The 57,671-nt window shown below is 32.4% G+C and carries 60 protein-coding genes (1 of these 60 running past the window's edge); 51 read left to right on the plus strand and 9 right to left on the minus strand.

Going from position 1 to position 57,671, the window contains the following annotated elements; translation table 11 throughout:
- Positions 1–21: 21 nt before the first annotated feature.
- Positions 22–198: a TetR-like C-terminal domain-containing protein gene (locus FD36_RS06655; protein WP_153198633.1), complete on the plus strand. Its 177-nt coding sequence runs from the start codon at positions 22–24 to the stop codon at positions 196–198.
- A 185-nt stretch (positions 199–383) separates the two neighbouring features.
- Positions 384–2,207, plus strand: coding sequence for a translation elongation factor 4 (gene lepA / locus FD36_RS02120; RefSeq protein ID WP_420896813.1), 1,824 nt, complete (start codon positions 384–386; stop codon positions 2,205–2,207).
- Between the two features lie 95 nt (positions 2,208–2,302).
- Here lepA and FD36_RS06980 read toward each other — a convergent pair whose 3' ends face one another.
- From FD36_RS06980 to FD36_RS02140, 5 genes are all read right to left on the minus strand, one after another.
- Positions 2,303–2,431: a hypothetical protein gene (locus FD36_RS06980; RefSeq protein ID WP_263850788.1), complete on the minus strand. Its 129-nt coding sequence runs from the start codon at positions 2,429–2,431 to the stop codon at positions 2,303–2,305.
- A gap of 75 nt (positions 2,432–2,506) precedes the next feature.
- Positions 2,507–3,040: a hypothetical protein gene (locus FD36_RS02125; RefSeq protein WP_041817801.1), complete on the minus strand. Its 534-nt coding sequence runs from the start codon at positions 3,038–3,040 to the stop codon at positions 2,507–2,509.
- Between the two features lie 61 nt (positions 3,041–3,101).
- The gene (locus FD36_RS02130) at positions 3,102–3,584 is read right to left on the minus strand and encodes a hypothetical protein (protein WP_056957755.1); all 483 of its coding nucleotides are present in this window, start codon (positions 3,582–3,584) and stop codon (positions 3,102–3,104) included.
- Positions 3,585–3,598: 14 nt separating this feature from the next.
- The gene (locus FD36_RS06880) at positions 3,599–4,135 is read right to left on the minus strand and encodes a hypothetical protein (protein ID WP_014082071.1); all 537 of its coding nucleotides are present in this window, start codon (positions 4,133–4,135) and stop codon (positions 3,599–3,601) included.
- A gap of 93 nt (positions 4,136–4,228) precedes the next feature.
- Positions 4,229–5,479 (minus strand): hypothetical protein, encoded by a 1,251-nt coding sequence (locus tag FD36_RS02140; protein ID WP_056957756.1) that lies wholly within the window; start codon positions 5,477–5,479, stop codon positions 4,229–4,231.
- 126 nt (positions 5,480–5,605) lie between these two features.
- Between FD36_RS02140 and FD36_RS02145 the strand changes: the two genes are divergently transcribed.
- Positions 5,606–6,220: a TetR/AcrR family transcriptional regulator gene (locus FD36_RS02145; RefSeq protein ID WP_056957757.1), complete on the plus strand. Its 615-nt coding sequence runs from the start codon at positions 5,606–5,608 to the stop codon at positions 6,218–6,220.
- A 78-nt stretch (positions 6,221–6,298) separates the two neighbouring features.
- On the plus strand, positions 6,299–7,528 hold the full coding sequence (locus tag FD36_RS02150; RefSeq protein ID WP_056957758.1) for a D-alanyl-D-alanine carboxypeptidase family protein: 1,230 nt from the start codon (positions 6,299–6,301) through the stop codon (positions 7,526–7,528).
- 15 nt (positions 7,529–7,543) lie between these two features.
- On the opposite strand, the gene FD36_RS02155 is transcribed toward FD36_RS02150, so the two are convergent.
- A complete protein-coding gene (locus tag FD36_RS02155; protein ID WP_056957759.1) occupies positions 7,544–7,813 on the minus strand; it encodes a hypothetical protein in 270 nt (89 codons plus the stop codon).
- Positions 7,814–7,991: 178 nt separating this feature from the next.
- Here FD36_RS02155 and FD36_RS02160 point away from each other — a divergent pair, with 178 nt between their 5' ends.
- The 7 genes from FD36_RS02160 (at position 7,992) to FD36_RS02190 (ending at position 13,899) form a co-directional block, all read left to right on the plus strand.
- Positions 7,992–8,381: a VOC family protein gene (locus FD36_RS02160; protein ID WP_014082066.1), complete on the plus strand. Its 390-nt coding sequence runs from the start codon at positions 7,992–7,994 to the stop codon at positions 8,379–8,381.
- Between the two features lie 134 nt (positions 8,382–8,515).
- Positions 8,516–8,824, plus strand: a complete 309-nt coding sequence (locus FD36_RS02165) for a hypothetical protein (RefSeq protein WP_056957760.1) — start codon at positions 8,516–8,518, stop codon at positions 8,822–8,824.
- Between the two features lie 70 nt (positions 8,825–8,894).
- Positions 8,895–9,773, plus strand: coding sequence for a 50S ribosomal protein L11 methyltransferase (gene prmA / locus FD36_RS02170; RefSeq protein WP_041817795.1), 879 nt, complete (start codon positions 8,895–8,897; stop codon positions 9,771–9,773).
- Between the two features lie 2 nt (positions 9,774–9,775).
- Entirely contained in the window at positions 9,776–10,510 is a 735-nt protein-coding gene (locus tag FD36_RS02175; RefSeq protein WP_056957761.1) for a 16S rRNA (uracil(1498)-N(3))-methyltransferase, read from the plus strand.
- A 74-nt stretch (positions 10,511–10,584) separates the two neighbouring features.
- A complete protein-coding gene (locus tag FD36_RS02180; RefSeq protein WP_056957762.1) occupies positions 10,585–12,810 on the plus strand; it encodes a RelA/SpoT family protein in 2,226 nt (741 codons plus the stop codon).
- A 13-nt stretch (positions 12,811–12,823) separates the two neighbouring features.
- A complete protein-coding gene (gene dtd / locus FD36_RS02185; RefSeq protein WP_056957763.1) occupies positions 12,824–13,270 on the plus strand; it encodes a D-aminoacyl-tRNA deacylase in 447 nt (148 codons plus the stop codon).
- Positions 13,270–13,899, plus strand: a complete 630-nt coding sequence (locus FD36_RS02190) for an HAD-IA family hydrolase (RefSeq protein ID WP_056957764.1) — start codon at positions 13,270–13,272, stop codon at positions 13,897–13,899. Before dtd ends, FD36_RS02190 begins: the two co-directional genes overlap by 1 nt.
- Positions 13,900–13,948: 49 nt before the next feature.
- Here FD36_RS02190 and FD36_RS02195 read toward each other — a convergent pair whose 3' ends face one another.
- Positions 13,949–14,794 (minus strand): N-acetylmuramoyl-L-alanine amidase family protein, encoded by an 846-nt coding sequence (locus FD36_RS02195; protein ID WP_041817793.1) that lies wholly within the window; start codon positions 14,792–14,794, stop codon positions 13,949–13,951.
- 329 nt (positions 14,795–15,123) lie between these two features.
- On the opposite strand from FD36_RS02195, the gene aspS reads away from it, so the two are divergent.
- The 4 genes from aspS to FD36_RS02215 all read left to right on the plus strand — a co-directional run bounded on the left by aspS (position 15,124) and on the right by FD36_RS02215 (position 19,985).
- Positions 15,124–16,908: an aspartate--tRNA ligase gene (gene aspS / locus FD36_RS02200; RefSeq protein ID WP_056957765.1), complete on the plus strand. Its 1,785-nt coding sequence runs from the start codon at positions 15,124–15,126 to the stop codon at positions 16,906–16,908.
- 105 nt (positions 16,909–17,013) lie between these two features.
- Complete coding sequence (locus FD36_RS02205; protein WP_056957766.1) at positions 17,014–17,892, plus strand: YitT family protein; 879 nt, start codon at positions 17,014–17,016, stop codon at positions 17,890–17,892.
- A 22-nt stretch (positions 17,893–17,914) separates the two neighbouring features.
- Positions 17,915–19,072, plus strand: coding sequence for a CDP-glycerol glycerophosphotransferase family protein (locus tag FD36_RS02210; protein ID WP_056957767.1), 1,158 nt, complete (start codon positions 17,915–17,917; stop codon positions 19,070–19,072).
- Position 19,073: 1 nt separating this feature from the next.
- Positions 19,074–19,985 (plus strand): deoxyribonuclease IV, encoded by a 912-nt coding sequence (locus tag FD36_RS02215; RefSeq protein WP_041817789.1) that lies wholly within the window; start codon positions 19,074–19,076, stop codon positions 19,983–19,985.
- On the opposite strand, the gene FD36_RS02220 is transcribed toward FD36_RS02215, so the two are convergent.
- On the minus strand, positions 19,975–20,790 hold the full coding sequence (locus FD36_RS02220; RefSeq protein ID WP_056957768.1) for a pyruvate, water dikinase regulatory protein: 816 nt from the start codon (positions 20,788–20,790) through the stop codon (positions 19,975–19,977). The genes FD36_RS02215 and FD36_RS02220 overlap by 11 nt on opposite strands.
- A gap of 162 nt (positions 20,791–20,952) precedes the next feature.
- On the opposite strand from FD36_RS02220, the gene rpsU reads away from it, so the two are divergent.
- The 13 genes from rpsU (at position 20,953) to FD36_RS02285 (ending at position 33,281) form a co-directional block, all read left to right on the plus strand.
- Positions 20,953–21,153 (plus strand): 30S ribosomal protein S21, encoded by a 201-nt coding sequence (rpsU, locus tag FD36_RS02225; RefSeq protein WP_014082053.1) that lies wholly within the window; start codon positions 20,953–20,955, stop codon positions 21,151–21,153.
- 66 nt (positions 21,154–21,219) lie between these two features.
- On the plus strand, positions 21,220–21,663 hold the full coding sequence (locus tag FD36_RS02230) for a GatB/YqeY domain-containing protein (protein ID WP_014082052.1): 444 nt from the start codon (positions 21,220–21,222) through the stop codon (positions 21,661–21,663).
- A 78-nt stretch (positions 21,664–21,741) separates the two neighbouring features.
- Positions 21,742–22,710: a PhoH family protein gene (locus FD36_RS02235; RefSeq protein WP_056957769.1), complete on the plus strand. Its 969-nt coding sequence runs from the start codon at positions 21,742–21,744 to the stop codon at positions 22,708–22,710.
- A 14-nt stretch (positions 22,711–22,724) separates the two neighbouring features.
- A complete protein-coding gene (gene ybeY, locus FD36_RS02240; RefSeq protein ID WP_056957770.1) occupies positions 22,725–23,207 on the plus strand; it encodes an rRNA maturation RNase YbeY in 483 nt (160 codons plus the stop codon).
- Entirely contained in the window at positions 23,185–23,583 is a 399-nt protein-coding gene (locus FD36_RS02245) for a diacylglycerol kinase family protein (protein WP_014082049.1), read from the plus strand. Before ybeY ends, FD36_RS02245 begins: the two co-directional genes overlap by 23 nt.
- A 15-nt stretch (positions 23,584–23,598) precedes the next feature.
- Positions 23,599–24,510, plus strand: coding sequence for a GTPase Era (gene era, locus FD36_RS02250; RefSeq protein ID WP_014082048.1), 912 nt, complete (start codon positions 23,599–23,601; stop codon positions 24,508–24,510).
- A 16-nt stretch (positions 24,511–24,526) separates the two neighbouring features.
- Entirely contained in the window at positions 24,527–25,297 is a 771-nt protein-coding gene (recO, locus tag FD36_RS02255) for a DNA repair protein RecO (protein ID WP_103423552.1), read from the plus strand.
- A 282-nt stretch (positions 25,298–25,579) separates the two neighbouring features.
- Positions 25,580–26,548, plus strand: a complete 969-nt coding sequence (gene glyQ / locus FD36_RS02260; RefSeq protein WP_056957772.1) for a glycine--tRNA ligase subunit alpha — start codon at positions 25,580–25,582, stop codon at positions 26,546–26,548.
- Positions 26,548–28,626 carry a glycine--tRNA ligase subunit beta gene (gene glyS / locus FD36_RS02265; RefSeq protein ID WP_056957773.1) on the plus strand — a complete coding sequence of 693 codons (2,079 nt, stop codon included), beginning with the start codon at positions 26,548–26,550 and terminating at the stop codon, positions 28,624–28,626. The genes glyQ and glyS overlap by 1 nt, the downstream gene beginning before the upstream one ends.
- A gap of 31 nt (positions 28,627–28,657) precedes the next feature.
- On the plus strand, positions 28,658–30,493 hold the full coding sequence (dnaG, locus tag FD36_RS02270) for a DNA primase (RefSeq protein WP_056957774.1): 1,836 nt from the start codon (positions 28,658–28,660) through the stop codon (positions 30,491–30,493).
- A 15-nt stretch (positions 30,494–30,508) separates the two neighbouring features.
- On the plus strand, positions 30,509–31,714 hold the full coding sequence (rpoD, locus tag FD36_RS02275; protein WP_082610578.1) for an RNA polymerase sigma factor RpoD: 1,206 nt from the start codon (positions 30,509–30,511) through the stop codon (positions 31,712–31,714).
- A gap of 63 nt (positions 31,715–31,777) precedes the next feature.
- The gene (locus FD36_RS02280) at positions 31,778–32,482 is read left to right on the plus strand and encodes a tRNA (adenine(22)-N(1))-methyltransferase (RefSeq protein ID WP_056957775.1); all 705 of its coding nucleotides are present in this window, start codon (positions 31,778–31,780) and stop codon (positions 32,480–32,482) included.
- Positions 32,469–33,281, plus strand: a complete 813-nt coding sequence (locus tag FD36_RS02285) for a Nif3-like dinuclear metal center hexameric protein (RefSeq protein ID WP_056957776.1) — start codon at positions 32,469–32,471, stop codon at positions 33,279–33,281. The genes FD36_RS02280 and FD36_RS02285 overlap by 14 nt, the downstream gene beginning before the upstream one ends.
- Before the next feature lie 66 nt (positions 33,282–33,347).
- On the opposite strand, the gene FD36_RS02290 is transcribed toward FD36_RS02285, so the two are convergent.
- Positions 33,348–33,536: a DUF2929 family protein gene (locus FD36_RS02290; RefSeq protein WP_014082040.1), complete on the minus strand. Its 189-nt coding sequence runs from the start codon at positions 33,534–33,536 to the stop codon at positions 33,348–33,350.
- Positions 33,537–33,663: 127 nt separating this feature from the next.
- Between FD36_RS02290 and dnaE the strand changes: the two genes are divergently transcribed.
- The 23 genes from dnaE to FD36_RS02405 all read left to right on the plus strand — a co-directional run.
- Positions 33,664–36,990: a DNA polymerase III subunit alpha gene (dnaE, locus tag FD36_RS02295; protein ID WP_056957777.1), complete on the plus strand. Its 3,327-nt coding sequence runs from the start codon at positions 33,664–33,666 to the stop codon at positions 36,988–36,990.
- Between the two features lie 119 nt (positions 36,991–37,109).
- The gene (gene pyk, locus FD36_RS02300; RefSeq protein WP_056957778.1) at positions 37,110–38,870 is read left to right on the plus strand and encodes a pyruvate kinase; all 1,761 of its coding nucleotides are present in this window, start codon (positions 37,110–37,112) and stop codon (positions 38,868–38,870) included.
- Positions 38,871–38,975: 105 nt separating this feature from the next.
- Positions 38,976–39,839 carry a CvfB family protein gene (locus FD36_RS02305; RefSeq protein WP_056957779.1) on the plus strand — a complete coding sequence of 288 codons (864 nt, stop codon included), beginning with the start codon at positions 38,976–38,978 and terminating at the stop codon, positions 39,837–39,839.
- A gap of 10 nt (positions 39,840–39,849) precedes the next feature.
- A complete protein-coding gene (gene xerD / locus FD36_RS02310; RefSeq protein WP_014082036.1) occupies positions 39,850–40,737 on the plus strand; it encodes a site-specific tyrosine recombinase XerD in 888 nt (295 codons plus the stop codon).
- A gap of 10 nt (positions 40,738–40,747) precedes the next feature.
- Entirely contained in the window at positions 40,748–41,110 is a 363-nt protein-coding gene (locus tag FD36_RS02315; RefSeq protein WP_056957780.1) for a hypothetical protein, read from the plus strand.
- Positions 41,097–41,816, plus strand: coding sequence for a segregation and condensation protein A (locus FD36_RS02320; RefSeq protein ID WP_156843282.1), 720 nt, complete (start codon positions 41,097–41,099; stop codon positions 41,814–41,816). Before FD36_RS02315 ends, FD36_RS02320 begins: the two co-directional genes overlap by 14 nt.
- 3 nt (positions 41,817–41,819) lie before the next feature.
- A complete protein-coding gene (scpB, locus tag FD36_RS02325; RefSeq protein ID WP_056957782.1) occupies positions 41,820–42,395 on the plus strand; it encodes an SMC-Scp complex subunit ScpB in 576 nt (191 codons plus the stop codon).
- Positions 42,388–43,119 carry a pseudouridine synthase gene (locus tag FD36_RS02330; protein WP_056957783.1) on the plus strand — a complete coding sequence of 244 codons (732 nt, stop codon included), beginning with the start codon at positions 42,388–42,390 and terminating at the stop codon, positions 43,117–43,119. The genes scpB and FD36_RS02330 overlap by 8 nt, the downstream gene beginning before the upstream one ends.
- Positions 43,120–43,139: 20 nt before the next feature.
- Entirely contained in the window at positions 43,140–44,183 is a 1,044-nt protein-coding gene (locus FD36_RS02335; protein ID WP_056957784.1) for a helix-turn-helix domain-containing protein, read from the plus strand.
- Positions 44,173–45,591 (plus strand): RecQ family ATP-dependent DNA helicase, encoded by a 1,419-nt coding sequence (locus FD36_RS02340; protein WP_225362002.1) that lies wholly within the window; start codon positions 44,173–44,175, stop codon positions 45,589–45,591. Before FD36_RS02335 ends, FD36_RS02340 begins: the two co-directional genes overlap by 11 nt.
- Positions 45,592–45,643: 52 nt before the next feature.
- Complete coding sequence (locus FD36_RS02345; protein WP_056957786.1) at positions 45,644–46,216, plus strand: LysM peptidoglycan-binding domain-containing protein; 573 nt, start codon at positions 45,644–45,646, stop codon at positions 46,214–46,216.
- A gap of 20 nt (positions 46,217–46,236) precedes the next feature.
- Positions 46,237–46,917, plus strand: a complete 681-nt coding sequence (cmk, locus tag FD36_RS02350; RefSeq protein WP_056957787.1) for a (d)CMP kinase — start codon at positions 46,237–46,239, stop codon at positions 46,915–46,917.
- A 90-nt stretch (positions 46,918–47,007) separates the two neighbouring features.
- Positions 47,008–48,222 carry a 30S ribosomal protein S1 gene (rpsA, locus tag FD36_RS02355; protein WP_056957788.1) on the plus strand — a complete coding sequence of 405 codons (1,215 nt, stop codon included), beginning with the start codon at positions 47,008–47,010 and terminating at the stop codon, positions 48,220–48,222.
- 65 nt (positions 48,223–48,287) lie between these two features.
- A complete protein-coding gene (gene der, locus FD36_RS02360; RefSeq protein ID WP_056957789.1) occupies positions 48,288–49,595 on the plus strand; it encodes a ribosome biogenesis GTPase Der in 1,308 nt (435 codons plus the stop codon).
- Positions 49,596–49,781: 186 nt separating this feature from the next.
- A complete protein-coding gene (locus tag FD36_RS02365; protein WP_056957790.1) occupies positions 49,782–50,057 on the plus strand; it encodes an HU family DNA-binding protein in 276 nt (91 codons plus the stop codon).
- Positions 50,058–50,121: 64 nt separating this feature from the next.
- Entirely contained in the window at positions 50,122–51,384 is a 1,263-nt protein-coding gene (locus FD36_RS02370; RefSeq protein WP_056957791.1) for a tetratricopeptide repeat protein, read from the plus strand.
- Positions 51,385–51,468: 84 nt separating this feature from the next.
- Complete coding sequence (locus FD36_RS02375; RefSeq protein ID WP_056957792.1) at positions 51,469–52,680, plus strand: CCA tRNA nucleotidyltransferase; 1,212 nt, start codon at positions 51,469–51,471, stop codon at positions 52,678–52,680.
- 7 nt (positions 52,681–52,687) lie between these two features.
- The gene (locus tag FD36_RS02380; protein WP_056957793.1) at positions 52,688–54,583 is read left to right on the plus strand and encodes an ABC-F family ATP-binding cassette domain-containing protein; all 1,896 of its coding nucleotides are present in this window, start codon (positions 52,688–52,690) and stop codon (positions 54,581–54,583) included.
- A gap of 19 nt (positions 54,584–54,602) precedes the next feature.
- Positions 54,603–55,553, plus strand: a complete 951-nt coding sequence (locus FD36_RS02385; RefSeq protein WP_056957794.1) for a thymidylate synthase — start codon at positions 54,603–54,605, stop codon at positions 55,551–55,553.
- Positions 55,554–55,565: 12 nt separating this feature from the next.
- Positions 55,566–56,057: a dihydrofolate reductase gene (locus tag FD36_RS02390; protein WP_056957795.1), complete on the plus strand. Its 492-nt coding sequence runs from the start codon at positions 55,566–55,568 to the stop codon at positions 56,055–56,057.
- A gap of 12 nt (positions 56,058–56,069) precedes the next feature.
- On the plus strand, positions 56,070–56,291 hold the full coding sequence (locus FD36_RS02395; protein ID WP_014082019.1) for a YozE family protein: 222 nt from the start codon (positions 56,070–56,072) through the stop codon (positions 56,289–56,291).
- A gap of 10 nt (positions 56,292–56,301) precedes the next feature.
- Entirely contained in the window at positions 56,302–57,165 is an 864-nt protein-coding gene (gene ylqF, locus FD36_RS02400; protein ID WP_014082018.1) for a ribosome biogenesis GTPase YlqF, read from the plus strand.
- Positions 57,166–57,167: 2 nt separating this feature from the next.
- Positions 57,168–57,671, plus strand: the 5' portion of a protein-coding gene (locus FD36_RS02405; protein ID WP_082610580.1) for a ribonuclease HII. Its footprint extends 261 nt past the window's final position; only the first 504 of its 765 coding nucleotides appear in the window; it begins with the start codon at positions 57,168–57,170; its stop codon lies beyond the right edge, outside the window.

Raw genomic sequence — 57,671 nt, forward strand, 5'->3', positions numbered from 1 at the left:
ATTTATTGACATAGGAGCAATATGAAATTTAATGTTTCTTGGCACAACAATGTAACGGAAAAAGAAGCTCAATATATCATAGATTTTTTCATAGGTGGATATTGGAATATAATTTCAATATGGCTAAATAAAGATGAACCAGAGAAGCCGGAATATATTTCAAATTTATTAATTAACGCTATTAAGATTATAAATTAAAAAATGTAGACAGTATTGCTTAGATTTGAAGTTTGAATCTTATAAATTACTTATTGCTCCTTTCTAAAAATATATTAGCTATCAAGCCGCTTCCTTATTTGTTTAATCACAAATCCATTGGTATAATTTAGATGGGTGAGAATGAACGAATTTAGAAAGTAGGAAAAAACGTGGATTATCAAAAAATGGAAGAGAAACAAAAGAGAATTAGAAACTTTGCAATTGTTGCTCATATTGATCATGGTAAATCTACTTTAGCTGATCGAATTCTAGAAATGACAGATACGGTTTCTAAACGAGAAATGAAAGCTCAATTGTTAGATAACATGGATTTGGAACGTGAACGTGGAATTACGATTAAATTAAATGCGGTTGAATTAACTTACCATGCAAAAGATGGAATCGATTATGTTTTTCATTTAATTGATACTCCGGGACACGTTGATTTTTCTTATGAAGTATCACGTAGTTTAGCAGCTTGTGAAGGGGCTTTGTTAGTGGTTGATGCTACTCAAGGTGTTCAAGCGCAAACATTAGCTAACGTCTATTTAGCACTGGAAAACGACTTGGAAATTTTACCAGTAATTAATAAAGTTGACTTGCCATCAGCTGAACCAGAACGAGTTAAACAAGAAATCGAAGATGTGATTGGAATTGATACGAGTAATGCCGTTGAAGTAAGTGCTAAAAGTGGCTTAAACGTTGATAAATTACTTGAAAAAATTGTAAAATTCATTCCCGCTCCTCAAGGTGATATTGAAAGACCACTAAAAGCCATGATTTTTGATTCAATTTATGATGATTATCGCGGAGTAGTTTTAAGTGTGCGACTTTATGATGGAGTTGTTAAAGCGGGAGATAGAATTCGCTTAATGAATAGTGGTAGTGAATACGAAGTTACCGAAGTTGGTGTGAACTCGCCTCATCCAATTCCTCGTGACTATTTAATGGCTGGAGATGTTGGTTATATTACCGCTAGTATCAAAGACATTAATGAAACTCGAGTTGGTGATACGGTTACCAAGGCGAATAATCCGACTGCAGAAGCACTACCAGGTTATCGCGAAATGATGCCAATGGTTTACGCGGGACTTTATCCAACCGATAACGCTAAATTTGAAGATTTACGAGAAGCCTTAGAAAAATTGAAGTTAAATGATGCTGCTTTGGAATTTGAACCTGAAGTATCACAAGCTTTAGGCTTTGGTTTTCGTTGTGGATTTTTAGGTTTATTGCATATGGATGTTGTGCAAGAACGATTAGAACGAGAATTCAATTTAGATTTAATCACGACAGCTCCATCAGTTACTTATCAAGTCGATATGAGTGACGGAAGTGTTGTTGAAGTGGAAAACCCTTCAGAAATGCCAGATGCATCTGCAATTAAAGACATTAAAGAACCGTATGTTAAAGCTTCATTGATGGTTCCAAACGATTACGTTGGAGCTGTCATGAAACTTTGTCAATCACGGAGAGGTGATTTTGTCACAATGGAGTACCTGGATGATACACGGGTAAATGTAATCTATGAAATGCCATTATCAGAAATTATCTTTAACTTCTTTGATCGTTTGAAATCAAGTACTCACGGATATGCATCGCTTGATTATGATGTGGATGGTTATCGTCAAAGTGATTTAGTTAAAGTTGATATTTTATTGAACGGTGACAAAGTGGATGCTTTGAGTTTTATTGCTCATAAACAATTCGCCGATGAACGTAGTCGTGATATTGTAGGCAAGTTAAAGGGAATTATCCCACGACAAAACTTTGAAATTCCAATTCAAGCTGCCATTGGAGCTAAAATTATTGCCAGAACTAACATTAAAGCTTATCGAAAAGATGTTACTTCTAAGATTCATACCGGTGATCCTGATCGTCGTGCTAAGCTTTTAGATAAGCAAAAACGAGGTAAAAAGCGGATGAAATCAGTTGGGAAAGTTGAAGTACCGCAGGCTGCGTTCATGGCAGTTTTACAAAATGACGAGGAACAAAAGCCTGGTAAATAGATAGTTACGATTAGTTTAAAAAACAAAAAAATTACATATCAACTCGATTTACTTTGGGGATAAATTCAAAGATATCGGTGGTATGTAATTTTTATTTATTTCTTATCAAATTTAGGATTTCCATAAGTATAAGACCAAATTGAAATTTCTGTAATTGAAATAGTTCCTAAAATAAGTGAACCTACAAGTAGTGGGGTATTTCCGTAGTATTTTTTATTTTTCATGATGAATTCTCCATTGATTTTCAAATTAAAAAAGACTGAATTTTAAGTTCAGTCTTTTTCTATACTTAATATACCTTAAAATCCGCGGGTTGAATACGTTTGTGGATTTTCATAAATGTTATAAGGGTCATTATCAGTATTCTGATTTTGATTATTTTGAGATGTTGTATTTGCAGGTTGTTGGGATTGGTTAGTAGGCGTTGAAGTTGTTGTTGATTGTTCGGTAACTTTCAATGATTGATTAGTAAATTTAATTTTTTGTTTACCGTATTTAAATTCAATTATGCCATTGTTTATGTTTGTTAAAGATAGTTTAGATGTTTTGGCAATTCTTTTGCCTTGTGCTTTTAATTTATAGCCATTTTTATTTTGTTTTGTAACTTTAAATTTGTAAACACCTTTGTGTTTACCATTTGTAACTTTTAACTTAGCGTTTGAATTTTTTATGGTAAATTCATCACCATTTTGATTTGTCCATTTTCCTTGTACATTTTTAGAAAATGTTTTTTTACTTTGTGCGTAGGTTGTTGGTTGAATAATATTAAATGTTGCCACTCCAGATACGGAAATAATACTAATTGCAGCAATTTTTAAAAACGTCTTTTTCATAATAATCTACTTTTATACAGAGCTAAATTTACATTAAACTAAAATCAAGCTATAAAGCACATTAAAATCCACGGTTTGAATAGATTTCAGGGTGTTTATAAATATTTAAAGCATCAATGTTTGAATTATTATCCGGATCATTATTACTAGTTGTACCAGATTGATTAGTGTTGTTTTGCGTTTCTTTTACTGGAGCAGGAGCAGGTTGATCTTTGTATTTACTTGGATTGTTAAGAATTTGTTGTGTTTGTTTTTCTTGAGGTGTTTTGTCCTTATTAGGTAAAACTTGTAATGATTTCTTCACACTTAAATTTTCGTTTTCATGAAGGTAGGCAGCCGGAGTTTTACCTTCTTTGGCTGCAAAATCATTTACATCTTTATGTTTGGGGAGTTTTTTTGGATTAGGTGTATGTTCCTTTGATATTTTCTCAACTTTTTCTGTTTTGGGTTTGGTATCTTTGTGACTAGTTTCTTTTTTTGAACCACAAGCAGCTAAGCTTAAACTGATTAATACGGTTGAAAATAGAATTGCTGATTTTTTCATAATTGCTCCTTCGTTTAGTTATTAGTAGGGTTAGATTGATTGTTATCATTTTTAGATGAATTATTGTTAGCATTACTAGTCGTCGTTGAAGGATTAGAATTACTATCTTGCTTAGATTTATTATCCGTCTTATCAGTAACTGAATTAACTTGATTTTTAACCTTATTGTCTTCGTTATCCAAAGAACTATTTGAATCATCGGACTGGTTATCAGTTGATGTTGAGGTTGACTGATAATTATCATCATTTGATGATTGAGTTTGTGCTGGGTTATTATTTGAATAAGCATCCGCCGCAACCCAGCCTTTATTTAATAAGCCATTAATGTACAACTTATTGTAAATAAAGGCAAATACAATCCCCACAATTAGTGAGCCAAACGCATAGGTACGATAACCCAACATCGTCTCAGTAACGAACATAATGATAAACCAAAGCCAATCACCACGATATAATGCTGGCCAAAATCCAAAGAAAAAGGTGGTCCAAGAGAAACCGATTTTTGCTCGCTTGATTTGATTAGTTACTGGATTTACTAAACTAATTTTCATAGATTGTTTCTCCTGCTCTTCGATTACCTTAATTATAATACATTCAGCCATAATAAAAACACATTGGGGGCATTCCAATGTGTTTTGCACCAATTATTTTTGGAGATTATCACTATCGGCATTTGTTTTAATTCCATTAACAATTAATTCGATTAAGCCAAGGGCAAGTCCAATTGGTGGATAAATGTAGATGCCAATTAAAGTGACAATCACAGATAAAATAAACCAGTAACTTCTGATAAAACGATAAATAAACATTCCGGTTATTTTTTGATATGCTTTGAGATCACCATCTTGTTTTAATTGGTTTGCAATTGCATAACTTAAGTAGAAGTAAGCTAAGCTCCAAGCAATAAAAACTAAAAGATAAAAAATTTCTGGTCCGGGATAGGTAATGTAGCGACCAACCCAAGCAGCTGCCACAGGAATTAACGACATGGTGAAAATCCACAAGTTATTGGCCCAATAAATTTTCTTAGTAATTCGTTTTGCTAAAAAGAACATGATAAAGGCGAAGGTCGCAATTGCTAAGAAAAGCGAGATGAGGGGACTATCAGGGAAATGATAACCTAAGAATTGGCTAACGTAGAAAGTTGTTACAAATCCAACGATTAGAGATAGCAGTGCAACAATTCCGACCACGGTTCCTTTAAAAGCTAAGACATCTTTTTTATGTTTTGGTTGAAAGGCACGACTGGCAAAGTAAAGCAGCATAGTGGGTACTAAACTCGTGATCCAGATTGGTTGAAAGAAAACTGAGCTAGCGGCTTCTAAGTTTTTAGTGGAATGCACGATTGAAGTTTTGACGTTAATCGGGTTCGCAATTGCTTCGGCTTTGCTGGCTGGTACTGAAAGATTAAGGGCTGCCATTTTAGCTAAAACACCAGTTCCAATCGAAGTTCCTACCTTATTAAGTAGACTAGTTAAAACTGAGCTAACGTTAGTGGCTAAAGTATGATTTCGTCCTTGATTAATGACAATTTTAACGGTGGACTTTTGTCCAGTTTGACCAACCGTTTGTACTGATTGGGACAAATCTTTGGGAATAATAACGGTGGCATAGTTACCATTAAAGCTAAGGGCATGATTAGCTGCTTTAATCGTTTTGTATTCATACCATTTGAGCATGGGATGATCTGCATGATCTGCTTTAGTTTTATTATGCATAGCTTTGTTAGTTAGGCTTTTTCCAATTGGACCTTGATCTTGATTCACAATGCCAACGGGTACATTTTGGATTGTGGATTTAGCCGTTGGCAATTGGGCTAAAGTCATAATTAAAGTGACTAAAAGGGTGGCTAAAACTGCAAATGCGAAAAACTTATTTTTTAAAATTCGTTTCATGAGACTTCCTCCTTTGAATAAAAGAAACAGTTAGTTGCTTTTTACTTAGTTAAGCATATACTGCTTGGTAAAGGGAAGTAAGCATTAAAATGCACGAAACTGTTGCATTTTAATTGGGGGATTAAGATGCCGAAGTATCAACATAAGTTTAATCAAACAGATCAAAAAATTAGCAATGCCTTATTGTCATTAATTACAGCAAAACCATTTGCTGAAGTCTCTACTGACCAAATTTGTAAAACGGCTGATATCAATCGTTCAACTTTTTATCGTCATTTTGCTGATAAGTATTTAGTCTTAGAAAAAATTGAAGCTGACTTACTCAGTAAATTTTTTTCCATTTCAAATAAGCGGATCGAAAAAAGTTTCTCGATTGATGAACTAACTGAAAATTTGGAAAATTATATTGATGGTTTACTAGATATAATATTAGAAAATCGTTCTAAATTAGCTATTATTTTGAGTAAAAATGGTGATCCTAGTTTTCATAATCAGTTAGCAGAAATGTTATCAACAAAAATTAAAAATACATGGAAGAAAATTAGTCGAAATGGGAGTGAAAATTTTAATAATCTAAATACCGATCTGGCAATTGATTTCATTGTGGCATCCGATATGGCAATTATCATTTATGCAGTCGAGCATCCAGCGATTCCTCATCAAATGATTAAGAATACTTTTTCGCAACTCTTAATTGATGGACCGATGAATACAGTTTATAAGTCACTGATGAAAAAGTAGGCAGGAGTGGTACAAATTGAGCATTAAAAAGCCTATGATATAAGTAAACATAGTTTAATATAGGAGAATTACATAGTTATGAAATTTAATACGAAAAAGATAAAGTTGATTTTAGCAGTACTTGGAGCTTTTTTTGTTTTGAATACTGGCATATCTGTTAAAGCAGCGATTTTTACGCCTAATGTTCAATCAAAAGCGGCAATTTTGGTAAATAAAAATACTGGACAAGTAATTGCCAGCAAAAATGATCAAAAACGTTATCCAATTGCTTCAATTAGTAAGCTATTAGTTATTTACATGGTTGAGCAACAGATTCACCAAGGAAAATTAAAGCGAACAGATGTTGTTAAAATTCCTGATAATATTTTAAAATTTAGTCAAGATTCAGGAGTCGCAAACGTCGCCATGAATAAGCAAAATAAATATACGGTTGATGATTTAGAAAAAGCAGCATTGTTGCCTTCATCTAATTCAGCAGCAATGGCTTTAGCAGAAAAAGTAAGTGGTTCTCAAGCTAATTACTATAAGGATGCCGAAAAATTATTAAATTCTTGGGGAATCAAAAACGTTAAAATTTATTCTGCTAGTGGATTATGTAATGGAGATATGGGGCAATTAAAAGATAAGTCTGTTAGTAAAAGTGCCGAAAATAAACTTTCAGCTCGTGAAGTAGCAATTGTAGCTTCAAAACTTTTAGCAAAATATCCTAATGTTTTAAACACAACTCAGTTGACCCAAACAAGTTTTCCTAGTATTAATGGGGGAAAACAACAAATTAATACAACCGTTGGACTGCTTGGACACTCTAACTACGGATTCAAGGGTTTAAAAACTGGAACTTATCTTAAAGGATATAATTTTGTGGGTTTTGCGACTTTAAAAAATCAACCAGTGATTACGGTTATCTTTAATAGTCGTCACGCTTCACCATTTTTAAGTACTGAGAGTATGATGAATCAAGCAAATGCAAGTACTGAAACAATTAACAATTCAATTAAGAAAACTAAAATTGATAATGCTGATACAAAGTCTGGAGAAATTGCAATTAAGCAAAAAATTCCAACCTTAATATTTGCACCTAATAATTTTAAGCAAAAAGATCTTAGAATAAACTTTAAACAAACGGATGATTTAAGTGCTCCTTTAAAGAAAAATGATCTTGTTGGAACGCAAACTTTTAAGTTTAAAGAAAAAACTTATAATGATTTCATCGGAAAACAATCCAACATTAAGTATGTTTCAAAAAATAATGTTGATAAAACTTGGATGATTGTAAGCTGGTATCGTAAATTAGTTAATTTATTTTAAATTAATAGACTATTTTTATCTTGGAATAGCCATGAATACTAAGTCTTGGTTTTTGGGGAAAGAGTTTTTTTCGCCAAATTCATCAGATGAAATACTATCACCGATATTACCAATTTCATGTTTTGGATCTTTTTTAAGAATTAAAAGATATTCATGATCACGATTAATATCATCAAGAGTAACTGCATCCAATTCAGCTACTTCACCAGAAGGTAATTCAACTTGAATGGCTTTTAAATCATGAATACCGTCGGCTTTAATTTCAAACGGAACATTTACTAACATTATAAAATTCTCCTTACATATAATATTTCAATTATAACGGTATAATGAGCAAAAAGTAAGGTTTTAGCTTTTTAAATGCAATGAATGAAAATGCTTTATTAATTCTAAAAAGTGTTTTATAATAAGAGTGTTAAAATATTCACATATGAATGATAATAATTACTGAGGAGATACGATTATGGCTTTAGATAACTACTTTACTGGAATTCAACACGTTGGTTTTCCTGCAGGAAATTTAGATGAAACAAAGGCTTTTTATGAAAAATTAGGTTTCGAATTAGCTGGTGAATTTATGTACAATGATGCTCGTTGTGCATTCATGAAATATGGAAACCTTATAATTGAAACCTGGGAAGGCGATAAGATTGCTGATGTTGATGGTGCTATTAACCATATCTCATTAAATACTACTGATGCTGATGCTGCATTAAAAGAAGCAAAAGCTATGGGATTAAATCTTATTGATACTGAAATTCAAACACGTCCATTCTGGGAAAAAGGAATTCGTTTCTTTAATATTTATGGACCTAACCACGAAAAAATTGAATTTTGTGAAATTGTTAAATAAATTAATTTCTAAGCAGGCGTGGATACACACGCCTGCTTTTTTTATGCCAAGACTTGCCATTTTTACAGCTCTCCAGTAGTATTTAATATAGAAAAGAAATTGGCTACGAAATTATAAAAGAATGGAGGGATAACATGTTAGCAATTACTAAGCAATTTTTACGTGATAACGGTTGTCATTATAAAAAAGGGTACATTAGACCACTTATGACTCCAGATAATGTTTACATTTTTCGATTTGGAAAAGATGAATTAAATAATCGAATTATTATTCGCTACGGACACGGATGGACGGGAAGACAAAAAATTAAAGAAATTGATTTACGTCTCCATAAACAAAAACATCCACGAATTTTTAAAACTGAACTTAGTTTAATGAAGTATCTTAAATCTCATTTAGAGTATCATGAAGAAAAAGTCGAGCGATTAGGTTTAGATAAGTAGAGAATGCATCCTGAAATATGGGTGCATTTTTTGTAATTATTGATTTTTTAGATTAGGAATGGAAAAATTTATGAATTTAATTGAAATTAAAGTTAAAACAACTCAAGAAGCAGTTCCTGCAGTTTCAAATATCCTAATGGAACAAAATGCACAAGGCATTCAAATTGACGATGCTAAAAATGATGGCAACGCAACCGTGATTACCTATTTTCCTGATGATGTTGATATTAAAAAAATAAAAAAAGATGTTGAAACTCAAACTAAAAAATTAATTGATTTTGGTTTGAATCCTGGAAATGTAGAAGTAGTAATTAGTGATATTGAAGAAAAAAGCTGGGCACATAATTGGGAAGATTATTATCATGCTGAACGAATCACACGTTATTTAACGATTGTTCCAGCTTGGGAAGATTATCAAAGCAAAGAATCTGATCAGTTAATCATTAAACTAGATCCTGGAATGGCATTTGGAACTGGAACTCATCCAACCACCAAAATGGCAATGCAAGCCTTAGAAATGACTTTGCGTGGGGGAGAAAAACTATTTGATGTTGGAACTGGTTCAGGTGTTTTAAGTATTGCAGCCCGTAAATTAGGTGCTAATCAAATTGAAGCTTGGGATAATGATCCGATTGCAGTTGAAGCAACGAAGAAAAATTTTGCTTTAAATCCAGGGATGAATAATATCAAAGTGAGTGTTAACAGTTTGTTGGACGGAATTAATGGAAAAGCGGATGTAATTGTCGCAAATATGTTAGCAGACGTGCTTTTACCATTGATTCCTCAAGCAGTTGAACATTTAGATAAGGGCGGAAAATTTATTACTGCGGGAATTTATGCTGATAAATTGGAAATAATGCTTAAAAATTTAAAAGAAAATGGATTTAAAATTAATCAAGTAACAGAAGTTGATAATTGGCGGTCAATTATTGCTACAAAAGGGGAATAATCATGCAACATTATTTTTTAAATCAATCATTAGAAGTTGGTGATCAATTAGAATTACCAACTGAAATCAAGAAACATTGGTTACGCGTAATGAGGGCTGAAAAAGGAAGCAAGGCTGAGTTTGTAGCAAATAACCAGCTCATCTATATTGGTGAATTGATTGATGAGCAAAATGGAAAAATTGAACTTATCAAAAAAATTGAGCATAATGTGGAATTACCTTTTGCAGTGACAATTGCTTGTGGACTACCCAAAAACGGTAAGGCAGAATTGATTGTGCAAAAGGCCACTGAAATGGGCGTTAACACAATCATTTTTCTACCTACTGATTGGTCGGTTGCTAAATGGAATCAAAAAGCAGTGAAAAAAGTAGATCGTCTTCAAAAAATTGCAAAAAGTGCTGCCGAACAATCGCATCGTAATTTGATTCCAAAAGTTATGTATTTGGATGGATTAAATAAATTATGTGAAATTCCAGCAAACCAAAAAGTAGTCGCTTACGAAGAGTCAGCTAAACACGGAGAAAGTAGTAATTTAGTTAAAGTGGTTAATTCTTTGGATAAAGGAGAAAAATTGTTAGCTTTCTTTGGACCAGAAGGTGGGATTTCGCCCGATGAAATTTCAAAATTGAAAGATATGAATTTTACCTTAGTTGGATTAGGACCAAGAATTTTACGAACCGAATCAGCACCACTCTATTTTTTGAGTGCTGTGTCTGCACTTTCCGAATTAAAATGATATAATCGTTGTTAAAATAGTTTTATTTACGAACTAAAATATTTTAAAAAGAAAAAAGTGAGGAGATGTAATGAATGGCAAGCTTAAAAACGTGGACGCCCGATGAAATTTTTGCAAAGGTTTCAGAAAGTATGAATGATGAACAAGTTAACACAATCAAACATGCATATGAATTTGCAAAAAAGGCTCATGGAGATAAACGTCGTTCATCTGGTGGCACTTATCTCTCACATGTAACACAAGTAGCGGGAATTTTAGCTGGACTAAATATGGATTATGAAACAATTACAGCTGGATTTTTAAATGATGTAGTTGAAGATAGTAACGTTCAACTTTCTGATGTAGAGAATGAATTTGGCAGTAACGTTTCTTTAATTGTAGATGGTGTCACAAAGATTAGTAAAATTAAATATAAATCTAACAAAGAACAGCTGGCAGAAAATTATCGAAAATTACTTTTGGTAATGTGTAAAGATATCAGAGTCATGATTGTTAAATTGGCTGATCAAATGCATAATATGGATACTTTAGAATCACTTGGAAACGAAGCACAACAAAGAAAGTTCTCGGAAGAAACGATTGATGTTTATGCACCTATTGCTGATCGACTCGGGATGGGGACAATCAAGTGGGAACTCCAAGATATGTCATTACGTTATTTAAAGCCTAGTGAATATTATGAAATTGCTCATTCTATGAAATCAAAAAGAAATGAACGAGAAGCATATGTTGCTAATGCAATCGAAGAAGTAAAAAAAGCCATTGCAAATTTTAATATTGATGCTGATATTTATGGACGGCCAAAACATATTTACTCAATTTATAAAAAAATGGTTGATAAGCATAAAAAGTTTGAAGATATCTATGATCTTTCGGCAATTCGTGTTTTAGTTGATTCAATTAAAGATTGTTATACAGTTTTGGGAGCAATCCACGCAAAATGGCGTCCAATTCCGGGAAGATTTAAAGACTACATTGCAATGCCCAAACCAAATATGTATCAATCTTTGCATACTACAGTCATTGGCCCTGAAGGTAAACCACTTGAGGTTCAAATTCGAACTCACAAGATGCATCAAATTGCTGAATATGGGGTTGCAGCTCATTGGGCTTATAAACAAGGTGTGACTGAAGAAATAAAAAGTGATAAAGATGGAGTTCAGCTAAATTTGTTTAAACGAATTATTGAAATTCAAGAAGAAACTGATAATGCATCTGATTTTATGGACAGTGTAAAAGGTGATTTATTTACTGATAATGTTTATGCATTTACTCCAGCAGGAGATGTTTTAGAGTTACCTAAAGGCTCTGGGCCACTTGATATGGCTTATGTAATTCATACGCAAGTAGGAAATAAAACAACTGGGGCACGAGTAAATGGAAAAATGGTTTCATTAGATTATCAAATTAAAAATGGTGATATTGTTGAAATTATTACATCATCTAACTCAACTGGTCCAGGAAAGAATTGGCTTGATTTAGTTCATACTAATAGTGCTAAACATAAAATCAATCAGTTTTTCAAAAAGCAAGGTCGTGATGATGATATTAAATCCGGCCTTGAAGTATTGAATACTCATTTAGAAGAAAATGGTTACGTTCCTGGTGATTTATTGACTTCTGAAAACTGGAAAAGAGTTTTAGATGAACTACATTTTCGTACTAAAGAAGACTTACTAGCCGCACTTGGTTTTGGTGATATTCATGTTCAAGGGGTTGCAAATCGTTTTACTAGCGATATTAGAAGTGAACAAGAAAAAATCAAGCAACAAGAGGCAGAAAAGGCTTTACTAGAACAAGCAAATCAAACGGTTTCAACCAAAGAATCTACTTTTAAACAAGTTAGTAATCCGGCTGATAATGTAGTGATTGAAGGAATTGACAATGTTTTAGTTAGAATGAGCCATTGTTGCTTACCACTTCCTGGTGATCGAATTGAAGGTTACATTACAAAGGGACGCGGAATTACGATTCATCGAATCGGATGTCCAAACGTTAATTCTGAAGAAAAAAGCAGAATGATTGATGCGCATTGGGCTAATTCGGATAATAATTTGGTTAATTATCCTTCAAAAATTAAAATTGATTCTTATAATCGAAATGGAATTTTAAATGATGTCGTTAAAAAGTTAAATAATAGTCCAGCTTTAGTAACTTCAATTAGTGGTAAAGTTCATGATGATACTGCTTTAACAATTGTTGTAATTATTAATATCAAAAATCTTAAACAATTACATGAGGTAATTGATACAATGAAAATGGTATCTGGGGTGAAACAAGTTCATCGGGTACTTGGATAAAGGATGAAATAAAGTGAAATTAGTTATTCAAAGAGTTAATCATGCAAGTGTTAAAATTGACGGTCAGGTTAATGGTGAAATTGAAAACGGATTTATGATTTTAGTTGGGTCAGAAAAAAATGATAATCAAGCTACTGTTGATTATTTGGCTAATAAGATTGCTAAATTGCGGGTTTTTGAGGATGAAAATGGCAAAATGAATTTAAATATTCATCAAGTTGAAGGTGAAATTTTGTCTGTTTCCCAATTTACACTTTTAGCAGAGCTTGAACATGGAAATCGACCTTCATTTAAAGCAGCAGGTGATCCATCTGAAGCAAAAAAAATGTATGAGGCATTTAATTTAGCTCTTGAAAATGAAAACCTGAAAGTTGAAACTGGTGTTTTTGGAGCAGATATGCAAGTTGATTTAGAAAATGATGGGCCAGCAACTTTTGAATTGAATTATCAGGTGAAATAATGCTTAAAAATTTAATTTGGGATTTTGATGGAACTCTGTTTGATACCTATCCATTCATGGTTACGGCTTTTGGAAAAGCCCTCCAAGCACAAAAAATTAGTGAGTTTGAAATTGATCCTGATGCTATTTACGAACAAATGCGTGTTCATTCAGTTGGTTCGGCAATTACAAAATACAGTGCTAGATTTGGAATTGATAAGGATAAGTTATTAAGTGATTATAAATCATTTGAGCAAGACGAAGTGGAATTGGCTAAGCCCTTTGTTGGTGTCAAAAGTAATTTACAAAAAATCATTGATAATGGCGGGCAAAATGCTTTGCTTATGCATCGAAACCAACAGGCATTATCATTACTAAAAAAATATGATTTAAAGCGTTTTTTCACGGGATTTGTGACTAGCGATAATCAGTTAAAAAGAAAGCCAGACCCTGAGTCATTAAACTATTTAATTCATAAATTAGATTTAAATAGATCAAAAACGGCAATGATTGGTGATCGAGAATTAGATATGACTGCTGGTAATAATGCCTTAGTTAAGACAATCTTGTTTGATCCTGATTATTTAATTGAAACAAATAATGCTGATTTTGTAATTCACGATTATCAAAAATTAATGACAGATATTTAATAAAAAAACAGATTATTATCTCTTTTGTGAGATTATAATCTGGTTTTTATTAATAGGTTGAATTTATATAATTATTAACTCCATTTTCGACATCTTGCGCTACTGTTTCTTGGTACTGTTGATTTTCAATGTGTTTAAAGTCATCATCGTCATTGATGTATCCCATTTCTAAAAGAATTGAAGGGACTTTGACATCTCTAATAACTAAGAAATTTCCAAATTCAATACCACGATTATCAATAGGAATGTTTTCCATTTGACGATTAATGTCCGTGGCTAATTTTAAGGATAATCCCTTGTGGTAGTAATAACTGGTAAATCCAGATGCAGTATTATTTTCTGGAGATGAGTCAAAATGAAAACTAATAAATAAGTTGGCATTATTATCTGTCGAAAAGCTGGGACGGCTAAATAAACTAACTGTTTTGTCGCTGTCCCTTGTCATAATAACATTTGCTCCTTTTTCCTGAAGCTGTTTAGCAGCCTTTTTTGCTACCTGTAATGTGTATGTTTTTTCCATATTATTTCCGGTAGAAAGGGCACCGGAATCGCTTCCTCCATGACCTGGATCAAGAACAACAGTTGTTTCAGATAGGTTGGTAGCCTCTTTTAAGGTTTTATTATTAACTAACCAGTCAGGAATCCAACCAATTTTACTATGATCATAAACTACTCGGTCCCAATTATCTTGACGATTTAAGATTTGAACTCTTGTACCAGCGTTAATTTTACCGGTTGTTTGATAAGAAATATTTGGACCACTTTTAACTTGTAAATTATTACAATGAATCATAACGTTATTTCTCAATAATAAAATAATCAAAATTAATAAAGTTATGCTAGTAACAATTAAGGTAAAAGTAAATCCACGCTTATTTTTAATATTTATTTTCATAATTAATCCTTTTAAAAACGTGATTAAACATATAATAATATATTTAATTAAAAGTTACTAATTAAATATATTATTTTGTCAGTATCTTGACTTTTTTAGAAAAAGTTATTATTCTTAAAGAGAATATTCCACTGATTATGATGATTAGTAGATAGATAATTCAATTATCAGAGAGCGCTGTTAGATGGGAATGCGTAATTGAAACTATTGAAGACACACCTAGGTGTAGATTAAATAATAAAAAGAAATAAAAAAGGTGGTACCGTGCTAATTGCGCCCTTGTTGCAATTTAGTACGGTCTTTTTTTATTAAAAAGGGGAAATTTAGTTATGAGAAGAACTGCATACGCTGGTCAAATTAATGAAAAATTTTTAGACCAAGAAGTTACGCTCGATGGCTGGGTAGCTAAAAAAAGAAACCTCGGAAGTTTAATCTTTATTGATTTACGTGACCGAGAAGGAATCGTTCAACTAGTATTTAATGCTAGCGATAGTAAAAAGGCATTCGAAGTTGCAGAAGCAATGAAGAATGAATATGTAATTGAAATTAAAGGTAAAGTTGTAGCGCGTTCAGAAAAGGAAATTAATCCTGACTTATTTACTGGAAAAGTCGAAGTTCATGTAAATGATGCCAAAATTTTAAGCAAATCAAAACCAGTTCCATTTGATATCAAAGATGATACCAATGCTTCAGATGACCTTCGTTTGAAGTACCGTTATTTAGATTTACGTCGTCCTTATATGCAAAAGGGGCTAATGATACGTAATCGAATTTCTCAAGCTACTCACAGTTATTTGGACGAACATGGTTTCATAGATATTGAAACTCCTGATTTGACAGTATCTACCCCTGAAGGTGCACGTGATTATTTAGTTCCTTCTCGTGTTTATCCCGGCTCATTTTATGCTCTTCCACAATCACCTCAACAATTTAAACAAATGTTAATGGGAGCAGGATTTGATCGTTATTATCAAATTGCTCGTTGTTTCCGTGATGAAGATTTGCGTGGGGATCGTCAGCCTGAATTTACCCAAATCGACCTTGAAACCTCCTTCATGAGTGCCGAAGAAATTCAAGATATTACAGAAGGGTTAATTAAGAGAGTAATGAAAGAAACTCTTGATTATGATGTTAAACTCCCATTTGAAAGAATCAGTTGGCAAGAATCGATGGATCGTTTTGGTACTGACCAACCTGATACACGTTTTGGAATGGAATTGAAAGATTTATCTGATATCGTTAAAGGTTCAGATTTTAAAGTATTTAGTTCAGCTGTAGCTGATGGCGGTCAAGTAAAAGCGATTGCCGTTCCTGGTGGGGCTAGTGAATATTCACGAAAAGAAATTGATAAATATACTGACTATGTAAAACGCTTTGGTGCTAAAGGATTAGCTTGGATGAAAGTTACAGAAGATGGATTTTCTGGTCCAGTTGCTAAATTCTTTAAGGATCCTGAAAAGATTAAAGCAATTGAAGAACGTACAGGTGCAAAAGCAGGTGATTTAATTCTCTTTGCTGCTGATCGTGCTAAAGTAGTTGCCGATACATTAGGTTATTTACGGGTTGCTATTGCTGAAGAACAAAACATGATTCCTAAAGATAAATTTAATTTTCTTTGGGTTGTTGATTGGCCATTATTTGAATATGACGAAGGTGATCAACGTTGGACAGCAGCACATCATCCATTTACCATGCCAAATGAAGGTGATGAACATTACCTTAATGACGGAGAAGACCCACATAAGGCACATGCCCAAAGTTACGATATTATTTTAAATGGTCTTGAATTGGGTGGTGGATCAATTCGTATCCATACCCGTGAACTTCAAGAAAAAATGTTTAAAGCATTAGGATTTACTAAAGAAAGTGCAGAAGCACAATTTGGTTACTTCTTAAGAGCTTTAGACTATGGTTTTCCACCACATGGTGGACTTGCAATTGGACTTGATCGTTTTGCTCGTTTGTTAGCTGAACGAGGTAATATTCGTGATGTGATTGCATTCCCTAAAAACTCTAAGGCAGTTGAGCCATTGACAGGTGCTCCAGCAGCTGTTGCTCCAAAACAATTGGAAGATTTAGGTATTTCAATTAATAAGCCAGATAAAGAAAAATAATTAATGATAGAAAGTTGCTAATTTTTAGTGACTTTCTATTTTTTTAAAATCGAGAATGTTATACTATGGAATGATAATAATCAAATAGATTTAGAAGGTATTTATATGGGCGACGTACACAAAGTAATCAGAAGACATCAAATTCTGACGAAAATTTCAACAGCATTTATCTATGCAGTATTGGTATCAATTGCAATGAACTTTTTTTGGACTCCTGGACATATTTATTCATCTGGAGTAACTGGATTTGCTCAATTGCTTACGACCCTTACTCATAGATATACATCTTTTACGCTGTCGACTGCTGCCGGATTGTTCGTCCTTAATATTCCACTGCTATTCTTGGCTTGGAAATCAATTGGACATCAATTTGCAATCTTTACTTTCTTATCAGTATTTCTTGCTAGTACAATGATTAAAGTTTTGCATCCAATGACTTTAACTACTGACCCCCTAATCTGTGCACTTTTTGGGGGTGCTGTTAATGGATTTGGTACAGGTTTGGCTTTGAAAAACCAAATTTCTACTGGTGGATTAGATATTTTAGGGATTGTGATTCAGCGAAAAACTGGTAAATCAATTGGAACAATTAATATTGCTTTTAATGCATTTATTATTTTATCAGCAGGATTTATGTATGGCTGGCCTTATGCTTTTTACTCAGCAATTGGCTTATTGGTTAACGCAAAAGTAATGGATATGACTTATACACGGCAGCAACGAATGGAAGTCATGATTATTACTAGTATGCCAAAAACTGTTATTGATAGTGTGCAAAATCATATGAGACGGGGAATTACAATTGTTCATCATGCTGAAGGAGCATACAATCATCAGCCCAAAACGGTGCTCTTTACAGTCATTTCTCGGTATGAAAAAAACGAATTAGACGAAGCTTTAAAGGAATCTGATCCTAATGCGTTTGCAGTGGCAGTTGATGTTGATGCAGTCTTTGGACATTTCTATGAAAATAAACCTAAATAATTAATTAGATGGCGGCTTAAAAATGAAATTTATATATGTTATTTTTGTTAAGTTAATTTCAAGTTTGTTTTACTTTAAAAATAAGAAAAACGTTTGTTATATCATGAGCTATAATAATAATTTGCACATGATTAAACAAACCGCAGCTATTTTACCACCTGATCAAAAATTGATTGTATTTTACAATCCAAGGGTAATGGTTGCAGCTTATGATTTACAGGCTTTTGGAATTAAAGCAATTCCGATGAAGAGTAGTTTCTCCTTTGCATTGCGGATGATTCCACAAATTATGTCAGCTCGGGTCGTATTTGTTGATAATTATTATGCCTTTATTGCGGGATTAGTTCATCCTAAAAAAAAGATGAAAATTATTCAGTTGTGGCATGCTGATGGTTCAATTAAATGTTTTGGAATTGATACACCCAAATTTGAAAGCTATTCATGGATTAAAAAAATGCGTCATCGGAAAGTTTATAACAGTTTTGATGATTTTGTGGTTGCTTCTCCCGCAATGGCTGAAGTCTTTGAGAATAGTTTTAAACAACCTTATAAAAAGATGAAATTTTTAGGGACACCTCGATCAGATCGATTATTTAGTGATAAATGGATTAGCGTTATTCGTAAACGGGTTTATACTGCAGCACCAGAGTTGAAGGATAAACGGGTTATTTTATACTTACCTACTTATCGTTCTGATAGTAAGATTAATCCTCCCGAAGGAACTATTCAGGCATTAGCATCTGATCCTAATGCTGTTGTAGCAGTTAAACTATATCAAGATGTCAATCGAGCTAAATTAAAATTAGAACAATTCAATTTAAAAAACGTTAAAATTTATGATGAATTTACAGCTACAGATTTAATGACTGTTGCAGATACTTTTGTGACTGATTATTCTTCGTATTCTTTTGATTACAGTTTGATGCCTCAAGCTCGGTCAATGATTTTTTACATGTATGATTACCAGGAATATTCAAAAAATCCTGGAATTCAAGTCGGTTATGAAAATTGGTTACCTAGTAAACCAATTCATACAGTTGACCAATTAAGAAAAGCAGTTTTAGCAAATGAAAAATTAGATTTTTCTGATTTCAATGCAATGTGGAATACCTATAATGATGGAAAATCTTATAATCGTGTCTTAAATAAATATGTTTTGCAAAAATCGGAGGATGAATAAGATGATTAAAGAATTTTTAATCGGTTCACATGTTGCCATGAAAGCACCAAAAATGTTTTTAGGTTCAGCAGAAGAGGCTAAAAACGATGAAGAAACGGTTTTTATGGTTTATACAGGGGCACCACAAAATTCTCGAAGAAAACCACTTGATGAACTAAAAATTCCAGAAGGTAAACAATATATGGAAGAAAATGGCTTATTAGAGGTAGTTGTTCATGCACCATACATTATTAATCTTGCCAATACAAAAAAGCCAGAAAGTTTCGAATTTGCTGTCCAATTTTTACAAAAAGAAATTGAACGTGCAGGTGCAATGGGGGCAACTCAAATTGTTCTTCATCCCGGGGCTCACGTTGGAGCTGGAGTAAAAGCTGGAATTCAGCAGCTGATTAAGGGCTTAAATTTAGTAATTAAGCCTGAACAGACTGTTCAAATTGCAATTGAAACTATGGCAGGTAAAGGAACTGAAATTGGAACAACCTTTGAACAAATTGCAGAAATTATTGAAGGAGTTAAATTAAAAGATAAAGTTTCAGTATGTTTCGACACCTGTCACACTTACGACGCTGGGTATGATGTTAAGAATGATTTTGATGGTGTTATGCAAGAATTTGATAATGTAATTGGCTTAGACCGTTTGAAAGTAATTCATTTAAATGATGACAAAAATCCAATGGGAAGTCATAAAGACCGGCATGCCAACATTGGCTTTGGAACCATTGGTTTTGAAGCTCTAGATAAAATTGCTCATTACGAAAAATTGCAAGACGTTCCCAAAATAATGGAAACTCCTGCAATTAAAATAGATGATAAAGTTAAAATTGACCCACATAAGTATGAAGTTGAAATGTTTCGTGAACAGAAATTTAATCCCGACTTAATTAAAGATATTGAAAATGGAATTATAAAATAGTTCTTTTGGGTAAACTTTCAGTAATGATGGTGGCTGTTTCTTCAATTGATTTATTTACGACATTAATTGAGAGACAGCCGATTTTATGATAAAGGTTCTTGGCATAGTCAAGTTCCTTTTTTATATTGTCTGAGTTTGAATATGGAGTATCTCCGTCTAGTCCATATTCTTTCATTCTTTGAGAGCGAATCTGTTTCAACTTGGTTACTGAATTAGTTAACCCAAAAATTTTTTTAGGATCAACTTCCCAAATTTCTTTTGGTAATTGAAGATCTGGGCCAATTGGAAGGTTAGCAACTTTATAGCTTTCGTTAGCAAGATAAAGTGATAAGGGTGTTTTAGAAGTTCTAGAAACACCTAAAATAACGATATCTGCTTTGGTTAAGCCACTAGGGTTACGTCCATCGTCGTTTGCAACTGTAAATTCAATTGAAGCAATTCTTTTGAAGTATTCAGCGTTTAAATTATGAACTAACCCAGGTACTTCTGCAGATGATTCATTTAAGTGGTGTGAAATAATGTTGATTGGTTTTTGAATACAATCGAAACTATATAATTTATTTTGACGAGAAAAAAGTCCTACCATATCACTTAATTCTGGATTAACCAAAGTATGAAAAATGATGGCATTATTTTCTTTAGCTAGTTTTAAAATTCCACTTAGAATTGATTTAGTTCTTATGAAAGGATATTGACTGATATTAGCTCTAGCTTCAGGGAATTGGGCAGCTGCAGTTTTGGCAATTGCAGTCCCTGTTTGACCACTAGAATCTGAAATTACAAAAACATTATAAATTGTTTTCATGAATAGCTCCTTGTGCTTTATTTTTATTCTTATTATACTCTGTTTAAAATTTTTGAAGATTCTTTTAATCTTCCGTTGACGTAAATTTTATCATGGGATATAATTATATTCGTTGGGTGGAAACATTCAGCACACTAAAACTTGGAGGGGAGGGATTTTTAAATGTCAAAAACAGTTGTTCGCAAGAACGAATCTCTTGATGATGCTCTTCGTCGTTTTAAACGTACAGTTTCTAAGAGCGGTACTCTCCAGGAATTTCGTAAACGTGAATTTTACGAAAAACCTAGTGTTAAACGTAAATTAAAATCAGAAGCAGCAAGAAAACGTAACAATAAAAAGAAAAAGAGCCGTAGCAAGTTCTAATTAAAAGAGCAATCACTTTTGATTGCTTTTTTTTTTGAATTTTAAATAGAAATAAGGAGAAGACAAATGTCATTAAACGAAACGTTAACAAATGATTTAAAAACAGCTATGAAGGCTGGAAAGAAAGATGAACTTACAATTATCAGAATGCTTAAAACGAATTTAATGAACGAAAAAATTAAATTTGGACATGATTTAAATGATGATGAAGCTGCAGCAGTAGTAAATCGTGAAATTAAGCAACATTTAGATTCAATTGAACAATTTAAAGCGGGAGCCCGTGAAGATCTTGTTGAACAACAAGAAAAAGAAATGAAAATTCTTAAAAAATATGCTCCAAAGCAAATGGAGCCTGAAGAAGTTGCTAAAATAGTTAAAGAGACAGTGAAGCAATTAGGTGCTACTGGAAAAAGTGATTTTGGTAAAGTTATGGGTGCTGTGATGGGTAAAATTAAAGGTAAAGCAGACGGTAATGTTGTCAAAAAAGCTGTTAATGATGAACTAAAATAAACGTGGGTATGATTGCTGTTTTAAACCTTAAAATTATGCTAGACTTTAGTAAAATTAGGATTAAGGAGATTATTTTTATTGATTGAAAATTTTGAATATCAAAAACAAATCGTTTTAAAAAATCCAAATGATCAAAGTAAATTATTTGGAACACAAGATGCATTTATTAAGATTTTAGAAGAAGAATTTCAAGTTTGGATTCGTTATTCAGCAGGAGTTATAAAGATAGATGGACATGATGAAAGTGATGTTCAACTTACTAATGATATTTTGTTTAACATGTTGAAATTAATTCATGCTGGAATTGAAGTTAATGCTAGTGATTTTGTTTCTGCAATTGGAATGGCTCGTAATGGAAAAATTACAGCTTTGCCTGATTTATATAATCAAGTTTTAATCAAAGATCGTAAAGGTAATCCTGTTCGGGTTAAGAATTTTGGTCAACGTGAATATATTCAAGCTATTTATAATCATGATATTACCTTTGGTATTGGTCCTGCAGGTACAGGTAAAACGTATTTAGCAGTTGTAATGGCGGTTGCCGCGTTAAAAAAAGGTAAAGTTGATAAAATTGTTTTGACTAGACCAGCTGTTGAAGCTGGCGAAAGTTTAGGATTCTTGCCTGGTGATTTAAAAGAAAAGGTTGATCCATATCTTCGCCCACTTTATGATTCTTTATATGCTATTTTAGGGATGGAACATACCGAACGTTTAATTGAGCGAGGGGTTATTGAGATTGCACCACTAGCGTATATGCGTGGACGAACTCTCGATAATGCTTTTGTAATTTTAGATGAAGCTCAAAATACGACTAACCAGCAAATGAAAATGTTTTTAACTAGGTTAGGTTTCAATTCTAAAATGGTGGTTAATGGTGATATTCAACAAATTGACTTAAAAGGTCATGTGGCCAGCGGTTTAGTAACCGCACCTAATATTTTGAAAAACATTAACAATATTGAAGTTATTAGATTGACTGCTGAAGATGTAGTGAGAAACCCAGTTGTTGCTAAAATTATTACTGCTTACGAAAATGAAGATAAATAAAGGATTGTAAATTCATGGACTTAGAAATTTATGATGAAACTAATGGTCAAGTATCTGAAGACCAAAAGAAACTAATAAAAAATGTTTTAGATTTTGCTGCAAAAAAGATTGGATTAAAAGCTAATACAGAAATGTCAGTTACCATGGTTAAAAATGATAGAATTCAAGAAATCAATCGCGATTATCGAAAAGTTGATCGAGCAACTGATGTAATTAGTTTTGCAATTGAAGATGAAAATGATGATGAATTTCCAGTAATGATGAGTGATGAAATGAAAGCTGAAATTCCCGAAAATATTGGTGATATTTTTGTCAGTATTGATAAAGTTAATGAACAAGCAGATTTTTTGGGTCATTCAGTTGATCGTGAACTAGGTTTCTTAATTGTTCATGGATTTTTACATCTCAATGGTTATGACCACATGAAACCCGAAGATGAAAAAGTTATGTTTGACCTACAGAGAAAGATTTTAAATGAATATGGACTTAAAAAATAAGCGGCAAACTAGTAAAAACAAGAATTTTGGTCAAGCGTTTGGCCATGCATGGGATGGTCTAACTACTCTTTGTTGCAATGAAAGAAATTTTCGCTTTCATTTAGTAACAACAGCTGTTGTTTTAACAGCTGGTTTAACTATGAGAGTTGGTTATTTTAAATTTCTTTGGTTAGTTTTGGCTTGCTATTTGGTATTACAAGCCGAAGTAATCAATACCTTAGCTGAGTACTTAGTTGATTTAACAATTGGAAGCCAGTATAACGACTTAGCTAAAAAAATTAAAGATATTGCTGCTGGTTGGGTATTGTTTTCAACGATGCTTGCCATCGTGATTGGCTTGATTGTTTTTGGAACGACCATCATTAAATTAATATAAGAAAAAGGAAATTAAATGGAAAAAGCAGAAAATTTTAAATCAGGATTTGTGGCCATTGTTGGTCGACCTAACGTTGGGAAATCAACTTTTTTAAATAGAGTGGTTGGTCAAAAAATTGCCATTATGAGTGATAAGGCACAGACTACGCGTAATAAAATTCAAGGTGTCTATACTACTAAAGATGCTCAAATTGTCTTTTTAGATACTCCTGGAATTCACAAACCCGAAAACAAACTAGATGAATACATGGATGCTTCGGCATTGTCTTCATTACGTGAAGTTGAGGCCGTTTTATTTATGGTTAGTGCAACTGAGACAAGAGGTGCTGGAGATAACTATATTATTGATCAACTAAAAAAAGTTGATGTACCGGTTTATCTAATCATTAATAAAATTGATGAAATAAATCCTGATAAACTATTGGTAATCATGGATACTTATCGTAAGGCTTATGATTGGGCAGAAGTATTTCCAATTTCTGCTTTAAGGGGGAATAATGTTGATGAATTAATTGGTAATTTGATTGATCATTTACCAGAAGGTCCACAATATTATCCTGATGATCAAGTTACTGATCATCCCGAACGATTTATTGTACAAGAAATTGTACGAGAAAAAATATTGGAAAACACACGTCAAGAGATCCCTCATTCTGTAGCCGTTTACGTTGAAAGTATGAAAACCAATGAAAATGGTAAAGTTCAAATTGAGGCTTCAATTATCGTTGATCGTGAAGGTCAAAAACGGATTATCATTGGTAAAGGTGGAGCATTACTTAAATATATTAGTATTGGTGCTCGTCGAGAAATTGAAAAATTATTGGGCAGCAAAGTTAACTTAAAACTTTGGATTAGAGTTCAATCTGGTTGGCGTGATAAGGATACAGCACTTAATAACTTGGGTTATAGTGAGAAAAATGATTATTAATTAGCAGGTGATATTTGTGGTAAATACAAAGAGTAAACCATTTCATGGAATATTAATTTATCGCAAAAATTATCGAGAGAACGATATGTTAGTTAAGTTTTTTACTGCTGAAGCTGGTAAAAAAATGTTTTTTGTTCGTGGAGCAAATCGTCCTAAGTTTAAGATGATTAGTGACATTTTACCCTTTAGTTATGGAACCTATGAAGGTGAATTGCGTGGCAATGGATTGTCATACATCGATAGCGGTGGGAGTGTTAAACATTTTGACCAGATTAGTGAAGACATATATCTAAACGGATATGCGACATATTTAATGGGTCTGATAGATGCTGCTCTACCAGATAATGTTCCTAATAAAATTTGGTTTGATAAACTTTTTTATGCTCTTAATTTAATTAATAATGGGTTTGATGCAGAAATTATTACTAATATCTTTGAAATTCAATTATTACCTCTATTTGGAGTTGCTCCTGATTTTAAAAATTGTGCAGTCTGTCATGAAGAACATCAAATCTATGACTATTCTGAAAAGTTTGGTGGATTAATTGGGGAACAAGAATTTGCACACGATAGTCATCGAATGCATTTAGATCAAAGAACCATTTATTACTTACGTTTATTTTCAGCAGTCGATATTACTAAAATTAATAATATTAAAGTTAATCGAGTTACAAAGCAAAAATTACGACAAGTAATTGATAAAATATATGATAATTCAGTTGGATTAAATCTAAAAAGTAAAAAATTCTTGGATCAAATGAATTCTTGGAAAATCAAACTTAACTAATTAATAATAATTGACTGAATCATGTTATCAAATTATAATATAGTTAATTAAATATGTGACACAGATAAAAGAAGGTTGTTAATTTTAACAATTCAGCGACATCATGTTAGTGAGAGATGATGATTGTTTTTAACAATTGGCGCTTTTTGAGTCAATCCGTTTCGAGATGCTGATTTTTTATAATCAGAAGTAGGGTGGAACCGCGACTAAATCGTCCCTATGCAAAAGTAAGTCTACTTTTGCATAGGCTTTTTTATTTGTTTGGCAAAAGGGGGAGTCAAAATGACAAAAAAAATGTCAGTACAAGATATAGCTACTACATTAAAATTATATTGGAGTAAACAGGGATGCATGATCATGGATGCCTACGATACAGAAAAAGGTGCAGGTACCATGAGTCCCTTTACGTTTTTACGTGCTATTGGACCTGAACCTTGGAATGTAGCTTACGTTGAGCCATCAAGAAGACCTGCAGATGGACGTTATGGTGAGAATCCAAATCGTTTATACCAACATCATCAATTCCAAGTATTGATGAAACCTTCTCCAGATAATATCCAAGAATTGTATATTAGTTCCTTAAAAGAACTCGGAATTAATCCACTTGAACATGATATTCGATTTGTGGAAGACAACTGGGAAAATCCTTCCATGGGATGTGCCGGTGTTGGTTGGGAAGTTTGGCTTGATGGAATGGAAGTAACGCAATTTACTTATTTCCAAGTAGTTGGTGGACTTCAAATGGATCCAGTTGCTGTAGAAATCACCTATGGATTAGAACGTTTATCATCATACATCCAAAACGTTAATAATGTATTTGATCTTGAATGGTCAAATGGCGTTAAATATGGTGATATTTTCAAAGAACCAGAATATGAACATTCAAAATACAGTTTTGAATTAAGTGATCAAGAGATGCTTCATAAGATGTTTGATGCTTATGAGAAAGAAGCCAAACGATTAATTAAAGAGGGCTTGGTTCATCCAGCTTATGATTATGTTTTAAAATGTAGTCATACATTTAATTTGCTTGATGCTCGTGGAGCAGTTTCCGTTACTGAACGTGCTGGGTATCTTGCACGAATTCGAAAAATGGCACATGGAATTGCCCAAGCTTTTGTTCAAGAACGGCGCAAGCTTGGATTCCCGTTAATTAAAGATGAAAATCAACGTGAAACAGTTTTAGCTGAATTTGCTAAACGTGAAGAAAAGAAAAATAAACAAAAAAAGAACAAGGGGGATAAAAAATAATGACACATACATTCCTATTAGAAATTGGGTTGGAAGAAATGCCAGCTCATGTTGTTACCCCAAGTATTAATGAATTAGCTGAAAAAACAGAGAAATACCTAAAAGAAAATCGGATTTCCTTTGACAAGGTTCAAAAATTTTCAACACCAAGAAGACTTGCTTTAGAAATATCTGGTCTGGCCGATAAGCAACCAGATATTGACGAAGAAGTTAAAGGTCCTGCTGAAAAAATTGCCAAGGATGCGGAAGGAAATTGGAGTAAGGCCGCCATTGGATTTACTCGTGGACAAGGATTAACTCCTGACGACATTACCTTTAAAGATATTAAGGGAACAAACTATGTATTTGTTAATAAACACGTAACTGGAAAACCAGTTACTGATGTTTTGTCAAGCTTAATTGATGTAGTTGCTGACATGAATTTTCCAACTATGATGAAATGGGGAACTAATAAATTCCAATTTATCCGTCCAATTAAATGGATTGTTGCGTTGTTAGACACTGAAGTTGTTCCAATGGAATTAGTTGGGGTTAAATCAGGACGTAAGTCACTTGGACATCGTTTCTTAGGTAATGAAGTTAGCATTGCTAACGCTGCAGACTATGAAACTGATCTTAACAAGGAATTTGTAATTGTGGATGCTGATAAGCGAAAAGCTAAGATTAAATCTCAAATCGAAGCGATTGCCAATGAAAATAATTGGAAAGTTAAGATTGATGATGACTTACTTGAAGAAGTTAATAACTTGGTTGAATACCCAACTAGTTTTTATGGTACATTTGACAAACGTTTCTTAGACATTCCACGTGAAGTATTGATAACTTCAATGAGAAATCATCAACGTTTCTTCTACGTAGAAAATCAAGATGGCAAACTACTACCATTCTTTATTTCAGTTCGAAACGGAAATTCTGATTTTATTGAAAATGTGATTAAAGGAAATGAAAAAGTCCTTGCTGCTCGTTTATACGATGCTGAATTCTTCTATCAAGAAGATCAAAACCATGATATTGATTACTTTGTTAACAAATTGAAGAACGTTACTTTCCATGACAAGATTTCAACTGTTTACGAAAAAATGCAACGAGTTCAAGTGATTTCCCGATTAATTGGTAAAAAAGTTGGACTTAATGATAGTCAATTAGCAGACTTACAAAGGGCTGCTGAAATTTACAAGTTTGATTTAGTAACTGGAATGGTCGGTGAATTTTCTGAATTACAAGGTGTTATGGGAGAAAAATATGCCTTATTATTTGGTGAAAAACCAGAAGTTGCTGTTGCAATCAGAGAACACTATATGCCAATTTCTGCTAATGGTGAACTTCCTCAATCAAAAATTGGTGCAGTTTTAGCCGTTGCAGATAAATTAGACACAATGATGACATTTTTTGCTGCTGGAATGATTCCTAGTGGATCAAACGATCCATACGCATTAAGACGACAAGCTGCAGGAATTGTAAATATTGTTGATAATCAGAAATGGAGATTACCATTGGATAGTCTAATGGAAAAAATCATAACTGATGAAAATACAGCTCAAGTTGCCCCTAAAGTTGATCAAAAACCAATTATTAAAGATGTAATTTTATTTATAAAAGAACGAATTAAACGTGTTTTAAGAGCAGCAAAAATTAAATTTGATCTTGTAGATGCTGCTGTTAACGCTACTAACACGGATATTCTTTATAACATTAATAGTGCAAAAGTTCTTAATAATCATAAAGAAGATGCTGATTTTAAAGCCGTTATTGAAGCATTAACTCGGGTTGAAAGAATTTCAAATAAATCTGACTTTAAAGCAACAGATTTGTTTGTTGATCCAGCATTGTTTGAAAATGAATCAGAATTAAAGATGAATGCTGAAGTTGATCGTCTTTCTACTGATTTTGAAAAATTAACTGCTGCAGATGATTTTTCAAAACTTGCCAGTTTAGAACCTGTAATCAAAGAATACTTTGATAAGACAATGGTAATGGCAAAAGATGAAACTGTTAAAGAAAATCGATTAAAAGAACTTACTAAGTTAGCACGCATGATTAATTATTTTGCAGAAGTAGATAAGATTATCGTTAAATAAAAAGATAATTATCTGAAAGGTTCGGTGAGTTGTGGCTAAAATACCAGAGGAGTTTGTGGAAAAAGTACGAAATAATACTAATATCCGCGATGTTGTTGGACAATACGTGCAACTAAAGCAGGCTGGTAAAAACTTATTTGGCTTGTGCCCCTTCCACGAAGAAAGAACCCCATCTTTTTCAGTTAATGAAGAAAAACAAATCTTTCATTGTTTTAGTTGTGGTCGAGGTGGTAACGTTTTTAGTTTTTTGATGGACTTAAAAGGCGTTAGTTTCCCTGAAGCTGTCGAAATGGTGGCTAAAGATGATGGAATTGAAATTCCAAATAATGCAAATTGGAATCAAACTTCTCCTAAGCAACAAAAACTTAAACCATTAATTGATATCAATGAGTCAGCAGCAAAATTATATCATCACGTTCTAGTTAACACTGAGCTAGGTGAAGAGGCATTAAATTATTTAAAAAAACGTAAAATTTCTGATGAAATGATTGAGACTTTTAATTTAGGTTATGCTCCTAATGAAAGAATTCTGAAAAAATATTTCGAAGAAAAAAAAGTTAATTATCAAGAATTAAGAAAAACAGGCTTATTTACTGAGACAAATGACGGTAGTCTAAAAGATCGTTTTGCTGGAAGATTGATGGTTCCAATTCGGAATGAAAGTGGTAAAACGGTTGGATTTTCTGGTCGTTTATTGCATAAAGATGATGATATGCCTAAATATCTGAATACACCTGAAACGGAGCTGTTTAATAAACGTAAAATTATTTATAATTTTGACTTAGCTAAGCCAGAAATTAGACAAAAGCACGATGTAATTCTTTTTGAAGGATTTATGGATGTGATTTCAGCTTACCAAGCTGGTGTTAAAAACGGTGTTGCTTCCATGGGAACAAGTTTAACAGAAGAACAAATTTATGATTTGAAACGGGTTACAAAACAAATTTATGTTTGTTATGATGGTGATACACCAGGACAAAAAGCGACCAATCGAGCTGTTGATTTATTGCAAAAAGATAGTAATTTAAAAATTGGAATTATTCAAATGCCTGATGGTATAGATCCCGATGAATATCGTCGTAATAATGGAGAAACTAGTTTCCAACAGGTTGTTGAAAATGGTCGAGAGTCAATTGTCAAATTTAAAATTAATTATTTACGTTCTCAATTCAATTTGACTAATGAAGAAGATAAATTGGATTATATCGATAAGGTTTTACACATTATTGCAACTGTTGATAATCCTGTTGAACGTGACGTTTATCTTACTGAGCTAGCAGATAATTTAGATGTTAGTTTAGGTAGTTTGGAAACCCAGACAGAAAAATATGTTAATGTTACTCGCAAAAGAAGTCAAAGTAATCGAAATCGTGAAAGATTTATTCAAACGCCCAATGTGCTTAACCAAGAAACAAAACACTATTCACGAATTGAAAATGCAGAACGTCATTTATTAAATATGATGTTGCATAATTCAGAAGTTTGGAAAAAGATTCGTCGTAATCATAATTTTTCATTTGTCCATGATTTATACCAACAAATTTTTATTTTCGCACAGGAATATTTTAGATATCATGCAGAGTATAATGTTTCAGAATTTAGTGATTTTGTCGGAGAAACTGAAATCCAATCGACCTTAGCTGAATTAGAAATGAATAGTGATGATACTGAGTATAACGATGAAGAAATTTCAGATTGTGTTAAAATAATAATGCAAGATGCACCAATTATAGAAGAATTGAAAAAGAAAAAAATTGATTTTAACAATGCAAAACAACTTGGCGATGAAATATTACAGTTGAAATTAGCAACTGAACTAATTGATTTGCAAAAGAAATTGCAAAGCTTGAAATCAAATGAAGATTAATGGGAGGTCATTAGAATGGCAGAAAAAGAAGCAAAGAAGAAAAATGAAATAAAAAAATCAACTCCCGAAGCAAAAAGTAAAACTGCTGCAAAACGTGCAAGAACTACTAAAGAACTAAAAAAAGAATTTGATGGTAAAGGATTCAAAAAAGTTTATAAAGAAGTCGTTAAAAAGACCAAAAAAATCGGTCATATTACTTACGAATTACTTGAGCAAGAACTTCAAGTCCCATTTGATTTGGATAAAAAACAAATGGGAAAAGTCCTTGAACAAATTGAAGATGATGGGATTAGCATCGTTGACGAAAATGGTGAGCCAGATCCTCGGGCATTAAAGGCTGCTAAAAAAGTTACGCAAAAAGAATTAAAAAATGCTTCAAGTTCAAAAGGGGTTAAAATTAATGATCCCGTTAGAATGTATTTGAAAGAAATTGGACTTGTTCCTTTACTTACAGCTGATCAAGAAGTTCAATTGGCTTTAAGAATTGAAGAAGGCGACGAATCTGCTAAACAAGAATTAGCAGAAGCAAATTTACGTTTAGTGGTTTCAATTGCTAAGCGGTATGTTGGTCGTGGAATGCAATTTCTTGATTTAATTCAAGAAGGTAATATGGGACTTATGAAAGCCGTTGAAAAATTTGATTACCGCAAAGGATTCAAGTTTTCAACTTACGCAACATGGTGGATTAGACAAGCAATTACCCGTGCAATTGCTGACCAAGCTAGAACGATTCGGATTCCTGTTCATATGGTTGAGACCATTAACAAATTAATCCGTGTGCAACGACAACTACTTCAAGATTTGGGACGTGACCCACTTCCATCAGAAATTGGTGCTGAAATGGACATGCCTACTTCTAAAGTTAGAAATATTTTAAAGATTTCTCAAGAACCAGTTTCATTGGAAACACCAATTGGTGAAGAAGATGATTCACATTTAGGTGATTTCATTGAAGATAAAGATGCTACAAGTCCTGAAGAACACGCTTCATATGAATTGCTTAAAGAGCAATTAGAAGGTGTCTTAGATACTCTAACTGATCGTGAAGAAAATGTATTGAGATTGCGTTTTGGACTTGATGATGGTCGTACCAGAACTCTTGAAGAAGTTGGAAGAGTATTTGGAGTTACTCGTGAACGAATCAGACAAATTGAAGCAAAGGCTTTAAGAAAACTTCGTCATCCATCAAGAAGTAAACAATTAAAAGATTTCTTAGATTAAGCAAAATAAAAAACAGGGACTCTTGTCTCTGCTTTTTTATTGAGAAAATATAGAGGAGATAATATGGACGCAAAGCATCTTTCAAAACGAATGCAAGCGGTTGCTGATTTAGTTCCAAAATCTGATACAGTAGCTGATATAGGATCAGACCATGCTTATTTGCCAGCTTATTTGTTGGAACAAGGGATTGTAAAACGAGCAATTGCTGGCGAAGTAGTAAAAGGACCATTTGAAAATGCACAATCAGAAATTATTAATCAAAATTTATCTGATCAAATGGAAGCCCGCATGGGTGATGGTTTAGATGTAATAGAATCAGATGATCTAGTTAATACGATTACGATTGCCGGAATGGGTGGGGAATTAATTACCGATATTTTGGAACGTGGAAAAGCAAAATTAACAATGCATCCTGTTTTAGTTTTACAAGCAAATGTTGATGAAAATACGGTTAGAAAATGGCTGGCTAATCATCAATATGAAATTACGGGAGAAAACATTGTTTACGATGCTGGTCATTATTATGAAATGTTTCGTGCAGAATATGTTGAACATAAAATTTCCTATTCTCATGAAGAACTTGATTTTGGACCATTTTTATTAAAAGAAAAATCAGATGTTTTTAAAGCTAAATGGAATGATAAATTAGATAAGAACCAGTTTATCTTAGATAAATTACTTATTTCTAAATCTCATCCAATTGAAAAGATTAAAAAAATCAAAACAACAATCACTGAAATTGAAGGTGTTTTAAATGACCACAGTTAGAGAATTTATTAAACGTTTTGAACAATTTGCACCAATTGAGCTTCGTGAAAACGGAGATCCAACGGGATTTCAAATTGGAAACAAAGATGCGGAAATAAAAGCAATGATGACAACTCTAGATGTTCGCCCTGAAACAGTCCAAGAAGCAATTGACAATCATGTTAACTTTATTTTTGCTCATCATCCAGTTATGTTTCGTCCAGCAAAAAATCTTGATTTGAGTAATCCGCAAAATGAAATGTATGCTGAAATTTTGAAACATGATATTACTGTTTACGCTGCGCATACTAATTTAGATAATGCAAATGGTGGGATGAATGACTGGTTGGCTTCTGCTATTGGTTTAAAAAACATTTCTGGTATGATTTTGCATGATACAAATATTAATAATGAACCTCATTATTTAGGGAGAGTTGGAGATTTACCACGTGCAATTACATTTAAAGAACTAGCTGAACAATGTAAAACCATTTTCAATTTACAAGAATTGAGAATGGTAACCAACAATCCTGACAAATTAGTTAAGCGAGTTGCAATTCTTGGAGGTAGCGGAGGTAAATTTTATTCAGCAGCAATCGCCAAAAATGCAGATGTTTATTTTACTGGTGATTTATATTATCACACTTCGCAAGATATGTTAGCTGAGGGATTAATGGCAATTGATCCTGGTCATCATGTTGAAAGCATTTGTAAATTGAAATTAAAAGAATTATTTGAAAAATGGAAATGCGAGAATAACTGGCAATTTAAAATTATTGCATCTAAGCTTTCAACAGATCCTTTTAGTTTTTTTAATTAAATAATAAAAACTACAATCTAATTTTAGGATTGTAGTTTTTATTATTTAAAATTCAATTTTCAAACTTTAAGGTTTCATTACTAATTTAAATAGGTTAATTCCTATTAAAGCAATTATGGCACCAACTATAGCTGTTTGAATAGCAATTGTTTTAGTGAAATTGGCTTGTACTAATGCTGAACCAATATAACCAATTACTTCTCCGTAAACGATACCCCAAAAAAGTGTTGTTAAGTTTGCTGCGACAGTTTTCATTATATGCACACTCCCTTACTAAGATAGTATTTTATCACTATCAAAGATAATTGCAATTATGAGTTCTTAATTATTTAAATAAAGGGTTCTTTGCTATAATTAAGAAAAAACGAAAGGTAGTGGGAAAATGACATATGTACCATTGCAGAACATTAGCTCGTATAGTTTGTTGCAAAGTCCCAATACGCTACCAAAATTAATAGATGTAGCTAAAAAACGTGGCTATAAGTCATTAGCATTAACGGATATCAATGTGATGTATGGGGCTGTTGCTTTTTTCAAAGAAGCCACGAAGGCAAACATTAAGCCAATCATTGGTTTAACTTTAAAAATTAAAGGCTCGGTTTTAACAGAACACGATTTTAAAATTGTTTTATTAGCTAAAAATAATCATGGGTATCAAAATTTAATGAAAATATCGACCAAAGTAATGACAATCGAAGATTATCAAACCTTTGATGAATTTAAAAATGAATTAAATGACTTATTTGTATTGCTTCCAACTAATAGTGAGGTGCAAAGCCTTGTTAGTTATGGAAAATTAGATCAAGCCAAACAAGCTTTACAACAAATTAGGTGTTTGGTAGATGAAGATTCATTACGTTTAGGAATTAGTACTAATCCAGAAAAACTTGATGAATTGAAAATGTTATCTAATGAAACAAATACAAAAATGATTGCATTAAATGAAGTTGATTATTTAAAAGCAAATGACTTGTTTGATACTCAAGTTTTAAAATCAATTGATAACGGAAATATTTTAGAAGATCCTGAATCACAAAAGAATGGATTGGGCTCTAATTGGCTTGAAAACCGAATTGAAATAGAACGAAAGTACGAAAAGATGGGTTTGTCACCAATCTTACTTGAAAACCAATTTGTTATGCAAAATTGTAATGTACAAATTAAAAAAGAAATGCCAAGCCTTCCAAAATTTAAAACCCCAAATCAGCAAACCTCAAAAGAATATTTGGCAAATTTATGTTTGAAGGGATTAAAGTCGCGTTTAAAAAACAATTCTAAGGATTATCAAATTTATTTAACGCGTCTAAAATACGAATTAGATGTTATTAATCGAATGGGATTTGATGATTATTTTTTAATTGTGTGGGATGTAATTAATTTTGCACATCAACACAACATTTTGACGGGCCCAGGTCGTGGGTCCGCAGCTGGATCAATTGTTGCGTATACTTTGTATATCACAGATGTTGATCCAATTAAGTATGACTTATTGTTTGAGCGTTTTTTAAATGAAGAACGTGCACAAATGCCTGATATTGATGTTGATATTCCTGATGATAAGCGTAGTCAAATTTTAAATTATGTTCACGATAAGTATGGGAATGAAAGGGTAGCACAAATCATTACGTTTGGAACTTTAGGTGCAAAACAGTCAATTCGAGATGTTGGTCGAGTTTTCGGAATGACGCCATTAGAAATGAATAGTTGGAGTAAGGCAATTCCAGCTCATTTACATGAAACTTTAAAAAGAGCGGTAAATGAATCTCAAAGCTTAAAAAATATTATTTCAGACCAACCAATTAATAAGTTATTATTTGAGACGGCAACTGACTTAGAGGGACTACCACGCCATTATTCAACTCATGCTGCGGGTTTGATTTTGAGTGATCAACCAATTGTTGAAAAATCACCATTACAAACTGGAAATGAAGGTTTATTGATGACCCAATATTCAAAGTATTATGTTGAAGATGTGGGATTATTAAAAATTGATTTTTTAGGTTTGCGAAATTTATCCATTATGGCTAATATCTTAAAAATGGTTCACAACCAAATTAATCCTAATTTTGAAATTACAAAAATTGATTTAAATGATCCGCAAACCCTTAAGTTATTTCAGGATGGTAAGACTAATGGAGTTTTCCAGTTTGAATCAACTGGAATTAAAAATGTTTTACGTAAAATGCATCCAACTAATTTTGACTTGATTGCTGCCGTTAATGCCTTGTATCGTCCTGGTCCAATGGAAAATATTGATCTGTTTATTAAAAGGAAAAATAATCCTGATAAAGTTCATTATCCAAACCAAGCGATTGAGAAAATTCTAAAGCCCACTTTTGGGATTATTGTCTACCAAGAACAAGTTATGCAATTGGCTTCTACTATGGCTGGTTTTAGCTTATCTCAAGCGGATGTTTTACGTCGAGCAATGAGTAAAAAGCATAAAAGTGAAATGGAAGCCATGAAGGATGGTTTCTTAGCCGGTTCAATTAAAAATGGTTATACAAAAGAGACTGCAGAAACTACATTTGATTATATTGAAAGATTCGCGGGTTATGGTTTTAATAAATCTCATGCTTTTGCTTATAGTAAGATGGCGTTTGAATTAGCTTTTTTAAAAGCACACTATCCAGGTCCTTTCTATACGGCTCTATTCAATTCTGTTTTAGGAAATAAAGTAAAAATCAAGGCATACGTTCAAGAAGCCAGAGATGCAAATATTAAAGTTGTTGCACCTAGTATTAACGACAGTAAAGCAGATTTTGTTTATGATAATAACCAAATCAGATTTGGTTTTAATGTGATTAAGGGGGTTCGATCTGACTTTATTAAGACAATTCTGGCTGAACGTCAAGAAAATGGATTATATCAAAGCCTGAATGATTTTATTAATCGAATGCCTGAAAAATACCGAAAAGAAGACCAACTTAGTGCTTTAGTGTATGCTGGATGCTTTGATGGATTTGGATATAATCGACGTGAAATGATTGAAGCCCTTTCAAAACTGATCAGCTCTTCAGACATTCCGAATAGTTTATTTTCCGATGTTCCTGGAATGGAAGTTAAAATAAAAAAGAAAGATGATTTTCCAGATTGGCAAAAAATTAATTTTGAAAATGAATATCTAGGGACTTTTTTATCAGGTCATCCAGTGGAAAGATATCGAGAGCTCCATCAGCAAACTCATTCACTTAATACTTCTGAATTAATTGATGGACAAAAAAACATTAATTCAATTTTATTGGTTAACCATGTTAAATTAATCAGAACTAAAAAAGGTCAACCAATGGTCTTTATAACAGCTAATGATCAATTTGGAAGCGTTGATATTACAATTTTTCCAACGGTTTACAATCAGATTAAAGGTTGGATAAAACCCAATCTAGTTATTATGATTAAAGGAAATGTTCAAAATCGAAGAGGGTTACAAATTGTAGCCGATAAAATTGAGATTGCTGCAAATGTTGTTTATAAGGCTAAAAAAAGAAAATTATATATCCGAATTGATGTTGAACATGATTCAGAAAAAATAGCTTATCAGTTAAAAGATATTTTATTAAAATATCATGGCAAAAGTAATGTGATTTTGTATCGAGTTAAGTCTAAACAAGAAAATGCATTACCAGCACAATATAACGCAGAAATTAATTCAAATTTAATCGAACAGCTTAAATTACTATTAGGAAATTCTAACATCGTCGTTCGTTAATTTTTCGAGATTAGATACAGACAACATTTTATAAAAGTGTTATAATTACCTTGAAATCTAATTAATTAGGCAAGTTAAATCATTGCTTAATTTTACACAAAAAGGAGAGGTTTTAACTTATGAAGAGAACAAAAATCGTAAGTACACTTGGACCCGCTGCTAATGATGTTGATACTATTTCAGCATTATTAAACTCAGGTGCCAATGTTTTTCGTTTCAACTTTTCACATGGAGATCATGAAGAACATTTGTCACGTATGAATATGGTAAAGGAAGCTGAAAAGAAAACTGGTAAGCTCGCTGGTATTTTACTTGATACTAAAGGTGCTGAAATCAGAACTACTAAAGAAGTAGATGGTGAAATCCAATTCAAGATTGGTGATAAGTTCAGAATTTCTATGGACGACACACTTGAAGGTACTAAGGAAAAAATTGCCGTTACTTACCCAGGCTTATACGATGATGTTAAAGTTGGCGGACACGTATTATTCGATGATGGTTTAGTTGATGCTAAGGTTATCGATAAGGACGCTAAGAACCGCGAATTAGTTTGTGAAATTATGAATGATGGTGTACTTGGTTCACGTAAAGGTGTTAACGCACCTGGTGTATCAATTAACTTACCAGGAATCACTGAAAAAGATTCAGATGATATTCGTTTTGGTTGTGAACATGGAATTAGCTTTATTTCTGCTTCATTTGTTCGTAAACCTCAAGATATTTTAGATATTCGTGCCTTATTAGAAGAAAAGAACATGACTGATGTTCAAGTATTTCCTAAGATTGAATCACAAGAAGGTATTGATAACTTTGCTGAAATCTTAAAAGTTTCAGATGGTTTAATGGTTGCTCGTGGTGACATGGGTGTTGAAATTCCACCAGAAAATGTTCCAACTGTTCAAAAACGTCTTATCAAGATGTGCAATGAAGTTGGTAAACCAGTTATTACTGCTACTCAAATGTTAGATTCAATGCAAGAAGAACCTCGTCCAACTCGTGCCGAAGTATCTGATGTTGCTAATGCTGTTTATGATGGTACTGATGCAACTATGCTTTCTGGTGAAAGTGCCCACGGTGACTATCCAGTTGAATCAGTTGCTATGATGGCTCGTATTGATAAAGTTGCTGATGATCATTTCCAAGAATTTGGTACTCCACGTCCTGTATTTAATGACAGTGATGTTACTGAAGCTCTTGGCGAATCAGTTGCACGTATTGCTAAAGACATGGATATTCACACTATTGTTTGTGCTACTGGATCAGGTTATACTGCACGTATGATTTCGAAATATCATCCAAATGCTAATATTTTAGCTCTTACTTTTGATGATCGTGTACGTCGTGGTTTGACTGTTAACTATGCTGTTAACCCAGTACTTGTAAACAAACCAGAAACAGCAGATGAAATGGTTGAACTTGCTACAGCTAAAGCAGTTGAAACTGGTTTAGCTAAAGAAGGCGAACAAATCATCATTCTTACTGGTGTTCCTTTGGGTGATGAAGGTACTACTAACACAGTTCGTGTTCAATTAATTGGTACTAAATTAGCTCAAGGTCAAGGTATTGGTGACCAAGTTGTTATTGGTAAAACAGTTGTAGCTGATGACGCAAAATCAGCTAACGATAATACTGTTGATGGTAGCGTGTTAGTTGTTAAAGATACTAACAAAGCTTACTTACCAGCTATGAAGAAAGCTAGCGCAATCGTTGTTGAAGAAGGTGGTTTAACTTCATATGCAGCAGTTGTTGGAATTTCATTGAATATTCCAGTAATCGTTGCCGCAAACGATGCTACTAAGAACATTAAAAACGGTGCTTCAGTTACTGTTGATGCTCGTCGTGGTATGGTTTATGCAGGTAACCAATCAAAAAACGCTTAATTTAAATTAACTTTGGAAAGACATCCGATTTTTGTCGGATGTCTTTTTTATTTGCTATAATAAGAGTATTAGGTACCTAGACTGATAGAATGGTGAGTGGTTCATATGAATGAAGATAACGGAAGAATTATTACTGGAACAGTAACAGACGAAAATGAAAACGAATATTTTATTCAAAAGGATGGAATTACATATTCATTAGATAAAAGTGAATTGAAAAAGCCTCTCAAAATTGGAAGTGAATTTAAGGGTTTTGCATACGAAAATGAGAAACATAATCAAAGGATTACGCGCGAAATACCTGAAGTTGGAGTAGATAGTTATTCATGGGGTAAAGTAGTTGGAACAAAATTTGGTTTAGGCGTGTTTGTTGACATTAGATTAAAAGATAAAGATATTGCCGTTTCAATGGATGATTTACCTGATATGAAGTCTTTATGGCCAGATGTAGGCGATGAGTTGATGATTGCAATTAAACGCGATAGCAAAGGACGACTTTGGGGTGAGTTAGCTGACGATAAAGTTTTCAAAGCCATCTCACAGCCAGTTAATAATCCTAAAATGAAAAATTGGGACGTAACTTGTTGGGTAATTAATACAAAAAAAATGGGCACCCAGGTTATTACAGATCATTATAATTTAGGTTTTATTGATAAATCAGAACAGGAACAGGAACCTAGATTAGGTGAGAAATTAACAGCACGAGTGATTGGAATCAGACCTAATAAAACTTTTTATTTATCATTACGTCCTCGTGCGTATGAATCAATTGGTGAAGATGCAGAAATGATTAAACGGATTTTAGAAATGAAGCCGGATAATTTTTTACCATACAATGATAAGAGTGATCCAGATGAAATTAAAAACTATTTTGGAATTAGTAAGGGACAATTCAAGCGTGCACTTGGTAATTTATTAAAACACAGATTAGTAAAAAAAGAAGAAAATGGAATTTCTTTAATTAAGTAATGGTGATAAAATGCAAGACCAAATCAATGATTATTTGCATTATTTATTAGTTGAACGTGGATTATCAAATAATTCAATTAAAAGTTATCAACAAGATTTAAAACAATTTATGGTTTATTTGAAGGATAACCATTATGAAGAATTTAGTAGTATTGATCAATATACAATTTTAAGTTATTTAGAATTTGAAAAAAACTCTGGAAAAGCACGTAATTCTGTTATTAGACTAGTATCGACACTTAGAAAATTTTTCCAATATTTAAAACGATTTAATAAAATTAAAGAAAATCCGATGAACCGTATTGATACTCCTAAAAAGGGTTCACATTTGCCGGCAGTTTTAAATGATAACGAATTATCAAAGCTAATGAGTATTCCTGATTTTAATAATAAGTATGGGATTCGGGATCGTACCATTCTTGAAACTCTGTACGCAACGGGATTACGTGTCTCGGAATTAGTTAATTTGAAATTAGCTGACTTACATTTGGAAATGAATTTAATTCAAACGATTGGTAAGGGTGATAAGGAAAGAATTGTTCCAATCGATGATGTTGCAATTAATTGGTTAAATAAGTATTTAAATCAAGTTCGTCCGGTTTTATTAAAAAATAGAACATCAAAATATGTATTTTTAAATGCCCATGGATCGAAAATTAGTCGGCAAAGTGTATGGAAAAAAATCAAGGGATATGTTGTAATTGCTGATATTCATAAAGATGTAACACCACATACACTTCGGCATACTTTTGCTACGCATCTTTTAGAAAATGGTGCTGACTTAAGAACTGTGCAAGAATTGTTAGGACATTCTGATATTTCAACAACCCAAATTTATACCCATGTTTCTCAAGAACATTTGCGGCAGGAATATCAAAAATATCATCCCAGAGCATAGGAGAGTTTTTATGTTATATCGTTATCAAAAAGAATATGAAAAAATTGTGTTGGGAATTCTATCATTATCGCAAGAGCGCAGTAATTTAGAATATTTAAAGCAAGAAATCGATTGGTATTGTGCTTCTGACAATCGAAATCTTTTCATTTGGAAAGATCAGTTTAATAACTGGGCCGGTGTAATTGGAGTTGAAACAAAATATGATTTTATTTTATTACGTCGCATTACGCTTACTCCTGATGTAAATACAATGTTTAATATTTTTCATGTTTTAGATAATCTACAAACAATTTATCCTGACAAACAAATTGTTGGGACTCTAAAGAATAAGCTTATTATTGCTAAATGGGAGCGTAATAATGAACAACGATGAAATTAAAATTCATCTAAATGATTTTGATGGTCCTTTAGAGCTTTTATTACATTTAATTAAGCAGTCTAAAATGGATATTTATGATATTAATATTAAAGATATTACGTCACAATACGTTAATTTATTGAATAAAATGAAAAAGTTAAATATTGATATTGCAGGTGAATTTTTTGTAATGGCGGCAAACTTAATGAAAATTAAGTCTCAAATGCTGTTGGCCGAAGAAACCGAGCAAGAAACTGAAGAAGATCCGCGTGAAGATTTAGTTGCTCAGTTAATTGAGTACAAAAAGTATAAGCGTGCTGCTTTGGTTTTAAAGCAAAAAGAACGAGAAAGAAATCATTTGCACTCACGTGGTATTTATATTAATCGCAATGAAATTTCCATTGAAGAAGATGAGTTTCAAATATCGTTATTAAAAAATGCTTGGGAAAAATTAATTCGTAGGAAAGCAATTACACAAGATGCGCCTGTTGGCAAAATTAATGAATGGAATTATGAAATTCCTAATCAAATGGAATTAATCGAAAATAAATTAAAAGACAGTTTGAAACATGAAATTAAATTTTGTGATCTTTTAAAAAGTAATGCACCACTTGAGGAATTAGTAACTGACTTCTTAGCTTTGTTAACGCTTATTAAACAAAAAAGAGTTTGGATTATGCAAGTAAAAATTGATGATGACATTATAATAAAGGGTGTTTAAAGAATGTTGATTAAAAAAATTGAAGCTTTGATTTATATTTCTGGTGATTTGGGAGTTTCGGTCAAGGAACTCGAAAAATTAATTGATGCACCTAAAGCAGCAATTCGTGAAAATTTAATTAAACTTCAAGAAGAATATCAAAAATATGATTCGGCTCTGGAAATAATTCAAAATGGAGATACTTTTCAACTGGTTACAAAAATTGAATATAATGATTTAATTCAAAAATATATTAAAACGGATGAAAATCTTTTAAGTCAAGCCGCTCTAGAAACCTTAACAATCATCGCATATAAGCAACCGCTAACTAGAGTGATGGTAGATGATGTACGAGGAATTAATAGTTCCGTTTCAATTCGCAATTTATTGAATTTAGGTTTAATTAAAGAAAGTGGAAAAGTTGATGAGCCCGGTATGCCGTCTCTCTATCGAACCACTGACTTATTCTTAAAGGCTTTCGGATTGAATAATATTAAACAATTACCTGAATTAAATGAAAGTGAAAGTTTTAACCAACAAAAAGAAGAAATTTTTAACCATAATATTGGTTTATTAGAAAATGAGGTAAATAATGAGTGATAGATTACAAAAAGTGATGGCCCATTCTGGGGTTGCATCGCGTCGTGCTTGTGAAAAGTTAATTGAAACCGGTCATGTTCGAGTAAATGGAAAAGTAGTAAATACTTTAGGGGTTAAAGTTTCTCCTGCAGATCGAATTGAGGTTGACCACACCACAATTAAAACTGAAGAATTAGTTTATTTTGTTTTAAATAAGCCTAGGGAAATTATTACCTCATCTGATGATGAAAAAGATCGTAAAACTGTATTAGATTTCTTTAAACATAAAGTTTCAGAACGAATTTATCCAGTGGGTCGGTTAGATTATGACACCAGTGGTGTATTACTGTTGACAAATGATGGTTCTTTGGATTTTAAATTAACTCATCCTAAACATCAAATAGATAAAGTTTATATTGCAAAAGTAGACGGAATTCCTGATGAAAAAGATCTTAATCAACTTCGTAGGGGAGTTAAGTTAGAACGTAATTTGAAGAGTGCACCTGCAGAAGCGAAAGTGATAAAAAAAGTAGGTGAAGATGAAGGAAATTCATTGGTTGAATTAACAATTCATGAAGGACGAAATCACGAAGTTAAGAAAATGATGAGTAGTATTGGGCATCCAGTTGAAAAATTAAAACGAATTTCTTTTGCAGGAATTCAAGCTGATAATTTAGAAGTTGGAAAGTGGAGACCACTAAAAAAACGTGAAATTAGAGATTTGTTTGAATTGGTTAATGATTAAGAAATGAGCTGATATATTCGATGAAATTAAATGAAGAGCTTGCTTTATTTTTGTTAGATAAACATCAGCCAAGAAGAAAAAGATTGTTAGAAAATTTGTTGGTTGAAAAAAAAACGGTTGCTACAATTTATTGGGCTTTAAGATATCAAATTCTTGGTTATTTGGGGTTGGGCCGCTACATGGAAATAACTAAGTTAGATTTTAATAATTTAGAGAAGCAAAAATTAGTAATAAAAGATGAAAACCAAGCTTATGTATTAACTGATAAGGGATATATTCTAAGAAGTAAAATACTAGGTGATAATTTAAAATTCAATTGGCAACGTAATTTTCAATCATTTAATTTTATGCGCTTTAAATCTCGTTTATTACTTTTCATTCAAGTTATTTCTGAATATCAACACAATCAACGAAAATATTATCCAGTCAATGTATCAGATAGTGAAATGAATTTTGTTAAATATTATTTTAAAAAAATTGATAGAGAATCAATTGCTTTTAGTTTAAAAAATGAGTTATTAAATTTTTTTAGTGTGATTAATAACGAAAATCTAGCTAATCAATTAGCCAATGAATTAGTTGGCTTTCAAAAAAATGGACGGACTTTATTTCAATTAGCCAATGAATTTGATGAATCTTTAATTAAAGTATATTTATCTGATATTGACGTTATCAGTCAGTTAATTGATTTTGTTGTTAACAATCAAGAATCAGTTATTTTTCCTTTGTTAAAAGGTTTACACCAAAATGTAGTAAGTAATAGCGCAATTATGACCTTTAACCAATATTTGATTAATCATGATATATCTAAAGTGGCATTGAAACGTCACTTAAAAGAATCCACAATCTATGAGCACTTGTTGGAAATTGCAATTTATTTTCCAATTAATAAATTTCCCTATTCCGACTTTATTAATGATGTACAAATCGAAGAATTGAAAGAGCAATTAAGTGATGATATTGATAAATGGAATTACGAGAACTTAAGCCTTAAACAAAGTTTATCTTTTTTTCAGTTTCGGCTTGTGGAAATTTATTTAACTAAGGTAGGCAATGATGAATAAAACGAACGTTAAACAAATATTAAAGAAAAGATTTGGTTTTGATTCTTTTAATCCAGGACAGGAAGAAACAATTCAAGCTCTTCAATCGGGTAAGAACGTTTTATCGATTTTACCTACTGGAGCGGGAAAGAGTTTAATATACCAAATTTACAGTTATTTGATTAACAAACCAATTGTCATTGTTTCTCCCTTATTATCATTAATGAATGATCAAGTTGAAAGAATTCGTTACCTAGGGTCTTCTAATGTAGTTGCGATTAATTCTGAACACGATTGGAAAGAACGAAAGTCCATTCTGTCTAATTTAGAACATTATCGCTATATTTTCATTTCACCTGAAATGTTAAATCAAAAAAAAATAAATCAAAGTTTAGCAAAGTTAAATATTGGTTTATTTGTAGTAGATGAAGCTCACTGTATCTCTAAATGGGGTATTGACTTTAGACCAGATTATCTTAGTTTGAAAAGTAATTTAAAGAAATTAGGAAATCCTCAAACGTTAATGCTAACGGCAACTGCTTCAAAAAAAGTTCAAGATGATATTATTAAAAAAATAGGGATTGATAATTGTAGCAGAATTATTGAATCAGTTAACCGTCCTAACATATTTTTAGCTGTTCAAAAAACTGAAACAGAAATGGATAAGCAATCAAATTTAATTTATTTACTAACTAAATTAAAAGGACCCGGTATTATTTATTTTTCTAGTAAGAAAATGGCAAACTTAATGTCTGATATGATTAATTTGAAAACCGAACTAAAGTCCGCCCCTTATCATGCAGATTTAAGTAATAGTGATCGTTTTAAAATTCAACATCAATTTATGGATAATGAGTTAGATGTTGTCTGTGCAACTAATGCTTTTGGAATGGGAATCGATAAATCAGATATTAAATTTGTAATTCATTATCATCTACCTAAAGATTTAGAAAGTTATGTGCAAGAAATTGGACGAGCTGGTCGAAATGGTCAACCTAGTATTGCAATATTAATGTACTCTGATGGTGATGAACAAATAGCACTTAATCTGTTGGAAAGTTCTTTTCCAACAGAACGTGATTATGAAAATTATAATAAACATAAATTTAATTATCTTGATGAACAAACCAAAAGACTATTAGATTTTTACTATCAACATGGTTATTCTGAGTCTCAAATTAAACAAATTTTTAAAGAAAATCACAGTTTGAAAGTTAAAAATTTATATAAACTAGTAGATTATATTAATAATGTTGGTTGTCGTAGGAAATTTATTCAAGCTAATTTTGATGAAAACTTTGATATGCATGATGACGATTGCTGTGATTTTCAACATGATCAAATTGATTTAACACCATATGAGTATTTTATTACGCAACCTACTAATGAAATTTCGGACTGGAAAAGTATAATTAATCAATTATTTTAAAAAAATTAAATGATATAATTAAGAAAATAATAATTGGAGGATTTAAATTACTATGGATAAAAATGGAAATAAAAAACCATGGGAAAATTCTTTTTCTGATGATAATGCTCAAGAAGAAGGGGACCTTTCAAGAATTGCATTGAGAAAGCAAAAGGAAAATTTTAAGTTGATTTTGGCTGTTTTAGTTTCAATTGTAGCTTTAACTGCAATTTTTTCATTAGTTTTTGGAATGTCAAAACAAAATGATGTTCAACAATATCAATCAATTTCTAAGAAAAAGACAAAAAAGGTTACTAAGCCAAAGAAAAAGGTTACTAAACCCCAAAAAAATAATGAATCAAAACATGATACTGAACAAAACACAAGTCAAAACACAAGTCAAAACACGAATGAAGCTCAGACGACAAGTAATGACCAAGAATCGAGTGGAGAACAGAATCCAAACGATACCAACCATGATACATCGCAAGATAAAGACAATGCAGAGTATGTAACCGTTAACCAAAGCGAGGGAATTTATCGTTTAGCAACAAATGCTGGAATTAGCGTTAGCCAACTTCAAGCATTAAATGGTTTAAATGAAAATAGTGTTATTACTCCTGGACAAAAACTAAGAATTAAATAAAAAATATAGGGATTGATATAATGCATAAAAAGGGATTACAAGTAGCAATTGACGGGCCTGCATCAGCAGGGAAAAGTACAGTAGCTAAAATAGTAGCAAAAAACTTCAATTATATATACGTTGATACAGGAGCTATGTATCGTTCTATCACATATAAGGCAATCCAAAGTAATATCAATTTAAATGATGAAAATAAGATTGTTGAGTTACTACATAAAACTAAAATAACTTTTACCCCAGGAAATCCAGTTCAACATGTATTCATTGATGGTGAAGAAGTTACAGATAAAATTAGATCTGAAAAAGTTACTAATAATGTTTCAACAGTTGCTGCACTTCCTCTAATCCGTAGAGACCTTGTTAAACGCCAACAAGAGATTGCAAAAGATGGTGGAGTAATTATGGATGGTCGTGATATTGGCACAACGGTTCTTCCAAACGCAGATTTAAAAATATTTTTAATTGCAAGTGTTAAAGAACGTGCCGAACGTCGCTACATAGAAAATCAGAAAAAAGGTATTAATGTAACACTCGAAGAATTAAAAAAAGAAATTGAAGTCCGTGATTATAAAGATTCACACCGGAAAGTCTCACCTTTAAAAAAAGCTAAAGATGCAATTGAAATTGATACTACTTCATTGTCAATTGAACAGGTATCTGATAAGATTTCCAGTTTAATTAAAAAAAGAATTCAAAAATAAAAAAATTATTACAACAGTCGTATTTTACTGGCATTTTATCGCTATATAGGCTAAAATGATAATAGAGTAGTTTCAAGGAGGAAATGTTTGATGAGTGAAAATGAAAACAAACAATTATTAGATGCACTTAATAATATTAAAGAAGTCAATGTGGGTGATGTTGTTACTGGTGAAATTTTAGCAGTAGATAACGATTCACAATTGATGGTAGGAATTGATGGTGCTGGTGTTGAAGGTGTTATTCCAAGCAAAGAAGTTTCTGCTACCATGGAAAGTAATCCAACTGATAAATATAAAGTTGGAGACACCGTAAAAGTTGTCGTAGTTTCAAAAATCGGTGATGATAAAGAAGGTGGAAGTTACCTCCTTTCAATCCGTCGTCTCGAAGCTCTTAAGGTTTGGGATGAAATTAAAGAAAAAGCTGATAAAGGTGAAAATATTACTGTTAAAGTTACCCGTCCTGTACGTGGTGGTTTAGTAGTAAATGCTGATGGTGTTCGTGGATTTATTACAGCTTCAATGATTACTGATCATTTTGTTAGCGATTTAAATCAATACAAAGGTGCAGAATTAGAAGTTAAGATTATTGAAGTTGTTCCTGAAGATAATCGTTTAATTCTTTCACATCGTGCTGTTGCTGAAAAAGATCGTAAAGAAGCAAGAGAAAAAATCATGGGTAGCCTTAAAGTTGGCGATATTGTTGAAGGTAAAGTTGCTCGTTTAACTAACTTCGGTGCTTTTGTTGATCTTGGTGGAATTGATGGTTTAGTTCATGTTTCTGAAATTTCATATGATCATGTAAGTAAACCAAGTGATATTCTTAAAGTTGGTGAAGACGTTAAGGTTAAGGTTCTCGCAATTGAACCAGAACGTAATCGTATCTCATTATCAATCAAACAATTACAACCAGGTCCCTGGGATGACATCGAAGAAAAAGCTGCTGTTGGTAGCATATTAGATGGTACTGTTAAACGTCTTGTTGACTTTGGTGCATTCGTTGAAGTTTTACCAGGTGTTGAAGGTTTAGTTCACATCTCACAAATTTCACACAAGCATATTGACAAGCCAAGCGATGTACTTAAATCTGGTGAAAAGATTCAAGTTAAGGTTCTTTCAGTTGATCCTGAAGAACATCGTTTAGCATTATCAATGAAAGCCTTGGAAGAAGCTCCTAAAGAAGAAAACAAGAAGGCTCCTAAAAAGAATGTTGATGATAATTCAACTTCAAATGCTCCTGAAGAAGAAAGTGGTTTCACTTTAGGTGATATTTTAGGAAAAGACATTGATAACGATTCAGAAGAATAGTTTTTCATAAAAAATCCTTCATTAATTTGGGGGATTTTTTTATTTTAGAAGGAGAGGTGAATTATATGGCACAGCCTACTGTAGCAATTGTTGGTCGTCCAAATGTTGGTAAATCAACAATTTTTAATCGTGTTGCTGGGGAAAGAATTTCAATTGTTGAGGATACTCCAGGTGTAACTAGAGATCGTATTTATTCTCACGGAGAATGGTTAGGACACAATTTTAATTTGATTGATACTGGTGGAATTGAAGTTTCTGATCAACCATTTATCAAACAGATTACAGCCCAAGCTGAAATTGCGATTGATGAAGCAGATGTCATAATTTTTATGGTTAATGGTAAACAAGGTATTACTGATGCTGACGAACGTGTTGCACAAATACTATATAGATCAAATAAACCAGTTGTTTTAGCAGTTAATAAAATAGATAACTTTGAAAGTCGCGCTGATATTTATGATTTTTATTCATTAGGTTTTGGCGATCCATATCCAATCTCTGGGGCTCATGGTCTTGGATTAGGTGATTTGTTGGACGAAGTTATTAAAAACTTTCCCGAAGCTCCAGAAGAGAAAAAAGATAATAGTATACGCTTTAGTTTAATTGGACGTCCTAACGTTGGAAAATCATCATTAGTTAACGCATTTTTAGGGGATAATCGAGTAATTGTTTCTGATGTTGCTGGAACAACTCGGGATGCAATTGATTCTAAATTTGTTCATGACGGACAAGAGTTTACAATTGTTGATACTGCGGGAATTAGAAAACGTGGTAAGGTTTACGAGAAAACTGAAAAATATAGTGTTATGCGAGCAATGAAGGCTATTGATGAAAGTGACGTAGTTTTAGTTGTACTTAACGCTGAAGAAGGTATTAGAGAGCAAGATAAACGGGTTGCAGGATATGCTCATGAAGCCGGAAGAGGAGTTATTATTGTTGTTAATAAGTGGGATGCCCTTAAAAAGGATAATCACAGTCAACAACAATTTGAAGCTGCTATTAGAGCGGAATTTCAATATCTTGCTTATGCACCGATTGTTTTTGTTTCTGCAAAAACAAAACAACGTTTGTCGCAATTGCCTGATTTAATTGAAAAGGTTAATACAAATCATAAGAAACGGATTAGTTCATCTACTCTTAACGAAGTTATTATGGATGCTGTCGCAATGACTCCAACTCCAACAATTAAAACTCGTAAACTTAGAATTTATTATGCTACACAAGTTGCAACACAACCACCTGCAATTGTTCTTTTTGTTAATGATCCAGAACTATTACATTTTTCATATCGTCGTTATCTAGAAAATCAAATTCGTAAAAATTTTGATTTTACAGGTACTCCAATCAGAATAATTCCAAGAAGTAGAAAATAATAAACTTTTTTAAATAAAAAATCGAAATTGCTGAAGTAATTCATCGAAATAGCGTTGCAATCGTATTTTTGGTGTGATATCTTTAAGTACGAGATAGTCTTTAGATTATTTCATAGTTCCGATACATAATTTAAGGAGCTTACAAGTTGATGTTCATCTGAACATTTATCAGGAGGTGAATCACTCATGGCTAACAAAGCAGAATTAGTAGATGATGTTGCAAAAACAACTGGTTTAACTAAAAAGGATGCTACTGCAGCTTTAGATGCTGTATTTGAAGCAATCCAAGATCAACTTGCTAAAGGCGAACGTGTTCAATTAATCGGTTTTGGTAGTTTCGAAGTACGTCAACGTGCTGCCCGTAAGGGACGTAACCCACAAACTGGTAAGGAAATTGAAATCCCTGCAAGTAAAGTACCTGCCTTTAAACCTGGTAAAGTTTTAAAGGATGCTGTTAAATAATTTTGACAGTTAAAACCGGTTCGCTTAAGCGAGCTGGTTTTTTTGTTGGAGGAGAGAATTAACTATGAGCAATTCAGAAAAAGCGTTAGAAGCCTTACAAAACAATGATTTAGATGAATATCAAAAGAATTTAAAAAATGCTTTAGATCAAGATAATGATGATATGTTATTTTCATTAGCTGAAGAACTTTACTCACTAGGTTTTTCTGATGATGCTTTAAAAATTTATCGTCAATTATTAAAAAAATATCCTGATGAAGATGAAATTAGAACTTATATTGCTGATATTTTAATTGCTAAGGATGATACTGATGGAGCTTTAGAAGTACTAAACGAAATCAAACCAGACTCAAGCTATTACATTAATGCTTTGTTGGTAGAGGCTGATTTATATCAAACCCAGGATTTATTTGTAGTTAGCGAACACAAACTAATAGAAGCTGAAAAATTAGCTCCTGATGAACCAATTGTAAAGTTTGCTTTGGCTGAGCTATATTATTCTGAAGGTAAGTATGAAAGTGCAATTAAACTCTACCTTAATTTAATTAAACAAGGACAATTATCAATTTCAAATGTTAATTTAGTTGAACGTCTTGGAGTTTCTTATGCACACGTGGGTAATTTTGAAAATGCCATTGGCTATTTAGAACAAATTAAACCAATTGACATGACCCCAGATGTTTTATTTGAAACGGGATTTACTTATTTGCAATTAGGTAATTATGCAAAGTCTATTGAAATTTTTGAAATGCTTAGAGATACTGATAATCAATATGCTTCTTTATATATTTATTTAGGAGAGGCATTTGAAAAAGACAATAAGCCAGAAGACGTTTTAAGAACTTATCAAGAAGGTTTAAGCGTTGATGAATATAATGTAATTCTTTATCTTAAAGCTGCTGATATCGCTGCTAAATTAGGTAAAATGGATCTTACAGTTAAATATCTAGAAAAAGGTAATCAAGTTAATCCAGACAATATGGAAGTAGTCACCAAATTATCTGAAATCTATGTTAAAGATGGACAATTTGAAAAAGATGTTGATTTCTTATCTGATTATCTTTCTGATAATAATTTGGTTCCTCAATTGTATTGGGACTTAGCAATTTCTTATGATCATATGAATAAAATTAAGCAAGCTAGTGAAAATTATCAAAAAGCAGCTATGAATTTGAAAGACAATCCTGATTTTTTGAAAAATTATATTTTCTTTTTACGTGAGAACGGAAAAGTTAATGAATCGATTGAATTTTTGAAACAATATGTAAATTTAGTTCCAGATGATGACGAAATGGTTTACATGTTACAAGATTTGGAAACAAAATAAAATCCAAAGAACAGTCTAAATTAATATTTGGGCTGTTTTTTTAAGGTATAATAAAGTGACAAGCTAATGAAAGAGGGATATAAAATGAAAATTGAAAATTTGCCGTCAGAATTTATTGACGCCAGAAAGGTCCTTCAAGTAATTGAACAAAATGGATTTGAAGCATATTTTGTTGGTGGGAGCGTGCGTGATACCTTATTGAATTTGCCAATTCATGATGTAGATATGGCCACATCTGCCTATCCAGCAGAAATAAAAAAAATTTTTAAACGGACGATTGATACCGGAATTGAACACGGTACTGTAACAGTGATGTTTGATCATAAGGGATTTGAAATTACGACTTTTAGAACTGAAAGTGGATATCAAGATTTTCGTCGACCTGATAAGGTAACCTTTATTAGATCTTTAAAAGAAGACTTAAAACGGCGAGACTTTACGATTAATGCCTTCGCGATGAAAGAGAATGGTGAGGTAATTGATTTATTTAATGGCATGAAAGATTTACAGCATCATTTAATTCGTGCCGTTGGTGATGCAAATCAACGTTTTAACGAAGATGCGTTACGCATGATGCGAGCTGTCCGTTTTGGTAGTCAATTAAATTTTAAAATTGAAGAAAAAACCTTTGCTGCAATTAAAGCAAACTGTCAGCTGCTTAAAAAAATTGCAATTGAAAGAATCAACGTAGAGTTTATCAAGATGATGTTAGGAATTTCACCATCACGAGGGTTACAAGAAATTTTAGGAACTGATTTGTTTGAATATGTTCCTTTCTTTAATCAATATCTTTCCGAATTAAAACACCTAGCTAATTTGGATTTAAGTAATCATCTAACTAATGAAATTCAAGTTTGGTCTCTATTGGCTTTTGAACTAAACTTAAAACAATCCCAAATCAGAAAAATGATGAAATTGTGGAAATGTTCTAATAAAATGACTGAAAATGTTTTACAAGTTGTTAAAGGAATTAAAATGTTGCAAAATAAACAAATAGTTTCTCTATTTATTTATCAAATTGGACTAAATAATCTTTTAAATGCTAATCATGTGATGGAAATCTATGGACTTAATCAAGGAGAAGAAGAATTAGAAAATGCCTTTAATAGCCTGCCAATTAAACAAAAAGCCGAATTAAACGTTAATGGTGGTAGCTTAATAAAAGCTGGATTTAAGCCAGGTCCCCAACTAGGTAAAGTATTAAATGACTTAGAATTAATGGTAATTAATGGGGAAGTCGAAAACGACCAAATTACATTAATTAATAAGGCCAAAGAATTAGCAAACGAAAATTGAGGTAGTTATGGTAGAAACTTTACGAGCAGATAAATTAACAAAAACATATGGTGAAAAGGTTCTATTTAAGAATCTTGACTTTATTATCAATGAAAACGATCGAATTGGTCTAATTGGTACCAATGGTAGTGGTAAATCATCATTACTGAATGCCATTGCAGGAACTGATCATGATTTTACTGGCAATATTATTACGTCTAAAGCTTATCGAATTGGTTATTTACAACAACAACCTGATTTACCAGAAGATATGACAGTAATGGAATCAGTTTTTGCTGGGAAACAAAAAGTTTTTAAAATTATTAGACATTATGAAGATGCCTTGAATGATTATTCCAATCATCCTGATAATCAAGAATTTGAACGGCGTTATTTAGCTGCTGAGGCTAAAATGAACGAAGGTGATGCTTGGAATACTGAAAGTCGAGTTAAGACAATTTTAACTCAGCTAAAGATTACTAATATGGATCAGAAAATTGGTACAATGTCTGGTGGGCAACAAAAACGAGTTGGCTTAGCACAAGTACTAATTCAATCTCCTAATTTACTTTTACTTGATGAACCAACCAATCACTTAGATTTTGACTCAATTGATTGGTTGGAACAATATTTATCTAGCTACAAGGGTTCATTGATTGTTGTAACTCATGATCGTTATTTCTTAGATCAGGTTTCAAATCATATTTGGGAATTGTCGTTTGGGAGCTTGTATGAATATCCTGGTAATTATCAAACATATGTTGCCAAAAAGGCAGAATTAGTCGATGAACAGTTGGCTACCAGTCATAAAGAACAACAATTGTATAAACAAGAGCTCAAATGGATGAAAACTGGGGCAAAAGCTCGTTCGACTAAGCAAAATGCTAGAATTGAGAGATTTAACCAACTTGAAGACAAAGTCAAAGAAGGAACACCACTTGATGGTGAACTTGATATTGCAATGGGACAACAACGACTTGGTAAAAAAGTAATTGAAATTAATCATGCAAGCCTTGAAATTGCAAATAAACCAGTCCTTCGAGATTTTAGTATGTTAATTCAAAATGGACAGCGAATTGGAATTAGTGGTGAAAATGGTGCCGGTAAATCATCATTACTGAATGCTATTGCCGGCATACTACCAATTCAATCGGGATCGATTGAAATTGGGGAAACTGTAAAAATGGCCTATTACACACAACAAATGGAGACCATTCCAGAAGATAAACGAGTCATTAGCTATTTAACTGATATTGGGCAGAATATTGTTGATGCAGATGGCAACAAAATTAGTGTAACCAACTTATTAGAACAATTTTTATTCCCTAAATTTATGCATGGAACTTTGATTCGGAAACTTTCTGGGGGAGAAAAACGTCGTCTCTATCTTTTAAAATTATTGATGGAACAACCAAATGTTTTGCTTTTGGATGAACCTACCAATAACCTTGATATTGCTACATTAACTGTTCTAGAAGATTACATTAAGCATTTTAATGGGACAACCATTACTGTGTCACATGATCGTTATTTCCTTAATAAAGTTGCTGATCGTCTTTTAATTTTTGAAGGAAATACTAAGATTGAACGATATAATGGGATTTTTACAGATTATCTAAGCAGTAAAAAAGAAAAAAAAGTGCGTAATGAAACAAAGGTAAAATCAGATAATAAAGTTGAAGCAAGATCTAATTCAACGAAAAAGAAAACTAAGCTTACTTATGCTGAAAAAATTGAATTTGATGGCATTGAAGCAAAAATTGAAAAGAATGAAAATGAAATTAAAAAGGTCACAGAAGAAATGCAAAATAATGGCGAAGATTATAATAAATTAGCTGAATTACAACGAAAATTAGATGATTTAAACAAAGAATCAGATGATTTGGTTGCTCGTTGGGAATATTTGAGCGAATTTGCTGAATAATAATTAGGAGAATTTTTTAATGTTAGAAGATGCATATTTAAATTTAGCAAGGTTTGTATTAGAAAATGGACACAAAAAAGAAGATCGAACGGGAACAGGAACTATTAGTTATTTTGGACAACAAATGCGATTTGATTTATCCCAGGGTTTTCCATTATTAACCACTAAAAGCGTACCTTTTCGATTAATAAAAAGTGAGTTGTTGTGGTTTTTAAGAGGAGACACTAATATTGCTTATTTATTGAAAAATAATAATCATATTTGGGATGAATGGGCTTTTGAACGTTGGGTTAATTCAGATGAATATACTGGACCAGATATGACTGATTTTGGGATTAGATCTCAAAAAGATCCCGAATTCAAAAAGCAATATCTTGCACAAAAAAAATTGTTTTGCCAAATGATTCTTGATGACGAAATATTTGCTAAGAAATTTGGAGATTTAGGCTTAGTCTATGGAAGTCAATGGAGAAAGTGGAAAACCAGTACTGGTGAAACAATCGATCAGATTAAAAAGGTAATTGAAACAATTAAAACTAATCCAAATTCACGACGAATGATTGTTTCTGCTTGGAATCCAGAAGATGTTGACGATATGGCATTACCACCATGTCATACAATGTTTCAGTTTTATGTGAACGACGGTAAATTAAGTTGTCAACTTTACCAACGTAGTGCCGATATCTTTTTAGGGGTTCCTTTTAACATTGCTAGTTATGCATTGTTAACTAGTCTTATTGCAAAGGAATGTGGCCTTGAACCTGGTGATTTTGTACATACATTAGGTGATGCACATATCTATTTGAATCACGTTGATCAAATTAAGGAGCAACTTTCTAGAACACCTTTTAAAGCACCTAAATTATGGCTTAATCCTGAAAAAGAAAGTATCTTTGACTATGATATGGATGATATTAAAATTGAAGACTATAAGCATCACAGTGCAATTAAAGGTGCTGTGGCAGTTTAATAAGGAGTTAACATGTTAGCATTTATTTGGGCAGAAGCTGCCAACAAAGTAATCGGTAAGGATGGAAATCTTCCGTGGCATATTGCCGATGACATGGCATTTTTTAAAGAAACAACCCTTAATCATCAAATTATTTGTGGTTATACAACTTTTAAAAGTTTTGGTCGGCCATTACCAAAGCGAAAAAATTTAATTTTAACTCATCGAGACCCATCAGAATTTCCAGAAAGTGTTACCGTTTTTAATTCAAAAGATGACCTTTTGCAATATGCAAATAAATTTCCAAATGAAATGATTTTTGTAGTTGGAGGAAGAGCAATTTATCAAGAACTTTTGCCTTATACTGATTATTTGTATCGTACAAAGATTGATAAAAATGTTGACGGTGATACAAAAATGGTTGAGATTAACTATGATAATTTTAAATTAATTAAGAAAATTGATGGGAAAGATAATCTTGATTATCCTCATCATTTCGAAATCTATCAAAGAAAAAATAAGTAAGAGGTTTTATTAATGAGGAAAAGCTTTTATGAATATTTAATGACCGAAAGAAATCCGAATGGTTATGATGAAATCTCACAATTTGCTAATAATGCTTTCTTTGATACTCAATTTCCAAAGCACGAAAATAATTTTGAAATTATTTCAAAATATTTGGAAGAGAATGCTGGATATTTACCAAGTATGACAATTTTTGATGAAGCATGGCAAAAATACTTAGCTTATTTAGATTAAGGGAGAAATTATGAAAAGTAATATTCAATGGTTTCCGGGTCACATGGCTAAAGCAATCCGCCAATTCGAGGAAAACATTAAATTAGTAGATATTGTGTTTGAATTAGTAGATGCTCGGATTCCATACACATCAATTAATCCAGAAGTTAAACGAATTAGTCGTGACAAACCCCGCTTAATGATTTTAACTAAAGCTGACTTAGCTGATCCTGTAATGACAAAAAAATGGATTGAATATTTTAAATCACAAGGAATTAGAGCAATTGCTATTGATTCTAAAGTTAATGGAGTTCGAAAAAAAATTGAAAATATTTCTGAAGGTATTTTAAAAGATTACTTAGAATCCCAAAGTAATAAGGGATATGATAGAAAGGCTTTAAAAGCAATTTGCGTTGGTGTTCCTAATGTTGGTAAATCAACTTTGCTAAATCAATTAGTTAGTAAACGTTCTGCACAGGTTGGTAATAGACCTGGAGTTACAAAAGGGCAACAATGGCTAACTTCTAATGGAAAATTAGTATTATTAGATACGCCCGGAATTTTGTGGCCTAAATTTCAATCTCAAGAGATTGCAGAAAAGCTTTCATTAACAGGTGCAATTCGAGAAAGCTCATTTCATAGTGATGATGTAGCATTATTTGCGTTAGACTTTTTCAAACAGAATCATCGAGAAGAGCTAAAGAATCGTTATCATTTAACAGATGCTGATTTCGAGTTAAGTAATCCAGATTTGCTCCTTAAAATTACAGCAAATCTAGGAATGCGCGATGATTATGAACGTGCCTCAGATCGGATAATTAATGATGTTAGAAAAGGTAAATTAGGACGTTATACTTTAGACTTTCCAGATAAAATTTCTGTTGGAGAAGAATAGTTTTGAATATTAAAGAAATTAAAGAATCTTTTATGCGAGTTCGAGAAACACAGGACCCGCTTTTTTCGTTATATAAGGATGATAAACGTAAGGGTGTACAAAATATCATTAAACAAACTCAAAGTAGAATTGCACGTCAACAAAAAGCAGAAAATGATTTTGAAAAAAGATTTGAAATTGAAACTAATTTCTGGAGTCAAGGGATTAACTTAATTGCTGGAATAGATGAAGTCGGTCGAGGTCCATTAGCAGGACCTGTGGTTGCAGCAGCAGTTATTTTGCCACATGATTTTAAAATTCTAGAGGTTAATGATTCAAAAAAATTAACTGATCAGAAACGCCGTGAATTAGTTAAAATAATTAAGGAACAAGCAATTAGTTATGCTTATGCTGTTATTGATAATCATGTAATTGATGAAGTTAATATTTATCAAGCGACTCGGATTGCAATGAAACAAGCAGTTGAATCATTAGATGTTAAGCCTCAACAATTATTAATTGATGCA

The sequence above is a fragment of the Fructilactobacillus sanfranciscensis DSM 20451 genome (genome assembly GCF_001436035.1).
GTDB lineage: Bacteria > Bacillota > Bacilli > Lactobacillales > Lactobacillaceae > Fructilactobacillus > Fructilactobacillus sanfranciscensis.

What these genes read in the sequence shown, in the direction of transcription:
- pyk (WP_056957778.1), top strand. Translation starts at nt 37,110, where the DNA reads ATGAAGAGAACAAAAATCGTAAGTACACTTGGACCCGCTGCTAATGAT.
- der (WP_056957789.1), top strand. Translation starts at nt 48,288, where the DNA reads ATGGCACAGCCTACTGTAGCAATTGTTGGTCGTCCAAATGTTGGTAAA.
- FD36_RS02175 (WP_056957761.1), top strand. Translation starts at nt 9,776, where the DNA reads ATGCAACATTATTTTTTAAATCAATCATTAGAAGTTGGTGATCAATTA.
- FD36_RS02140 (WP_056957756.1), bottom strand. Translation starts at nt 5,479, where the DNA reads ATGAAACGAATTTTAAAAAATAAGTTTTTCGCATTTGCAGTTTTAGCC.
- FD36_RS02315 (WP_056957780.1), top strand. Translation starts at nt 40,748, where the DNA reads ATGTTATATCGTTATCAAAAAGAATATGAAAAAATTGTGTTGGGAATT.
- FD36_RS02370 (WP_056957791.1), top strand. Translation starts at nt 50,122, where the DNA reads ATGAGCAATTCAGAAAAAGCGTTAGAAGCCTTACAAAACAATGATTTA.
- cmk (WP_056957787.1), top strand. Translation starts at nt 46,237, where the DNA reads ATGCATAAAAAGGGATTACAAGTAGCAATTGACGGGCCTGCATCAGCA.
- era (WP_014082048.1), top strand. Translation starts at nt 23,599, where the DNA reads ATGGAAAAAGCAGAAAATTTTAAATCAGGATTTGTGGCCATTGTTGGT.
- FD36_RS02330 (WP_056957783.1), top strand. Translation starts at nt 42,388, where the DNA reads ATGAGTGATAGATTACAAAAAGTGATGGCCCATTCTGGGGTTGCATCG.
- lepA (WP_420896813.1), top strand. Translation starts at nt 384, where the DNA reads ATGGAAGAGAAACAAAAGAGAATTAGAAACTTTGCAATTGTTGCTCAT.
- FD36_RS02130 (WP_056957755.1), bottom strand. Translation starts at nt 3,584, where the DNA reads ATGAAAAAATCAGCAATTCTATTTTCAACCGTATTAATCAGTTTAAGC.
- FD36_RS02150 (WP_056957758.1), top strand. Translation starts at nt 6,299, where the DNA reads ATGAAATTTAATACGAAAAAGATAAAGTTGATTTTAGCAGTACTTGGA.
- FD36_RS02245 (WP_014082049.1), top strand. Translation starts at nt 23,185, where the DNA reads ATGAATATGGACTTAAAAAATAAGCGGCAAACTAGTAAAAACAAGAAT.
- FD36_RS02210 (WP_056957767.1), top strand. Translation starts at nt 17,915, where the DNA reads ATGAAATTTATATATGTTATTTTTGTTAAGTTAATTTCAAGTTTGTTT.
- FD36_RS02375 (WP_056957792.1), top strand. Translation starts at nt 51,469, where the DNA reads ATGAAAATTGAAAATTTGCCGTCAGAATTTATTGACGCCAGAAAGGTC.
- rpsU (WP_014082053.1), top strand. Translation starts at nt 20,953, where the DNA reads ATGTCAAAAACAGTTGTTCGCAAGAACGAATCTCTTGATGATGCTCTT.
- FD36_RS02320 (WP_156843282.1), top strand. Translation starts at nt 41,097, where the DNA reads ATGAACAACGATGAAATTAAAATTCATCTAAATGATTTTGATGGTCCT.
- rpsA (WP_056957788.1), top strand. Translation starts at nt 47,008, where the DNA reads ATGAGTGAAAATGAAAACAAACAATTATTAGATGCACTTAATAATATT.
- xerD (WP_014082036.1), top strand. Translation starts at nt 39,850, where the DNA reads ATGCAAGACCAAATCAATGATTATTTGCATTATTTATTAGTTGAACGT.
- FD36_RS02340 (WP_225362002.1), top strand. Translation starts at nt 44,173, where the DNA reads ATGATGAATAAAACGAACGTTAAACAAATATTAAAGAAAAGATTTGGT.
- FD36_RS02145 (WP_056957757.1), top strand. Translation starts at nt 5,606, where the DNA reads ATGCCGAAGTATCAACATAAGTTTAATCAAACAGATCAAAAAATTAGC.
- FD36_RS02215 (WP_041817789.1), top strand. Translation starts at nt 19,074, where the DNA reads ATGATTAAAGAATTTTTAATCGGTTCACATGTTGCCATGAAAGCACCA.
- FD36_RS02390 (WP_056957795.1), top strand. Translation starts at nt 55,566, where the DNA reads ATGTTAGCATTTATTTGGGCAGAAGCTGCCAACAAAGTAATCGGTAAG.
- FD36_RS06880 (WP_014082071.1), bottom strand. Translation starts at nt 4,135, where the DNA reads ATGAAAATTAGTTTAGTAAATCCAGTAACTAATCAAATCAAGCGAGCA.
- FD36_RS06655 (WP_153198633.1), top strand. Translation starts at nt 22, where the DNA reads ATGAAATTTAATGTTTCTTGGCACAACAATGTAACGGAAAAAGAAGCT.
- FD36_RS02285 (WP_056957776.1), top strand. Translation starts at nt 32,469, where the DNA reads ATGACCACAGTTAGAGAATTTATTAAACGTTTTGAACAATTTGCACCA.
- FD36_RS02195 (WP_041817793.1), bottom strand. Translation starts at nt 14,794, where the DNA reads ATGAAAATAAATATTAAAAATAAGCGTGGATTTACTTTTACCTTAATT.
- FD36_RS02335 (WP_056957784.1), top strand. Translation starts at nt 43,140, where the DNA reads ATGAAATTAAATGAAGAGCTTGCTTTATTTTTGTTAGATAAACATCAG.
- FD36_RS02345 (WP_056957786.1), top strand. Translation starts at nt 45,644, where the DNA reads ATGGATAAAAATGGAAATAAAAAACCATGGGAAAATTCTTTTTCTGAT.
- FD36_RS02125 (WP_041817801.1), bottom strand. Translation starts at nt 3,040, where the DNA reads ATGAAAAAGACGTTTTTAAAAATTGCTGCAATTAGTATTATTTCCGTA.
- FD36_RS02280 (WP_056957775.1), top strand. Translation starts at nt 31,778, where the DNA reads ATGGACGCAAAGCATCTTTCAAAACGAATGCAAGCGGTTGCTGATTTA.
- FD36_RS02160 (WP_014082066.1), top strand. Translation starts at nt 7,992, where the DNA reads ATGGCTTTAGATAACTACTTTACTGGAATTCAACACGTTGGTTTTCCT.
- prmA (WP_041817795.1), top strand. Translation starts at nt 8,895, where the DNA reads ATGAATTTAATTGAAATTAAAGTTAAAACAACTCAAGAAGCAGTTCCT.
- rpoD (WP_082610578.1), top strand. Translation starts at nt 30,509, where the DNA reads ATGGCAGAAAAAGAAGCAAAGAAGAAAAATGAAATAAAAAAATCAACT.
- dnaE (WP_056957777.1), top strand. Translation starts at nt 33,664, where the DNA reads ATGACATATGTACCATTGCAGAACATTAGCTCGTATAGTTTGTTGCAA.
- FD36_RS02290 (WP_014082040.1), bottom strand. Translation starts at nt 33,536, where the DNA reads ATGAAAACTGTCGCAGCAAACTTAACAACACTTTTTTGGGGTATCGTT.
- ylqF (WP_014082018.1), top strand. Translation starts at nt 56,302, where the DNA reads ATGAAAAGTAATATTCAATGGTTTCCGGGTCACATGGCTAAAGCAATC.
- ybeY (WP_056957770.1), top strand. Translation starts at nt 22,725, where the DNA reads ATGGACTTAGAAATTTATGATGAAACTAATGGTCAAGTATCTGAAGAC.
- FD36_RS02180 (WP_056957762.1), top strand. Translation starts at nt 10,585, where the DNA reads ATGGCAAGCTTAAAAACGTGGACGCCCGATGAAATTTTTGCAAAGGTT.
- FD36_RS02380 (WP_056957793.1), top strand. Translation starts at nt 52,688, where the DNA reads ATGGTAGAAACTTTACGAGCAGATAAATTAACAAAAACATATGGTGAA.
- FD36_RS02155 (WP_056957759.1), bottom strand. Translation starts at nt 7,813, where the DNA reads ATGTTAGTAAATGTTCCGTTTGAAATTAAAGCCGACGGTATTCATGAT.
- aspS (WP_056957765.1), top strand. Translation starts at nt 15,124, where the DNA reads ATGAGAAGAACTGCATACGCTGGTCAAATTAATGAAAAATTTTTAGAC.
- FD36_RS02395 (WP_014082019.1), top strand. Translation starts at nt 56,070, where the DNA reads ATGAGGAAAAGCTTTTATGAATATTTAATGACCGAAAGAAATCCGAAT.
- scpB (WP_056957782.1), top strand. Translation starts at nt 41,820, where the DNA reads ATGTTGATTAAAAAAATTGAAGCTTTGATTTATATTTCTGGTGATTTG.
- FD36_RS02365 (WP_056957790.1), top strand. Translation starts at nt 49,782, where the DNA reads ATGGCTAACAAAGCAGAATTAGTAGATGATGTTGCAAAAACAACTGGT.
- FD36_RS02230 (WP_014082052.1), top strand. Translation starts at nt 21,220, where the DNA reads ATGTCATTAAACGAAACGTTAACAAATGATTTAAAAACAGCTATGAAG.
- glyS (WP_056957773.1), top strand. Translation starts at nt 26,548, where the DNA reads ATGACACATACATTCCTATTAGAAATTGGGTTGGAAGAAATGCCAGCT.
- FD36_RS02305 (WP_056957779.1), top strand. Translation starts at nt 38,976, where the DNA reads ATGAATGAAGATAACGGAAGAATTATTACTGGAACAGTAACAGACGAA.
- FD36_RS06980 (WP_263850788.1), bottom strand. Translation starts at nt 2,431, where the DNA reads ATGAAAAATAAAAAATACTACGGAAATACCCCACTACTTGTAGGTTCA.
- FD36_RS02385 (WP_056957794.1), top strand. Translation starts at nt 54,603, where the DNA reads ATGTTAGAAGATGCATATTTAAATTTAGCAAGGTTTGTATTAGAAAAT.
- glyQ (WP_056957772.1), top strand. Translation starts at nt 25,580, where the DNA reads ATGACAAAAAAAATGTCAGTACAAGATATAGCTACTACATTAAAATTA.
- FD36_RS02165 (WP_056957760.1), top strand. Translation starts at nt 8,516, where the DNA reads ATGTTAGCAATTACTAAGCAATTTTTACGTGATAACGGTTGTCATTAT.
- FD36_RS02205 (WP_056957766.1), top strand. Translation starts at nt 17,014, where the DNA reads ATGGGCGACGTACACAAAGTAATCAGAAGACATCAAATTCTGACGAAA.
- FD36_RS02220 (WP_056957768.1), bottom strand. Translation starts at nt 20,790, where the DNA reads ATGAAAACAATTTATAATGTTTTTGTAATTTCAGATTCTAGTGGTCAA.
- FD36_RS02190 (WP_056957764.1), top strand. Translation starts at nt 13,270, where the DNA reads ATGCTTAAAAATTTAATTTGGGATTTTGATGGAACTCTGTTTGATACC.